The organism is Streptomyces sp. NPDC058864, from assembly GCF_042742985.1.
GTDB lineage: Bacteria > Actinomycetota > Actinomycetes > Streptomycetales > Streptomycetaceae > Actinacidiphila.
This window is the reverse complement of the sequence record NZ_JBHYMQ010000038.1, coordinates 1-57671: the sequence shown is the minus strand read 5'-3', so window position 1 is coordinate 57671 and position 57671 is coordinate 1. Positions and strand designations below refer to the sequence as shown.

General features: G+C 72.8%; 47 protein-coding genes and 1 pseudogene (1 of these 48 running past the window's edge). 29 read left to right on the top strand and 19 right to left on the bottom strand.

The annotated features are described in order from the left end of the window. Positions 1–2053, bottom strand: partial view of a transglycosylase domain-containing protein gene (locus tag ACFW3D_RS25865; RefSeq protein ID WP_500507562.1) — the 5' portion only. Its footprint begins 245 nt before the window's first position; the window shows 2053 of its 2298 coding nt (coding positions 1–2053); it begins with the start codon at positions 2051–2053; its stop codon lies off the left edge, out of view. A 397-nt stretch (positions 2054–2450) separates the two neighbouring features. Between ACFW3D_RS25865 and ACFW3D_RS25860 the strand changes: the two genes are divergently transcribed. After that, on the top strand, positions 2451–2801 hold the full coding sequence (locus ACFW3D_RS25860; protein WP_500507560.1) for a WhiB family transcriptional regulator: 351 nt from the start codon (positions 2451–2453) through the stop codon (positions 2799–2801). Here ACFW3D_RS25860 and bagB read toward each other — a convergent pair. Next, positions 2783–4267 carry an ATPase BagB gene (bagB, locus tag ACFW3D_RS25855; RefSeq protein WP_500507558.1) on the bottom strand — a complete coding sequence of 495 codons (1485 nt, stop codon included), beginning with the start codon at positions 4265–4267 and terminating at the stop codon, positions 2783–2785. The genes ACFW3D_RS25860 and bagB overlap by 19 nt on opposite strands. Beyond that, the gene (gene bagA, locus ACFW3D_RS25850) at positions 4264–5244 is read right to left on the bottom strand and encodes an ATPase BagA (RefSeq protein ID WP_500507556.1); all 981 of its coding nucleotides are present in this window, start codon (positions 5242–5244) and stop codon (positions 4264–4266) included. The genes bagB and bagA overlap by 4 nt, the downstream gene beginning before the upstream one ends. Before the next feature lie 71 nt (positions 5245–5315). Here bagA and sp36 point away from each other — a divergent pair, with 71 nt between their 5' ends. From sp36 to ACFW3D_RS25830, 4 genes are all read left to right on the top strand, one after another. Continuing rightward, the gene (sp36, locus tag ACFW3D_RS25845) at positions 5316–5477 is read left to right on the top strand and encodes a Sp36 family protein (RefSeq protein WP_319134706.1); all 162 of its coding nucleotides are present in this window, start codon (positions 5316–5318) and stop codon (positions 5475–5477) included. Further along, on the top strand, positions 5474–5938 hold the full coding sequence (locus ACFW3D_RS25840) for a RidA family protein (RefSeq protein WP_500507554.1): 465 nt from the start codon (positions 5474–5476) through the stop codon (positions 5936–5938). Before sp36 ends, ACFW3D_RS25840 begins: the two co-directional genes overlap by 4 nt. Positions 5939–6045: 107 nt before the next feature. After that, the gene (locus tag ACFW3D_RS25835) at positions 6046–6915 is read left to right on the top strand and encodes an NUDIX hydrolase (protein WP_500507552.1); all 870 of its coding nucleotides are present in this window, start codon (positions 6046–6048) and stop codon (positions 6913–6915) included. Further along, positions 6912–7736, top strand: a complete 825-nt coding sequence (locus ACFW3D_RS25830; protein ID WP_500507550.1) for an MBL fold metallo-hydrolase — start codon at positions 6912–6914, stop codon at positions 7734–7736. The genes ACFW3D_RS25835 and ACFW3D_RS25830 overlap by 4 nt, the downstream gene beginning before the upstream one ends. A 73-nt stretch (positions 7737–7809) precedes the next feature. Here ACFW3D_RS25830 and ACFW3D_RS25825 read toward each other — a convergent pair whose 3' ends face one another. Then, positions 7810–8484, bottom strand: a complete 675-nt coding sequence (locus tag ACFW3D_RS25825; protein ID WP_431950174.1) for a Crp/Fnr family transcriptional regulator — start codon at positions 8482–8484, stop codon at positions 7810–7812. A gap of 254 nt (positions 8485–8738) precedes the next feature. Between ACFW3D_RS25825 and nth the strand changes: the two genes are divergently transcribed. Genes nth through ACFW3D_RS25810 form a run of 3 tightly spaced genes read left to right on the top strand, consistent with a single transcriptional unit; the run spans position 8739 to position 11462 of the window. Then, positions 8739–9560, top strand: a complete 822-nt coding sequence (gene nth, locus ACFW3D_RS25820) for an endonuclease III (protein ID WP_500507548.1) — start codon at positions 8739–8741, stop codon at positions 9558–9560. Then, on the top strand, positions 9557–10237 hold the full coding sequence (locus tag ACFW3D_RS25815; protein ID WP_500507546.1) for an NUDIX hydrolase: 681 nt from the start codon (positions 9557–9559) through the stop codon (positions 10235–10237). The genes nth and ACFW3D_RS25815 overlap by 4 nt, the downstream gene beginning before the upstream one ends. A gap of 22 nt (positions 10238–10259) precedes the next feature. Continuing rightward, the gene (locus ACFW3D_RS25810) at positions 10260–11462 is read left to right on the top strand and encodes a MarP family serine protease (RefSeq protein WP_500507544.1); all 1203 of its coding nucleotides are present in this window, start codon (positions 10260–10262) and stop codon (positions 11460–11462) included. Between the two features lie 64 nt (positions 11463–11526). Here the strand turns inward: ACFW3D_RS25810 and ACFW3D_RS25805 are convergent, their stop codons facing one another. From ACFW3D_RS25805 to ACFW3D_RS25775, 7 genes are all read right to left on the bottom strand, one after another. Further along, complete coding sequence (locus tag ACFW3D_RS25805) at positions 11527–11709, bottom strand: hypothetical protein (RefSeq protein ID WP_500507542.1); 183 nt, start codon at positions 11707–11709, stop codon at positions 11527–11529. Positions 11710–11803: 94 nt separating this feature from the next. Continuing rightward, positions 11804–12724 carry an alpha/beta fold hydrolase gene (locus ACFW3D_RS25800; RefSeq protein ID WP_500507540.1) on the bottom strand — a complete coding sequence of 307 codons (921 nt, stop codon included), beginning with the start codon at positions 12722–12724 and terminating at the stop codon, positions 11804–11806. Between the two features lie 12 nt (positions 12725–12736). Next, positions 12737–13219 (bottom strand): phage holin family protein, encoded by a 483-nt coding sequence (locus tag ACFW3D_RS25795; protein ID WP_500507538.1) that lies wholly within the window; start codon positions 13217–13219, stop codon positions 12737–12739. Positions 13220–13271: 52 nt separating this feature from the next. Next, the gene (gene nhaA, locus ACFW3D_RS25790; RefSeq protein WP_500507536.1) at positions 13272–14711 is read right to left on the bottom strand and encodes a Na+/H+ antiporter NhaA; all 1440 of its coding nucleotides are present in this window, start codon (positions 14709–14711) and stop codon (positions 13272–13274) included. 221 nt (positions 14712–14932) lie between these two features. Next, positions 14933–16894: an acetate--CoA ligase gene (gene acs / locus ACFW3D_RS25785; RefSeq protein ID WP_500507535.1), complete on the bottom strand. Its 1962-nt coding sequence runs from the start codon at positions 16892–16894 to the stop codon at positions 14933–14935. Positions 16895–17088: 194 nt separating this feature from the next. After that, on the bottom strand, positions 17089–19383 hold the full coding sequence (locus tag ACFW3D_RS25780) for a SulP family inorganic anion transporter (protein ID WP_500507533.1): 2295 nt from the start codon (positions 19381–19383) through the stop codon (positions 17089–17091). 197 nt (positions 19384–19580) lie between these two features. After that, entirely contained in the window at positions 19581–20561 is a 981-nt protein-coding gene (locus ACFW3D_RS25775; protein WP_500507531.1) for an ATP-binding protein, read from the bottom strand. 179 nt (positions 20562–20740) lie between these two features. Here ACFW3D_RS25775 and ACFW3D_RS25770 point away from each other — a divergent pair, with 179 nt between their 5' ends. Beyond that, positions 20741–21571, top strand: coding sequence for a Fic family protein (locus ACFW3D_RS25770; RefSeq protein ID WP_500507529.1), 831 nt, complete (start codon positions 20741–20743; stop codon positions 21569–21571). Positions 21572–21929: 358 nt separating this feature from the next. Here the strand turns inward: ACFW3D_RS25770 and ACFW3D_RS25765 are convergent, their stop codons facing one another. After that, positions 21930–22760 (bottom strand): HAD family hydrolase, encoded by an 831-nt coding sequence (locus ACFW3D_RS25765; RefSeq protein WP_500507527.1) that lies wholly within the window; start codon positions 22758–22760, stop codon positions 21930–21932. 602 nt (positions 22761–23362) lie between these two features. Here ACFW3D_RS25765 and ssd point away from each other — a divergent pair. The 7 genes and pseudogenes from ssd to ACFW3D_RS25730 form a co-directional block, all read left to right on the top strand. Next, the gene (gene ssd / locus ACFW3D_RS25760; RefSeq protein ID WP_500507596.1) at positions 23363–24412 is read left to right on the top strand and encodes a septum site-determining protein Ssd; all 1050 of its coding nucleotides are present in this window, start codon (positions 23363–23365) and stop codon (positions 24410–24412) included. After that, positions 24409–25563 carry a TadA family conjugal transfer-associated ATPase gene (locus ACFW3D_RS25755; protein ID WP_500507525.1) on the top strand — a complete coding sequence of 385 codons (1155 nt, stop codon included), beginning with the start codon at positions 24409–24411 and terminating at the stop codon, positions 25561–25563. The genes ssd and ACFW3D_RS25755 overlap by 4 nt, the downstream gene beginning before the upstream one ends. Then, entirely contained in the window at positions 25560–26468 is a 909-nt protein-coding gene (locus ACFW3D_RS25750; protein WP_500507523.1) for a type II secretion system F family protein, read from the top strand. The genes ACFW3D_RS25755 and ACFW3D_RS25750 overlap by 4 nt, the downstream gene beginning before the upstream one ends. Beyond that, positions 26465–27241 (top strand): type II secretion system F family protein, encoded by a 777-nt coding sequence (locus ACFW3D_RS25745; RefSeq protein ID WP_500507521.1) that lies wholly within the window; start codon positions 26465–26467, stop codon positions 27239–27241. Before ACFW3D_RS25750 ends, ACFW3D_RS25745 begins: the two co-directional genes overlap by 4 nt. A 71-nt stretch (positions 27242–27312) precedes the next feature. Further along, entirely contained in the window at positions 27313–27450 is a 138-nt protein-coding gene (locus ACFW3D_RS25740; protein WP_500507519.1) for a DUF4244 domain-containing protein, read from the top strand. Further along, on the top strand, positions 27437–27784 hold the full coding sequence (locus ACFW3D_RS25735; RefSeq protein ID WP_500507517.1) for a TadE family type IV pilus minor pilin: 348 nt from the start codon (positions 27437–27439) through the stop codon (positions 27782–27784). The genes ACFW3D_RS25740 and ACFW3D_RS25735 overlap by 14 nt, the downstream gene beginning before the upstream one ends. Then, positions 27781–28062: pseudogene (locus ACFW3D_RS25730) on the top strand (Rv3654c family TadE-like protein); the annotation flags it as partial. The gene ACFW3D_RS25735 and the pseudogene ACFW3D_RS25730, both read left to right, overlap by 4 nt. A 35-nt stretch (positions 28063–28097) precedes the next feature. On the opposite strand, the gene ACFW3D_RS25725 reads toward ACFW3D_RS25730, so the two are convergent. Next, complete coding sequence (locus ACFW3D_RS25725) at positions 28098–30518, bottom strand: DEAD/DEAH box helicase (RefSeq protein WP_500507515.1); 2421 nt, start codon at positions 30516–30518, stop codon at positions 28098–28100. Between the two features lie 135 nt (positions 30519–30653). Here ACFW3D_RS25725 and bldG point away from each other — a divergent pair, with 135 nt between their 5' ends. The 5 genes from bldG (at position 30654) to ACFW3D_RS25700 (ending at position 36621) form a co-directional block, all read left to right on the top strand. Then, on the top strand, positions 30654–30995 hold the full coding sequence (gene bldG / locus ACFW3D_RS25720) for an anti-sigma factor antagonist BldG (protein WP_018562186.1): 342 nt from the start codon (positions 30654–30656) through the stop codon (positions 30993–30995). An 84-nt stretch (positions 30996–31079) separates the two neighbouring features. Continuing rightward, positions 31080–31574: an ATP-binding protein gene (locus ACFW3D_RS25715; protein ID WP_500507513.1), complete on the top strand. Its 495-nt coding sequence runs from the start codon at positions 31080–31082 to the stop codon at positions 31572–31574. 309 nt (positions 31575–31883) lie between these two features. Then, a complete protein-coding gene (locus tag ACFW3D_RS25710) occupies positions 31884–34307 on the top strand; it encodes a sodium-translocating pyrophosphatase (protein WP_500507511.1) in 2424 nt (807 codons plus the stop codon). A 173-nt stretch (positions 34308–34480) separates the two neighbouring features. Beyond that, the gene (locus ACFW3D_RS25705; RefSeq protein WP_500507509.1) at positions 34481–35047 is read left to right on the top strand and encodes a small secreted protein; all 567 of its coding nucleotides are present in this window, start codon (positions 34481–34483) and stop codon (positions 35045–35047) included. 56 nt (positions 35048–35103) lie between these two features. Beyond that, complete coding sequence (locus tag ACFW3D_RS25700; RefSeq protein WP_500507507.1) at positions 35104–36621, top strand: DUF7059 domain-containing protein; 1518 nt, start codon at positions 35104–35106, stop codon at positions 36619–36621. A gap of 67 nt (positions 36622–36688) precedes the next feature. Here ACFW3D_RS25700 and ACFW3D_RS25695 read toward each other — a convergent pair whose 3' ends face one another. The 3 genes from ACFW3D_RS25695 to ACFW3D_RS25685 all read right to left on the bottom strand — a co-directional run bounded on the left by ACFW3D_RS25695 (position 36689) and on the right by ACFW3D_RS25685 (position 37936). Then, complete coding sequence (locus ACFW3D_RS25695) at positions 36689–36952, bottom strand: TM2 domain-containing protein (RefSeq protein ID WP_500507505.1); 264 nt, start codon at positions 36950–36952, stop codon at positions 36689–36691. A 154-nt stretch (positions 36953–37106) separates the two neighbouring features. Continuing rightward, a complete protein-coding gene (locus tag ACFW3D_RS25690; protein WP_500507503.1) occupies positions 37107–37517 on the bottom strand; it encodes a DUF2752 domain-containing protein in 411 nt (136 codons plus the stop codon). A 5-nt stretch (positions 37518–37522) separates the two neighbouring features. Further along, entirely contained in the window at positions 37523–37936 is a 414-nt protein-coding gene (locus tag ACFW3D_RS25685; protein WP_500507501.1) for a TM2 domain-containing protein, read from the bottom strand. 250 nt (positions 37937–38186) lie between these two features. Here ACFW3D_RS25685 and ACFW3D_RS25680 point away from each other — a divergent pair, with 250 nt between their 5' ends. The 5 genes from ACFW3D_RS25680 to ACFW3D_RS25660 all read left to right on the top strand — a co-directional run bounded on the left by ACFW3D_RS25680 (position 38187) and on the right by ACFW3D_RS25660 (position 49178). After that, positions 38187–38387: a hypothetical protein gene (locus tag ACFW3D_RS25680; protein WP_500507499.1), complete on the top strand. Its 201-nt coding sequence runs from the start codon at positions 38187–38189 to the stop codon at positions 38385–38387. Between the two features lie 161 nt (positions 38388–38548). After that, on the top strand, positions 38549–41425 hold the full coding sequence (gene topA / locus ACFW3D_RS25675; protein WP_500507497.1) for a type I DNA topoisomerase: 2877 nt from the start codon (positions 38549–38551) through the stop codon (positions 41423–41425). An 89-nt stretch (positions 41426–41514) separates the two neighbouring features. After that, positions 41515–44571, top strand: coding sequence for a dTMP kinase (tmk, locus tag ACFW3D_RS25670; RefSeq protein WP_500507495.1), 3057 nt, complete (start codon positions 41515–41517; stop codon positions 44569–44571). Between the two features lie 587 nt (positions 44572–45158). Further along, entirely contained in the window at positions 45159–48407 is a 3249-nt protein-coding gene (locus tag ACFW3D_RS25665) for an AfsR/SARP family transcriptional regulator (protein WP_500507493.1), read from the top strand. 72 nt (positions 48408–48479) lie between these two features. Beyond that, on the top strand, positions 48480–49178 hold the full coding sequence (locus tag ACFW3D_RS25660; RefSeq protein ID WP_500507491.1) for a DsbA family oxidoreductase: 699 nt from the start codon (positions 48480–48482) through the stop codon (positions 49176–49178). 23 nt (positions 49179–49201) lie between these two features. Here the strand turns inward: ACFW3D_RS25660 and ACFW3D_RS25655 are convergent, their stop codons facing one another. Together ACFW3D_RS25655 and ACFW3D_RS25650 are read right to left on the bottom strand one after the other, a co-directional pair. Further along, on the bottom strand, positions 49202–51067 hold the full coding sequence (locus ACFW3D_RS25655; protein ID WP_500507489.1) for a sigma-70 family RNA polymerase sigma factor: 1866 nt from the start codon (positions 51065–51067) through the stop codon (positions 49202–49204). A 110-nt stretch (positions 51068–51177) separates the two neighbouring features. Then, complete coding sequence (locus tag ACFW3D_RS25650) at positions 51178–51876, bottom strand: TetR/AcrR family transcriptional regulator (protein WP_500507487.1); 699 nt, start codon at positions 51874–51876, stop codon at positions 51178–51180. Between the two features lie 294 nt (positions 51877–52170). Here ACFW3D_RS25650 and ACFW3D_RS25645 point away from each other — a divergent pair, with 294 nt between their 5' ends. After that, positions 52171–53550 (top strand): NAD(P)/FAD-dependent oxidoreductase, encoded by a 1380-nt coding sequence (locus ACFW3D_RS25645; protein WP_500507485.1) that lies wholly within the window; start codon positions 52171–52173, stop codon positions 53548–53550. Positions 53551–53666: 116 nt separating this feature from the next. Next, a complete protein-coding gene (locus tag ACFW3D_RS25640; protein WP_500507483.1) occupies positions 53667–55316 on the top strand; it encodes an ATP-binding SpoIIE family protein phosphatase in 1650 nt (549 codons plus the stop codon). A gap of 7 nt (positions 55317–55323) precedes the next feature. On the opposite strand, the gene ACFW3D_RS25635 is transcribed toward ACFW3D_RS25640, so the two are convergent. Next, a complete protein-coding gene (locus ACFW3D_RS25635; protein ID WP_500507481.1) occupies positions 55324–56571 on the bottom strand; it encodes an MFS transporter in 1248 nt (415 codons plus the stop codon). A gap of 116 nt (positions 56572–56687) precedes the next feature. On the opposite strand from ACFW3D_RS25635, the gene ACFW3D_RS25630 reads away from it, so the two are divergent. Then, positions 56688–57251, top strand: coding sequence for a MarR family winged helix-turn-helix transcriptional regulator (locus ACFW3D_RS25630; protein ID WP_500507479.1), 564 nt, complete (start codon positions 56688–56690; stop codon positions 57249–57251). The last annotated feature ends 420 nt before the right edge of the window (positions 57252–57671 follow it).

Genomic DNA, 57671 nt, shown 5'->3' with positions numbered 1-57671 from the left:
CCACCGTCGGAAGGCTGTCGGAACTCGTCCCCGCCAGGGCGCCGGACATGGCGTCCCGCCAGATCGGGCCCGGGGTGTCGGCGCCGAAGACCTTGGCGTGGTAGACGCCGCCGATGGTGATGTTGGTCATGTGGCGCTTGTGGGCCGGGTCGCCGACCCAGACCGCGCCGGCCATGTCGGAGGTGTAGCCCACGAACCAGGCGGCGTAGCGCTCGTCGGTGGTACCGGTCTTGCCCGCGCTGTCACGGTCGGACAGGCCCGCCTGCTGGCCGGTGCCGTCCTCGACCACACCCTTGAGCAGCGTGTTCAGGGTGGCCGCGGTCTGCTCCGTCATGGCCCGCTTGCACTCGGTCTGCGGCACCCTCAGCTTCTTGCCGGTGGCGTCGGTGATCGACTCGATGGCGACCGGGCTGCAGTAGACGCCCTTGTTGGCGAAGGTCGCGTAGGCGTTCGCCATGGTCAGCGGGGACACCTCCTGGCTGCCCAGGGTCAGCGAGGGCACCTGGGTGAGGGCCTTGCCGTTCGCGCGCTCTATCCCCATGGACTTGGCCATCTTGACCACCGGGCAGACGCCGATGTCGCTGATCAGCTGGACGTAGAAGGTGTTGACCGACTTCGCGGTCGCCTCCTTCATGGAGTACGGGCCCTTCTCGGACGAGTTCTCGTTCTCGACCGTGCTGCCCTCGGTGTTGACCCAGTTGCCGCTGCAGGTGGTGACGGGGCTCGGGTAGGTCATCTTGTACGGCGCGGGGTAGGTGGTCGCCGGGTCGGTGCCCTGCTCGATGGCCGCGGCCGCGGTGATCGGCTTGAAGGTCGAACCGGGCTGGTAGCCGACGCCACCGCCCATGCCCTGGTTGACCGAGAGGTTGATCTGGGTCTGGTTCTTCTTGAAGCCGTACGGGCGGGACTGGCCCATCCCGATGATCTTGCCCGTGCCGGGCTGGACCAGCGTCACGGCGGTGGCGACGTCGTCGCTCTTGTACACGTGCGCGCTGATCGAGTCCTGGACGGACCGCTGCGCCTTCGGGTCGAGGGTGGTGCGGATGGTGAGGCCGCCCTGGTCCCAGCGCTTGGAGCGCTCGGCCTTGGTCTTGCCGAAGGTCTTGTCGCTGAGGAAGACCTGGCGCACGTAGTCGCAGAAGAAGCCGGCGCCGTTCACGGCGGTGATGCAGCCGTTCTTCGGCTGGGTGATCTTGAGGGCCAGCGGCTTCTTCTTCGCCTCGTCGGCCTCGGCCTGCGTGATGTCCTTCATGTCGGCCATGCGCTGCAGCACCACGTCGCGGCGCTTCTTGGCCTCTTCCGGGTCGTTCACGGGGTCGTACCGGCTCGGCGACTGGACGACACCCGCCAGCAGCGCGGACTCGGTGAGCGTCAGGTCCTTGGCGGACTTGCTGAAGTAGCGCCGGGAGGCGGACTCGACGCCGTACGCCTGCTCGCCGAAGAAGGTGATGTTGAGGTAGTTCTCGAGGATCTTCTGCTTCCCCAGCTCCTGCTCGAGCTGGATCGCGTACTTCATCTCCTTGATCTTGCGACCGACCGTCTGCTGGGTGGCCTGGGCGACCTTGGTCGGGTCGTTGCCGGCCTCCTCGACGAAGACGTTCTTCACGTACTGCTGCGTCAGGGTCGACGCGCCCTCAGAGACACCGCCCTCCTGGGCGTTCTTGTTGAGCGCGCGCAGGATGCCCTTGACGTCGATGGCGCCGTGCTCGTAGAAGCGGGCGTCCTCGATGGCCACGATGGCCTGCTGCATCGACTTGCTGATCTTGTCGAGCCCCACGACCTTGCGGTCGCGCGAGTAGACGGTCGCGATCAGGTCGCCCTTGGTGTCCAGGATCTGGGTGCTCTGGGAGAGCGGCGGTCGCTTGAGCTCGCCCGGCAGGGAGTCGAAACCGGCGGCGGTGCCCTTGGCGCTCAGTCCGAGTGCCCCTGCCGCGGGGAGGGCGATGCCGGCCAGCACGACGCCGGCCAGGACGCTGACGCCCAGGAACTTGGCGGCCTGCTGAGCGGAACTGGTGCCGCCGCTGCTGGTGGGGCGCGATCGCTTGTGACCCATGGGGTGCAGCTTACGTTGCCATTCTTAAGACGTGGGCTCGCTTGTTCGCCTACTCTGTAACAGACAGGCGCGAACACCGAGCACACGTCTGTCCTCCCTCGTCACTCTTGTGGGTGATGAGAACTGCCCGAATTCCCGTCATATGCCAGCCATATGACGTGGATCTCAGGCCCCGGAAGTGGCGAATTGACCGTTTTGAGGTGATTCGTCCGTTCTGTCGTCGGCTCACTCCGTCGGGTGATCTGCTGCGTACCCATAGTCCGTTCGGGCCATTCAAGATTGGGCCTGAAAGGGCTGTTGCGCCGTGCCCACCTTCCGTAACGTCCTCAACTGGCAACGGTGAATATGCCGCTTGCCGCCGTGGGGGAGCCTCGAATCGGGAGAGGACGGCGCCAGCATGAGCAGCTGGGTTGTGGACTGGAGTACGCAGGCCGCGTGCCGCACGACGGATCCGGATGAGCTTTTCGTCCAGGGAGCGGCCCAGAACAGGGCCAAGGCGGTGTGCACCGGCTGCCCGGTACGCACCGAGTGCCTGGCCGACGCCCTGGACAACCGGGTCGAATTCGGCGTCTGGGGCGGGATGACCGAGCGGGAGCGCAGGGCGTTGCTGCGCCGGCGTCCCACGGTCACCTCGTGGCGCAGGCTGCTGGAGACGGCGCGCACGGAGTACGAGCGCAGCACCGGTGTGCTCCCGCTCGACGACGAGGGCTACGACGGGGACTACGGCGACTACGCCGCCGTCGGCTGACCCTGCGCGAGACGTTCGCCGATCGCGCGCAGGCCCTCGAGGTCGTGCACGTCGCCGGGCAGGGCCCCGACGTCCACCATGGGCACGTCCGGGTGCACGGAGACGAAGCGGTCGCGGGTGCGCCGCTCACGCGCGACCAGCTGCATCCGTTCGGCGTGCAGGCGCAGCAGGCCGGCGGCGAGGCGGTCGGCGTCCAGCGGGTCCGGATCCGTGGGCCGGCCCGTGACGGCGTCCTGGGCGGGCGCGGGATCGGCCGGGGAGCCGGTGGGCGATTCGGGAGAGCTCGTGTCCGCACTGTCCGTACTGGGGGTCCCTTCGCCGCCGTCGGCCGTACGGAGTCCAGCTTTCCCGCCGGGCTGATCCACAATGCCGACGCTTTGAAGATTTTCTGCAGATTCGTCAAACTCCCCGGTCAGCAGGGGAGTTGACGGATCTCCCGCACCGGGGTCGTCGGCGGCGGCCTCAGCGGTGTCCGGGTCCGCCGGGTCCACCGGATCCTCGGGGCCGTCCGGGTCTTCCGGGGCGTTCAGGTCGTCGAGGGCCTCCGCGGCCGCCAGCGCCCGCTCCGCTGTGAGCTGTGCCGCCCCGCTGCCGTGCACGCGGTTGAGCACCAGCCCCGCGAGCGGCATGTCCTCCGCCGCCAGCCGCTCCACGAAGTACGAGGCCTCCCGCAGCGCGTCCCGCTCCGGTGCGGCCACCACCAGGAACGCCGTCCCGTTCGCCTGGAGCAGCTTGTACGTGGCGTCCGCCCGGGAGCGGAACCCGCCGAACATCGAGTCCATCGCCGCCACGAAGGTCTGCACGTCGCGCAGCAGGTGCGCGCCCATGACCTTGCTGAGCGTGCCGGTCATCATCGACATCCCGACGTTGAGGAACTTCACGCCGGCCCGCCCGCCGACCTTCGCGGGTGCCATCAGCAGCCGGATGAAGCGGCCGTCCAGGAAGGACCCCAGCCGCTTCGGGGCGTCCAGGAAGTCCAGCGCAGACCGGCTCGGCGGGGTGTCGACGATGATCAGGTCCCACTCGTCGAGCGCGCGCAACTGGCCCAGCTTCTCCATGGCCATGTACTCCTGCGTGCCGGCGAAGCCCGCGGAGAGCGACTGGTAGAAGGGGTTGTCCAGGATCGCCCGGGCCCGCTCCCGGTCCGTGTGCTGCAGCACGACCTCGTCGAAGGTCCGCTTCATGTCGAGCATCATCGCGTGCAGCTCACCGCCCGCGGACTCGTCGATCCCGGCCACCTTGCGCGGGGTGTTGTCGAGTTCCGAGAGCCCCATGGACTGCGCCAGCCGGCGCGCCGGGTCGATGGTCAGCACGACGGCCTTGCGTCCGCGTTCGGCGGCGCGGACGCCCAGCGCCGCGGCCGTGGTGGTCTTGCCGACCCCGCCCGAGCCGCAGCAGACGACGATCCGGGTCCTCGGATCGTCGATCAACGGGTCGATGTCCAATACCGGACTCTCCAGGCTCATGCGACCCCCAGCCCCTGCTTCCGCAGATTTTCAGCCAATCTGTACAACCCGCCGAGATCGACCCCGTCGCCCATCAGTTCCAGCTCGTACGCCGGCAGCCCCAGCGCGGTCAGTTCCTCGCGCTGGGCGCGCTCCAGGGCCACGCGCTCCGCGTGCTCGTGCGCCTGGGCCAGCAGGGGGTCGACGAGCCGCTCCGCGAGGCCGCCGCGGCGTGCGCCGCCCAGCCCCGCCGCGGAGAGCGCCTTGGCGATCGCCGTGCGCTGCCCGTCGCGCGCAGAGGCAACGGTCGCGCCGTCCATCACCACCGGGCGCACCATGTTGATGACCACGGCCCCGGTCGGCAGCCCCGCGGCGCGCAGTTCCTCCACGCCGTCCACGGTCTCCTGGACCGGCATCTCCTCCAGGAGGGTGACCAGGTGCACGGCCGTCTCCGGGGACTTCATCACCCGCATCACGGCCTGCGCCTGATTGTGTATCGGGCCGAACCGGGCCAGCCCGGCGACCTCGTCGTTGACGTTGAGGAAGCGGGTGATCCGCCCGGTCGGCGGCGCGTCCAGCACCACCGCGTCGTACGACCGCCAGCCGGCCCGGTCCTTGCGGCGCACGGCCTCGCAGACCTTGCCGGTCAGCAGGACGTCGCGCAGGCCCGGGGCGACGGTGGTGGCGAAGTCGATCGCGCCCAGCTTCTTCAGGGCCCGGCCCGCCCGGCCGAGCTTGTAGAACATGTCGAGGTAGTCCAGCAGCGCCTGTTCGGCGTCGATGGCCAGGGCGTGGACCTCGCCCCCGCCCGGCGCGACCGCGATCTTGCGCTCCTCGTAGGGGAGCGCCTCGGTCTCGAAGAGCTGGGCGATCCCCTGGCGGCCCTCCACCTCCGTCAGCAGGGTCCGCCGTCCCTCGGCGGCGAGGGCGAGTGCCAGTGCCGCGGCGACGGTCGTCTTGCCCGTGCCGCCCTTGCCCGTCACGATGTGGAGCCTCACACCTGCGAGCCTAACCAGTAGAGGGCGGGGCTACGCAGGGGCGGGGCTGTGCCAGGCATTACAGTCCCCTCATGACCAAGTGGGAATACGCGACCGTGCCGCTGCTGGTGCACGCGACGAAGCAGATCCTGGACACCTGGGGCGAGGACGGCTGGGAGCTCGTCCAGGTCGTTCCGGGCCCGAACAACCCCGAGCAGTTGGTGGCGTACCTCAAGCGGGAGAAGAACGCGTGAGCGCGGTCGAGCAGCGGCTCGCGGAGCTCGGGCTGACTCTGCCCGCCGTGGCCGCACCGCTCGCCGCGTACGTTCCGGCCGTCCGGTCCGGCGCGTACGTGTACACCTCGGGCCAGCTGCCCGTCGTCGAGGGCAAGCTGACCTGCACCGGCAAGGTCGGTGCCGAGGTCACCGCGGACGAGGCCAAGCAGCTCGCCCGTACCTGCGCGCTCAACGCGCTGGCCGCGGTCCGTTCCGTCGTGGGTGACCTCGACCGCGTCAAGCGCGTGGTGAAGGTCGTCGGCTTCGTCGCCTCCGCCCCCGACTTCACCGGGCAGCCGGGCGTCGTGAACGGCGCGAGCGAGCTCCTCGGCGAGGTGCTCGGCGAGAAGGGCGTGCACGCCCGCAGCGCCGTCGGCGTGGCCGTGCTGCCGCTCGACGCGCCGGTCGAGGTCGAGATCCAGGTCGAGGTCGAGGACTGACGTCCCGTACCCCTCCGGCGGGCCGCGCCCGGTCACCGGAGGGGTGCCCGGGCCCGCCCGCCCGGGCCCTATCGAACATCCCCGCGGAACCGCATAGCATCCGCCACATGACCACCACGAACCAGTGGTTCCCGCCGAGCTGGCCCGACCGCATCCGCGCCCTCACCGCGGGCACCCTGGAGCCCGTCGTGCCGCGCCGTGCGGCGACCGTCGTGTTGCTGCGGGACGCCGGCGGCGGCCCCGCGGTGCACATGCTGCGGCGCCGGGCCTCGATGGCCTTCGCCGCGGGCGCCTACGCCTATCCCGGTGGCGGGGTGGACCCGCGCGACGAGCGGCCGGTGGCCTGGGCGGGACCCTCGCCGCTGGAGTGGGCCGCCCGGCTGGGCGAGGGCCTGGACCCCGCCTCCGCGCAGGCGATCGTGTGCGCGGCCGTGCGCGAGACCTTCGAGGAGTCCGGCGTGCTGCTGGCCGGGCCCGACGAGGGGTCCGTCGTCGCGGACACCACCGGCGGGGACTGGGAGGCCGATCGGCGCGCCCTGGTCTCGCGGGAGCTGTCCTTCGCGGACTTCCTCGCACGCCGCTCCCTGGTGCTCCGTTCCGACCTGCTCGGCCCGTGGGCCCGCTGGATCACCCCGGAGTTCGAGGAGCGCCGCTACGACACCTGGTTCTTCGTGACCGTGCTCCCGCCCGGCCAGCGCACCCGCGACGTGTCGGGCGAGGCGGACCGAACGGTGTGGCTGCGACCCGCCGAGGCCGTGGCCGGCTACGACCGGGGCGAGATGACGATGCTGCCGCCGACGATCGCGACGCTGCGGGAGCTGCTGCCGTACGACTCGGCGGGAGCGGCCCTGGAGGGCGCCGCACAGGGGCGCGACCTCACCCCGGTGCTGGCGAGGGCCAGCCTCGAGGGCGACGAGATCGTGCTGACCTGGCCCGGCCACGAGGAGTTCACCAAGCGCATGGGAGCCGCCGAATGACCCCGGCCCCGCAGCCCGGTGACCCCCGCGGGGAGATCGGCGGGCGGGCGACCGCCCGTGCGGTGTGCGTGCTCGCGCCGAACCCCTCGCCGATGACGCTGGACGGCACGAACACCTGGATCGTCTCCGAGCCGGACTCCGAGCTCGCCGTGGTCATCGACCCGGGGCCGCTCGACGAAGGCCACCTGACCAACGTGGTCTCCACCGCGCACTCCCTCGGCAAGCGGATCGCCCTCACCCTGCTGACCCACGGCCACCCCGACCACGCCGAGGGCGCGGGCCGCTTCGCCGAGCTGACGGGTACGCCGGTGCGCGCCCTGGACCCGGCGCTGCGGCTGGGAGACGAGGGCCTGGCCGCGGGCGACGTCGTCACCACCGGCGGCCTGGAGCTGCGCGTCGTGCCCACCCCCGGGCACACCGCGGACTCGCTGTCGTTCCACCTGCCCGCCGACCGGGCCGTGCTCACCGGTGACACCGTCCTCGGCCGCGGCACCACGGTCGTCGCCCACCCCGACGGGCGGCTGGGCGACTACCTGGACTCCCTGCGCCGACTGCAGGCCCTGACGATGCACGACGGCGTCGCCACCGTCCTGCCGGGCCACGGCCCGGTCCTCGCCGACGCGCGGGGCGCCGTCGAGTTCTACCTCGCCCACCGCGCCCACCGCCTCGCGCAGGTCGAGACGGCCGCGGAGCAGGGCCTGACGTTGCCCTCCGAGGTGGTCGCCCACGTGTACGCGGACGTCGACCGCGCCCTGTGGCCGGCCGCCGAGCTGTCGGTACGGGCGCAGCTGGACTACCTGCGGGAGCACGGGCTGATCTGACGGCCCGCACGCATCACGGACGGCGAAGGGGCGCCCACCTCCGGGTGGGCGCCCCTCCGTACGCGTACGGGCGTCAGCGCGAGCGCTTGGCCAGCCGCTCGACGTCCAGCAGGATGACCGCCCGCGCCTCCAGGCGCAGCCAGCCGCGGCCCGCGAAGTCGGCGAGAGCCTTGTTGACCGTCTCGCGGGAGGCGCCGACCAGCTGGGCGAGCTCCTCCTGCGTCAGGTCGTGCACGACGTGGATGCCCTCCTCGGACTGCACGCCGAAGCGGCGAGACAGGTCCAGCAGCGCCTTGGCGACGCGGCCCGGGACATCGGAGAAGACCAGGTCGGACATGACGTCGTTGGTGCGGCGCAGGCGCCGGGCGACGGCGCGCAGCAGGGCCGTGGAGACCTCGGGGCGGGCGTTGAGCCACGGCTGCAGGTCGCCGTGGCCGAGGCCGAGCAGCTTGACCTCGGTCAGCGCGGTGGCGGTGGCCGTGCGCGGGCCGGGGTCGAAGAGCGACAGCTCACCGATCAGCTCGCCGGGGCCGACGACAGCGAGCATGTTCTCGCGGCCGTCGGGCGAGGTGCGGTGCAGCTTCACCTTGCCCTCGGTGACGACGTACAGCCGGTCCCCGGGTTCCCCCTCGTGGAACAGCGAGTCGCCACGCGCGAGCGTGACCTCCGTCATGGAGGCGCGCAGTTCAGCGGCCTGCTCATCGTCGAGCGCCGCGAAAAGCGGTGCGCGCCGCAGAACGTCGTCCACGAGCTCTCTCCTTGTCGACATCGCTGGGTCGGTCCCCATCATGCCCGACAGCAAAACAGTGCGATCAATCACAAGTCTGTCTTATGTGCTCGTGTGATTGTGCTCCGGGGGTCCGTTTGGGGGCCGGATCGCTGCTCTCCAGGGCGATTGTCGGTGGTGAGGCTTAGGCTGGCCGGGTGTCCGATACGCCAAGTGCGCAGAAGAAACGGCGGGGTGGCGGGGCCGGGAAGGTGACCGCCACCGCGGATTCCGCTGTGAGCGAACAGACCGCCAGCACCACCCCCACCGGCCGTGCGCGGGCGTCCCGCAAGCCCGAGTCGCGGCTCGCGATGGTGCGCAGGGCCCGCCGGATCAACCGCGAGCTCGCCGAGCTGTACCCGTACGCCCACCCCGAGCTCGACTTCGAGAACCCCTTCCAGTTGCTCGTCGCCACGGTCCTGTCGGCCCAGACGACCGACCTGAGGGTCAACCAGACCACCCCCGCGCTGTTCGCCGCGTACCCGACGCCCGAGGACCTGGCCGCCGCCGACCCGGAGGAGCTGGAGCAGATCCTCCGCCCCACCGGTTTCTTCCGTGCCAAGGCGCGGGCGCTACTGGGCCTGTCCGCGGCACTCCGCGACAGCTTCGGCGGCGAGGTGCCCGGCCGGCTGGAGGACCTGGTCACGCTGCCCGGCGTCGGCCGCAAGACGGCCAACGTCGTGCTCGGCAACGCCTTCGGCGTCCCCGGCCTCACCGTGGACACCCACTTCCAGCGGCTGGTTCACCGCTTCGGCTGGACCACGGCGAAGGAGCCGGAGAAGATCGAGCAGGACATCATGGCGATCTTCCCGAAGAGCGAGTGGACGATGGTCTCGCACCGCCTGATCTTCCACGGCCGCCGGATGTGCCACGCCCGCCGCCCCGCCTGCGGCGTCTGTCCGATCGCGCCGCTGTGCCCGTCGTACGGCGAGGGCGAGACGGATCCGGAGAAGGCGAAGAAGCTGCTGAAGTACGAGATGGCCGGCGGTCCGGGGCAGCGGCTCAAGCCGCCGCCGGGGTTCCCGGGCAAGGCGGCGCCGTCGCTGGAGGTGGAGTGACGCAGGCACGACCCGGCATCGACGACGTCACGCTCGACCGCGAGGGGCTGCCGTCCTGGCTCGGCCCGGTGGTCCGCGCGGTCGACGCCGTACGGCCCGAGCAGCTCAGCCGCTTCCTGCCGCCGCCGAGCGGCGGCAGGCCCTCCGCCGTCCTCATCCTCCTCGGCGCGGGGGCCGACGGGCCCGAACTGCTCCTGATGGAACGGGCGGCGTCCCTGCGTTCGCACGCGGGGCAGCCCTCCTTCCCGGGCGGTGCCCTCGATCCCGAGGACGGCGACCCGGAGGGCGAGGGCCCGCTGCGGGCCGCACTGCGCGAGGCGTGGGAGGAGACCGGCCTCGACCCCTCGGGGGTGCAGGTGTTCGGGGTGCTCCCGCGGCTCTACATCCCGGTCAGCGACTTCGTCGTGACGCCGGTCCTCGGCTGGTGGCGCACGCCGTCCCCGGTGGGGGCGGTCGATCCGGCCGAGACCGCACGGGTGTTCACCGTCCCCGTGGCGGATCTCACCGATCCCGCCAACCGCGCCACGGTGACCCATCCCAGTGGCCTCCAGGGGCCCGCGTTCCTGGTGCAGGGCGCCCTGGTGTGGGGTTTCACCGCGGGCCTGATCGACCGGATCCTGCACCACGCGGGCTGGGAACGACCATGGGATCGTGCAAAGACGGTCCCGCTGGGCTGATCCTCCATGAGACGGTGTCCAGGTGAATGTGCTGGACATCGTGCTGCTGTTGGCCGCCGTGTGGTTCGCGATCGTGGGCTACCGCCAGGGATTCGTCGTCGGCGTGATGTCGGTGGTCGGTTTCCTCGGTGGTGGTCTGGTCGCGGTCTACGTGCTGCCCGCGATCTGGAACGCGGTCACCGGCAACGCCCAGCCCGGCACGGTGGCGGTGGTCGCCGCGGTGGTCCTGATCATCGTGTGCGCCTCGGTGGGCCAGGCCTTCACCACCCACCTCGGCAACAAGGTCCGTACGCACATCAGCTGGTCTCCGGTGCGCGCGATCGACGCCGTCGGCGGCGCCCTGGTCAACGTCCTGGCCATGCTGCTGGTCGCCTGGCTCATCGGCTCCGCGCTCGCCACCACGACCACGCTGCCCAGCCTCGGCCGTGAGGTCCGCTCCTCCCGGGTGCTGCTGGGGGTGGCGCAGATCGTGCCGCGCGAGGCCGACAACTGGTTCGCCGACTTCAGTTCGGTGCTCGCGCAGAACGGACTGCCCCAGGTCTTCTCGCCGTTCGGCAACGAGCCCATCACCGCCGTCCCCGCCCCCGACCCGGCGCTCGCCGACAGCGCGGTCGTCGGCCGCGCGCGGCGCAGCATCGTCAAGGTCGTCGGTACGGCACCGAGCTGCGGCAAGGTGCTGGAGGGCACCGGCTTCGTCTTCGCCCCGCACCGGGTGATGACCAACGCCCACGTCGTCGGCGGTGTCGACAACCCGACCGTGCAGATCGGCGGCGAGGGCCGGGTCTACGACGGCAAGGTGGTGCTCTACGACTGGCAGCGCGACATCGCGGTCATCGACGTACCGTCCCTGGACGCGCCCGCGTTGTCCTTCAGCACCACCGACGCCCGGTCACGCGACGACGCGATCGTCGCCGGCTTCCCGGAGAACGGCGGCTTCGACGTGCGTGCCGCCCGGGTGCGCGGCCGCATCCCCGCCTCGGGCCCGGACATCTACCACCGGGGCACCGTCGAGCGCGACGTCTACTCGCTGTACACGCTGGTCCGCCAGGGCAACTCCGGCGGACCGCTGCTCACCCCCGAGGGCAAGGTGTACGGCGTGGTGTTCGCCAAGTCCCTCGACGACGCGGACACCGGCTACGCACTGACGGCGGACGAGGTCCAGGCGGACGTCCGGGCCGGGCGTACGGCGAACGGAGAGGTCGACACCCAGAGCTGCGCCCTGTAAGTCCGGGGAGCGCCCTCCGGGGAGGAACGCCCACCGGGGAGCCGCCGGTCGGTGCGGGCCGCCGTCAGTCGCTGCGGGTATGCCTCAGCCGGGCGCCCACCCAGCGGGCGCGGCGCCTGAGGATGTGGGGAATGCCGAGTCGGGAGCCTCCGGACCCATGGTCCGGGGCCTGCGTCCCGGTGGTGACCCGCGCCCTGTCGGCGCGGCGGTCGCGTGACACGTCACGGTAGTCGTGCGTCCAGCCCATACCGAGCTGTCTGCCCGGGGTCCATGGTCGGTAACCGCCTGGCGCTCCATCAGTTGGCCTATGCGCCCGGCATTTGGCCGATCGTCATACTGGATCAACGGTCCGGTTCGGGGTCCTTGAGCCAGTTGACCAGCTCGGCCGAGAACGCGGCCGGATCCTCCTCGTGGGGAAAGTGGCCCAGCCCGTCGAAGAGCCGCCAGCGGTACGGCGCCTCCACGTACTCCCCGCTGCCCGCGGCGTGCCGGGCCCGCATCGCCGGGTCGAGCGAACCGTGCAGGTGCAGCGTGGGCACCCGCACCGGGCGCTTCATCCGCCGGTTGAACTGGAAGCCGTCCACCCGGGCCAGCGAGCGCACCATCCAGCGGTACGGCTCGACCGAGCAGTGCGCCGTCGACGGGATGAGCATCGCCCTGCGGTAGACGTCCACCGTCTCGTCCTCCGGCAGCCGGGGTCCCGACCAGTCCCGCAGCAGCCGTCCGACCAGCGCCGCGTCGTCCGCGACCAGTTGCCGCTCCGGGACGAACGGGCGCTGGAACCCCCACACGTAGCCGCCGGCCGCGCTGTGCCGCACGTCCGTCAGCATCGCCGAGCGCCAGCGCCGCGGGTGCGGCATGGAGCACACCGCGAGCCGCCGGACGAGCTTGGGCCGCATCGCCGCCGCCGTCCAGGCCAGGTAACCGCCGAGGTCGTGCCCGACCAGCGCGGCGTCCGGCTCGCCGAGCGAGCGGATCACGCCGGTGACGTCGAGCGCCAGGTTGGCGGGGTCGTAGCCGCGCGGTGTGCGGTCGCTGCCGCCCACCCCGCGCAGGTCCATCGCGACGGCGCGGAAGCCCGCGTCGGCCAGCGCGGTCAGCTGGTGCCGCCAGGTCCACCAGAACTGCGGGAAGCCGTGCAGCAGCAGCACCAGGGGGCCGTCGCCGAGCTCGGCGATGTGGAAGCGGGCACCGTTCGCGGCGACGTCCCGGTGGGTCCAGGGCCCGTCGATGCGTACCGGGGAACTATCAGCGACCGTCATGCCCCGAGCGTGTCACACCTTGGCCGCCACCGTGGCCTCCGTCCCGCCGGAGGGGGTGCTGCGGGGGTGCGGCTTGACCCCCTGCAGCACCGCTGCGGTCTCCTTCGCCGAGGCGATGCTGCGCTCCGGCTTCTTGATCTTCTTGAACTTCGAGCGCGCCATCAGGCCCAGCAGACCGGCCAGCACCAGGTAGGCCCCACCGACGATGAGGAACGACCAGGCGAGGCCCAGCCCCAGGTTGTGGATGCCGTACGCCGCCGCGAAGCTCAGCACCGGCAGCGAGAAGAGCGCCAGGATGCCGGCGGCGCCCACCGCCCCGCCGCCGATGCCGGCCCGCTTGACGTCCTGCCTCAGCTCCGCCTTGGCGAGGGCGATCTCCTCGTGGACCAGCTCGGACAGGTCCGCCGTCGCCGAGGCGAAGAGCTGACCGAGGCTGCGGCTTCCGTTGGGGCTCACGGTCACCCCCACGTTCACGGGCTCGTCCGCTCGGCTCATCGGGTCCTCCGTCGTCGTCATGGTGCGTCAGTCGTCATCCGGGGCAAACGGGTTACCCCCCGATCATGCCCGACTCATCCTCGTCGCTGCCCCCGGAGCGCGCCACTTCCGCGAGCCTGCGGTGTTCGGCCGCCTTCGCCTCGTGGATCGCGGCCATGCGCAGGTGGAACTCCGGGTTCGCCCACTCGTAGACGTCCGGGACGCCGTCGAGGTCCTCGTCGCGTTCCTCGTCCTCGCACATGCGGCGGTACTTGGCGTTGCGGAGCTTGAGCAGTACCGCTGCGAGCAGCGCGGAGATGAACGAGCCGATCAGGACGGCGGCCTTGACCTCCTCGGTCAGCACCTGGTCGCCCTCGAAGGCCAGCTCGCCGATGAGCAGGGAGACGGTGAAGCCGATCCCCGCGAGCGTGGCGACGGCCAGGACGTCGGCCCAGGCCAGGTCGGGGTTGAGCTCCGCGCGGGTGAAGCGCGCCGCCAACCAGGTGCCGCCGAACACCCCGACCGCCTTGCCGACGACCAGTCCCAGCACCACGCCCAGCGTCTCGGGACGGCCGAACACCTCGCCGACCGCGCTGCCGGCGATCGGCACTCCCGCGGAGAAGAGCGCGAACAGTGGCACCGCGAGTCCGGCCGAGAGCGGCCGTACGAGGTGCTCGATGCGCTCTCCGGGGGACTGCACCTCGCCCTCGCGGCGGTGGCAGCGCAGCATCAGGCCCATCGCGACGCCCGCGATCGTGGCGTGCACCCCGCTGGCGTGCATCAGCGCCCAGTTGACCAGCGCGAGCGGCACGTACACGTACCACCCGCGCACCTCCATGCGGAGCAGCAGGCGGAACAGCACGAGCCCGGCGACGGCCAGGGCCAGCGCCACCAGGTTGATGCCCGAGGTGAAGAAGACCGCGATGATCAGGATCGCGAAGAGGTCGTCCACGACCGCCAGGGTCAGCAGGAACGCGCGCAGCGCGGACGGCAACGACGTACCGAGAACGGCCAGCACCGCGAGGGCGAACGCGATGTCGGTCGCCGTCGGCACCGCCCAGCCCTGCAGGGAACCGCCGCCGGCGGCGTTGACCACCGCGTACACGACCGCGGGCATCACCATGCCGCAGACCGCCGCGATGACGGGGAGCGCCGCGGCCGAGGGACGGCGCAGCTCACCCGCCACCAGTTCCCGCTTGAGCTCGATGCCCGCGACGAAGAAGAAGACCGTCAGCAGCCCGTCCGCGGCCCAGTGGCCCACCGACAGGTCCAGGTGCAGCGATTCGGGCCCGAAAGCGAAGGCGACGGTGGACCGGTACGAGGTGCTCAGGGGGCTGTTCGCCCAGATCAGCGCGATGACCGCGGCCAGCAGCAGCATCACGCCGCCCACCGTCTCCGTCCGCAGCGCGTCGGCGACGTAGTTCCGTTCGGGGAGGGGCATCCGGCCCAGGAAGACGGAACGGCGGCGGTTGGTCGCGGTCACGGGGGGTGGACCTCCGGTCGGGCTCGGCATGGCTGATCACCTTGCCGACCAGACTTCCCGGCACGCCCCGATTCACTGTTGCGTTTCTTACGCGTCCAGCATTTTATCGGGTCGGCGCCGGAGCCTCCGGCGTTCTTCACATTACGGACAATCGCCGGACGTCGCAGGGACCGCCCAGCACCGCCCAGCACCGCCCCGGAACGGCGAAGAGGCCCCCGCGGGGGCCTCTTCGGTGCGGTGACGGGGACCGGTCAGTCCTCGCTCGCGGCGCTCGGAAGCTTGGTCTGGATGAGGTCCATGACCGTGGAGTCCGTCAGCGTGGTGACGTCCCCCAGCTCCCGGTTCTCGGCGACGTCGCGCAGCAGACGCCGCATGATCTTGCCGGAGCGGGTCTTCGGCAGCTCGGCCACCGTCAGGATCCGCTTGGGCTTGGCGATCGGGCCGAGGGTCTTGGCGACGTGGTCGCGCAGTTCGGCGATCAGCTCGTCGCCGTCGTCGGACGCGGCGGTGCCGCGCAGGATCACGAAGGCGACGATGGCCTGGCCGGTGGTGGCATCGGCGGCGCCGACCACGGCCGCCTCGGCGACCTTCGGGTGCGAGACGAGGGCCGACTCGACCTCGGTGGTGGAGATGTTGTGGCCCGAGACGAGCATGACGTCGTCGACCCGGCCGAGCAGCCAGATGTCGCCGTCGTCGTCCTTCTTCGCGCCGTCGCCGGCGAAGTAGCGGCCCTCGAAGCGGGACCAGTACGTGTCCAGGTAGCGCTGGTCGTCGCCCCAGATGGTGCGGAGCATCGACGGCCACGGCTCGGTGAGGACGAGGTAGCCGCCGGAGCCGTTGGGCACCTCGCGGGCCTCGTCGTCCACCACGGTCGCGGAGATGCCGGGCAGCGGACGCTGCGCGGAGCCGGGCTTGGTCTCCGTCACGCCGGGCAGCGGGGAGATCATCATGGCGCCGGTCTCGGTCTGCCACCAGGTGTCCACGATCGGGCAGCGGCCGCCGCCGATGTGCTCGCGGTACCAGATCCACGCCTCGGGGTTGATCGGCTCGCCGACACTGCCCAGGACGCGCAGCGAGGACAGGTCGAACTTGGCGGGGATGTCGTCGCCCCACTTCATGAAGGTGCGGATCGCCGTGGGGGCGGTGTAGAGGATCGTGACCCCGTACTTCTGGACGACCTCCCAGAAGCGGCCCTGGTGCGGGGTGTCGGGGGTGCCCTCGTAGAGCACCTGGGTGGCGCCGTTGGCCAGCGGGCCGTAGACGATGTACGAGTGCCCGGTGACCCAGCCGACGTCGGCGGTGCACCAGTAGACGTCGGTCTCCGGCTTCAGGTCGAAGACTGCGTGGTGGGTGTAGGAGGTCTGCGTCAGGTAGCCGCCCGAGGTGTGCAGGATGCCCTTGGGCTTACCGGTGGTGCCGGAGGTGTAGAGGATGAAGAGCGGGTGCTCGGCCTCGAAGGCCTCCGGGGTGTGCTCCGCGGACTGCCGCTCGACGATCTCGTGCCACCACACGTCACGGCCCTCGGTCCACGCGACCTCCTGGCCGGTGCGCCGGACGACCAGCACCTTCTCCACGCCGGCGGAGCGGCCGACCGCGTCGTCCACGGCGGGCTTGAGGGCGGACGGCTTGCCGCGGCGGTAGCCGCCGTCGGCGGTGATGACCACCTTGGCGTCGGCGTCGTCGATGCGGGCGGCCAGCGCGTCGGCCGAGAAGCCGCCGAAGACCACCGAGTGCGCGGCGCCGACGCGGGCGCAGGCCAGCATCGCCACGACGGTCTCGGGGATCATGGGCATGTAGATCGCGACCCGGTCGCCGGACGTCACGCCCAGCTCGGTGAGGGCGTTCGCGGCACGGCTCACCTCGTCCTTGAGCTCGGCGTAGGTGATGGCCCGGCCGTCGCCGGGCTCGCCCTCGAAGTGGATCGCCACGCGGTCGCCGTTGCCGGCCTCGACATGCCGGTCGACGCAGTTGTAGGCGACGTTCAGGGTGCCGTCGGCGAACCACTTCGCGAACGGCGGGTTGGACCAGTCCAGGGTCTCGGTCGGCTCCTTCGCCCAGGTCAGCCGGCGGGCCTGCGCCGCCCAGAAGCCCAGTCGGTCGTCACCGGCCTGCTGGTAGGCCTCCGCGGTCACATTGGCACCGGCCGCCAGCTCGGCGGGCGGAGCGAACCGGCGCTCCTCCTTCAAAAGGTTGGCCAGGCTCTCGTTGCTCACGCCGTGCTCCTTCGCAGGGTGTCCTCTTGTGTCCCACGGCATAGCTCACCAGCCGGAGGGGCGGAATGACAAGGGTCCGCGGCAAAAATTGGTTTAGACCTGTCGTGGTGAAGCGCCGCCCTTAACGGGTCCGGCCCGCCGGCGGGTGCACGGCGGGCCGGGGCGGGTGGGCCGCCCGCGGCGGGCGGCCCCGGTCAGACCGTGTCGAGGACTTCCGGTCGTACGGCGGCGAACGTGCCGCTCCCGGTGTCGAGGACGTAGGCCTGGGCCTCGGCGACGTGGAAGTACATCCCGTGCAGTTGCAGCGACCCCTCGGCCACCCGGCGGGCGACGCAGGCGTGGGCCATCAGGTGGTCCAGTTGCTGCACCACGTTGACGAGGCAGAGCCGTTCGAGGTCGTCGGCCACCGGCCGGTCGGCGAGGGCGACCTCGCCGCGTCCGGGCCGGCCGGTCCGCTCCAGCCGGGCGAGGCTCGGGCGGCCGTGGCGGAGCCAGCGGGCCAGCGGGGTCTGCGCCCCCGGCTCGTGGCCCGCCCCGCTCAGCAGCGCCTGCATGGCGCCGCACCCGGAGTGCCCGCACACCGTGATGCTGCCGACCTTCAGCACCTCCACCGCGTACTCGATGGCGGCGCCCACCGAGTCGCAGGAGGCGTCGGCGCCGGGCGGCGGCATCAGGTTGCCCACGTTGCGCACGGTGAACAGGTCACCGGGCCCGCTGGAGGTGATCATGCTGGTGACCAGGCGGGAGTCGGCGCACGTCAGGAAGAGCTGGGTGGGCCGCTGCCCGTCGCGGGCGAGCCGCGCGAGCTCGTCCCTGACCAGTGGCGCCGTGTTGCGCTGGAAGGCGCTGAGCCCGCCCACCAGCTGACCGGCGGCCCCCGCCTCCGTGCCCGGCTTGGTGCAGTGGTGGTTGCGCCACGGCGTCCAGGGGCGGCAGGCGTGCGCGCTCGACGGGACCGTGATCGGCGTGCCCGAACGGCCGGTGAGGGTCGCCCAGCCGCCGCGCGCCCGGTGGCCGTCGCGCCAGTGCTGCAGCGACTCGTACGCCGCGTGGTCCATGAAGGAGCCGTCCAGGGTGATCACGGCGCTGGCGCCGTCCGGCACCTCCGCCAGTGCCCGGGTCAGCCGGGGCACCGCGAGGAAGGTCAACTGCCCTCGTACGTGCACCTGGTGGACGCCGGACTCCTCCGCCACCGTGATCCGGGTGTGCGTCAGCCGGCGCAGCGAGAGGAAGACGGCCACCGCGATGCCGGTCAGGACCCCCTCCAGCACGCCGAGCAGCAGCACCGCGCCGAGCGTCGCCGCGTAGACCGGGAACTCCCGGTGCCGCTGCACGTGCCTGATGTGCGCGAAGCTCACCATCTTCACCCCGACCACCATCACCAGGGCGGCGAGGGCGGCGAGCGGGATGTGCTCCAGCAGCCCCGCCAGCAGCCCGGCGCACAGCAGCACCCACAGCCCGTGCAGCGCCGTGGCGCGGCGCGTCCGCGCGCCCGCGGCCACGTTGGCCGAGCCGCGGATCGCGCCGCCGGCCACCGGCAGCCCGCCGAGCAGGCCCGAGAGCACGTTGGACGTGCCCTGGCCGATCAGCTCCTTGTTCAGGCGGGCGGGGACGGCGTCCCCGGGCGCCCCGCGCCCGGAGCGCAGCTTGTCGATCGCCACCGCCGACAGCAGCGACTCCATGCTCGCGACCAGGGTGACGGTCAGGACGGCGGCGGCGATGCCGAGCACCGGCCCGTGCGGCAGCCCGGGGAGCGCCACCGCGTGCCAGGCGGGCAGGTCGACCCGCGGCACCGCGATGGGGGCGCCGACGGCGGTCGCCGCCGCGATGGCGGCGAGCGGTGCCGGGACCGTGCGCAGCGCCTTTCCGGCCCGCCCGGGAAGGCGCGGCCAGCCGATCAGCACGAGCACCGTCACCCCCGCGATCAGCAGGGCGCCCGGGTGCGGGGAGGACAACTGCTGCGGCAGGGCGGCCAGATTGGTGAGGGCCGAGCTGTCGGGAACGGCGCCGAGCACGACATGGAGCTGGGCGAGCGCGATGGCGGCGCCGATACCCGCCAGCATGCCGTGCACGATCGCCGGACTGACGGCAAGCGCGGCCCTGGCCACCCGCAGGGTGCCCAGGGCGAGTTGGGCGAGGCCGGCCAGCACGGTGATGGCGCACGTGGTGCGCCAGCCGTACCGGTGGATGAGCTCGGCGGTGACCACCACCAGGCTGGTGGCGGCGCCGCTGACCTGGAGCGGCGCACCGCCCATCAACCCCGCGACGATGCCGCCGACGGCGGCGGCGATCAGCCCCGACTGCAGCGGGGCGCCGGTGGCCAGGGCGATGCCCAGCGACAGGGGGACGGCGATCAGGAAGACGGTGATCGAGGCCGACAGGTCGTGCCGCCAGGCGGCGGCCGGCCCTTCGTCGGCGCGGGGCGGTGGTGGCAGATCCTGCGGTGGGGTCTGCGACTGCTGCATCTGTGGTTCTGGAGTGGCGTGCATGTTCCCGTCTCCTCCGGGGCGGCGCGGCTGCGTCCGGCTGGTGCGCGTACGCGGTCGTGGTCACGGCTGTTGCGGCGGGTGCTCTCGGCCTTGAAAGTAACCGAATGTGATTGCTTGATTACTTTCAAGAGTCGGTAAATGGAGAGTAATGCAGACAAAGGGCGTGTGGATGAGGATTCGCCCGAACGGGCGAACGATTACCCGGTGAGGGTGAACCGTTCGCCCAGGACGAAGCCGGGGTCGACCTGCGAGGCGAGGTCCGCGCCGGTCCGTGCGTTGCCCCAGCTCTCCGCGTTCTTGAGGTGGAAGTGGACCATCTGGCGGGTGTAGCGCTCCCAGTCCCGGCGCTCGTACGAGGCGTCCGCCGCCTCGCGCATCGACCGCAGCGCGGCGCGGTTGGGCTCCTCCAGGTCCGCGAACCGCGGCGGGCGGCCCTTCTCCATGGCGCGGACCCAGTCCGAGTGCCCGACGGTGACCAGCAGGTCGTCGCCCACGTGCGAGCGCAGGAAGTCCACGTCGTCCGGCCCCTGCACCTTGTTGCCGACGACGTGCAGGGCGACCCCGAAGTCCCGGGCGTACTCCTTGTACTGGCGGTAGACCGCCACCCCCTTGCGGGTCGGCTCGGCGACCAGGAACGTCATGTCGAAGCGGGTGAACATCCCGGAGGCGAAGGAGTCGCTGCCGGCCGTCATGTCGACGACGACGTACTCCCCGCGGCCGTCGACCAGATGGTTGAGGAACAGTTCCACCGCCCCGACCTTCGAGTGGTAGCAGGCCACCCCCAGGTCGGACTCGTCGAAGGGGCCGGTGACCATCAGCCGCGCCTCGCCGCAGTCGAGGGCGACGGGCCGGGCGCAGGCGGCGTAGACCGGGTTGTCCCCGGTGATCCGCAGCAGGCGGGAGCCCTCGCCGGGCGGTGTGGTCTTGATCATCGTCTCCGCGGACGCGATCCGCGGGTTGACGCCGCGCAGGTACTCCTTGATCTCCGGGAGGTGGGCGCCCATCGCCGGCAGGGCGGCGGCCTCCTCCTCGTCGAGGCCGAGCGCCGGGCCGAGGTGCTGGTTGATGTCGGCGTCGACGGCGACGACGGGGACGTGGGCGGCTGCCAGGTGGCGGATGAAGAGGGAGGACAGCGTGGTCTTGCCGCTGCCGCCCTTTCCGACGAAAGCGATCTTCATGTTCGTTAAGCGTAGTGAGGGGGCCGCTCTCCCGCGGCCTCCGCCGCCGGAGTTCACCCGTCGGTGGACATCCGGGCCCCTTCCGGGCCGCCGGCCGGGACGGTGCCGGCCTCCGCGGTGCGCGTGAGGATGCCCACTCGCCCACCGGCGTGCCGCCGGGGGTGCGTAGGGTCGTGGGTATGGGTACGACAGCAGATCCGCTCGCCGTCCTCGGTTCGCTCCCCGGTGTCGCCGAGTCGGTGGACTCCGTACGGAAGGCCGTGGACCAGGTCTACGGGCACCGGGTGATGCGCCGCCGCTCCAACGAGGTGTCCTCGGAGGCGGCGCTGCGCGGCGCCCGCGGCTCCGCGGCGCTTGCCGGCGCCGACTGGGCGCTCGAAGAGGTGCGCAGGCGCAGCGACTTCTCCTCCGACGAGGAGTCGCGCGCGGTGGGCGCCGCGCTGCGGCTCACCGCCGAGTCCGGCCAGTTGCTCTCCGTCTGGCGGCAGTCTCCGCTGCAGGCGCTGGCCCGGCTGCACCTGGTCGCGGCCGGCGGCACCTCGCCGGACGAGACGGTCGGCCGCCCGCGGCAGGCGGGCGAGAAGGTCGAGGAGCCGCTCCTGGACGTCGCCGAGTTCCCGCTGCCCGAACCCCCCGAGGTCGTCGCGCGGCTCGACGGGCTCGCCGACCTGCTGCTGTCGGGCAGCGAGGCGCCGGCGCTGGTCGTCGCCGCGGTCGTGCACGGCGAGCTGCTGTGCCTGCGGCCGTTCGGCTCGTACAACGGACTCGTGGCGCGGGCCGCGCAGCGGGTCGTCCTCGTCGGGAGCGGTCTGGATCCCAAGTCCATCTGCCCGGCGGAGGTCGGCCACGCCGAACTCGGGCGTGCGGACCATCTGAAGGCGCTGCGGGGCTACGCCTCCGGCACGCCCGACGGCATGGCGGCCTGGATCTCGCACTGCGGGCAGGCCGTGGGCCTGGGCGTGCGGGAGAGCGTGGCGGTCTGCGAGGCCCTGCAGCGCGGCGCCGCGTAGGCACCGCCCCGGACGCGGAACTTCCGGACACAAGGCTGCGGCGGCACCGCGCGGGTGCCGCCGCTGGCATGGCCGTCGGGTTACCAAGCGTGCACGATATCTGCCCATCAGGTCGGGAGCTTTGCCCGTCACCTGGTGCGGCCGGCCCGGTCAGCGGGTCTGCGTCGCGTGGGTTCCCAGCTGTCATGCTCCGGTCCGTGGGGCCTGATTCGACGGGGTTCCTCGCGGAAGTCCGTGGTCTCGCGGGCCGTAAAACCTTTGTACTGCACCTTCGGGAGAACCGGAACCCCTCGCCGCGGTTCTTTGCATACGGGGTCTGATCAGTGCGATCCGCCCGAAAGGTGTGCTCGGGTGCTTATCAGGACAGCGCGGGCCTGCGCCGCCGGGCCGCGTACCAGACGAGTCCCGCCGTGGCGGCGGCCGCGCCGACCGCGGCCAGCGCCAGCACCGGCCCCGAGGGCATCGTCAGCGCGGGCACCCGCTGGTGCAGCCTGACCGGGCGGCTGAAGGTGAGCATCGGCCATTCGCGTGACGCCGCCTCCCTGCGCAGCCCGCGGTCGGGGTTGACCGCGTACGGGTGGCCGACGGACTCGAGCATCGGGACGTCGGTCACCGAGTCGCTGTAGGCGAAGGAGCGCTTGAGGTCGTATCCCTCGACCGCGGCGAGCTCCGTGATGGCCCGGGCCTTGGCCGGTCCGTAGACGTAGTGCTCGATCCGGCCGGTGTAGCAGCCGTCCTCGACGGCCATCCGGGTGGCGATGACGTGGTCCGCGCCGAGCATCTCGCCGATGGGCTCCACGACCTCGGCGCCCGACGCGCTGACGATGACGACGTCGCGGCCGGCCAGGTGGTGTTCCTCGATGAGGGAGGCGGCCTCGTCGTAGATGATCGGGTCGATGAGGTCGTGGAGGGTCTCGGCCACGATCTCCCGCACCTGTTGCACGTTCCAGCCACGGCACATGTCGGAGAGGTACTTTCGCATCCCCTCCATCTGGTCGTGGTCCGCGCCGCCGAGCAGATAGACGAACTGGGCGTACGCGGTCCGCAGCACGGCGCGGCGGCTGAGGAGGCCGCCCTGGTAGAAGGGCCTGCTGAACGCCAAAGTGCTCGACTTGGCGATCACCGTCTTGTCGAGATCGAAGAACGCGGCGGTGCGCGGCGACAGGTGGTTTTCCACGAGGACGAGCATAGGGACCCACCATTCGGCGTAAGCTCCTGCGCGTGGGTTTGCCTGAGAAGGCCTTCGGGTACACCATGGAAGTCACGGATCGTTCGCGACCGTGCTAACCCGGTCTGGCTCCTCCCCCCCCGAGTCGGACCGTGGGGACGACCCCCGCTCTCCCCCCCGGCGGGGGTCGTCGCATGTCCGGGGGCATATTCAGACCTTGAGTCCGTACGCGCCCGGCATGTGACCGGCCCCCCGCGGCTTCCGCGGGGGGCCGGTCTTTTTCCGTGTACGGCTACGGTGAGTCACGGATCACATTCGTTGCGCTGCCCGGTGGAAGCCACTCGGGCGGGTGGCGGAGATATCCACAACGGCCTGGTTATCCACGGATTACGACCAAGATCATCAGGTTTCGGCGACTCGCGAGACTCTGGCGGCAAATGCCGCGCCGGAGATGTGTCCGGTGCATGTGCCCGATACCGACGGCACGGGCCGGAACGAGCGAGGGGGACGTCGTGGTCGCCGAATCATTCAACGGTGAAACAAAAGGAACGCGTGAAGGGCGGGTCTCCGGGCGGACATCGGGACGGCCGCGAGGAAAGGACGATCCGGGCGGTGGCCCGCTCATCGTCACCGAGGACGGGGCCCTCCTGGACGACCTGCTGCGTCTGTGCGCCGCGGCGGGCGCGGAGCCGGAGGTCGCCTTCGGGGTCCCGCCGGCGCCCGGCAGCTGGGATGCCGCGCCACTGGTGCTGGTCGGCGCCGCGGACACCCGCCGTGTGCCGGGTACGGCACGCCGCCGCCGGGGCGTGCTCCTCGTCGGCCGCGACCTGGACGATCCGGAGGTGTGGCGCCGCGCCGTGGACGTCGGCGCCGAGCACGTCGCCTTCCTGCCCGACGCCGAGACCTGGCTGGTCGACCGGATCGCCGACGTGGCGGAGGGCGCCGGCGAGCCGGCCCTGACGATCGGGGTCGTCGGCGGCCGCGGCGGAGCCGGGGCCAGCACCCTGGCCTGCGCGATGGCCGTCACGGCCGCCCGCTCCGGACGCCGCACGATGCTCGTCGACGCCGATCCGCTCGGCGGCGGACTGGACGTGCTGCTCGGGGCCGAACGGGTGGGCGGGCTGCGCTGGCCCGACCTCGCGGAGTCCCGGGGCCGGGTCAACAGCGGGGCGCTGGAGGAATCGCTGCCCCGCACCCACGCCCTGAGCGTCCTCAGCTGGGACCGCGGCGACACCGTCGTCATCCCGCCGCAGGCCATGAGGTCGGTGATGGGTGCCGCCCGGCGGCGCGGCGGGGTGGTGGTCGTCGACCTGCCGCGCCGGATGGACGAGGCCGTGGCCGAGGCGCTCGCCCAGATCGACGTCGGTCTGCTGGTCGTCCCCGCGGAGCTGCGCGCGGTCGCGGCCGCCGGCCGGGTCGCCTCCCGGATGGCCATGGTGCTGCGGGACCTGCGGGTCGTCGCCCGGGGCCCCTTCGGCTCGGGGCTCACCGACGAGACGCTCGCCGAGCTGGTCGGACTCCCGCTCGCCGGTGAACTACCACCGGAGCCCGGCCTGCCCGCCGCCCTGGACGGCGGCGAGGCGCCGGGTGGCAGTGGCCGGGGCCCGCTGTCCGGGTTCTGCTCGGCCTTCCTGACGGCGGCGCTGCACGGCGGCGGGAGCGTGGCCGCATGAGCGCCGACGTCATGACGCCCGCCCTGCTCGACGCGGTACGGCTGCGGCTGGCCGCCTCCGGTGACGAGCCCACCCCGGCGGGTGTGGCCGCCGCACTGCGGGCACAGGGCCGGCTGCTCGGCGACACCGAAGTGCTCGACGTGGTGGCCGCCCTGCGTTCGGAGATGGTCGGTGCCGGGCCCCTGGAGGGGCTGCTCGGCGAGCCGGACGTCACCGATGTGCTGGTGAACGGGCCGGACGAGGTGTGGGCCGACAGGGGCGCCGGACTGGAGCGCACCGAGGTGCGGTTCGCGGACGCGGCGGCCGTGCGCAGGCTCGCCCAGCGGCTCGCCTCCGCGGCCGGCCGGCGGCTGGACGACGCCCGGCCCTGGGTGGACGCCCGGCTGCCGGACGGCACCCGGCTGCACGCCGTGCTGCCACCGGTGGTGGTCGGCGCCCCGTGCCTGTCGCTGCGGGTCGTCCGTACCCGCGCGTTCACCCTGGACGAACTGGTGGCCGCGGGCAGCATGGACGGTGGCACGGCCGCCCTCCTGCGGGCCGTGCTGGACGCCCGCCTGTCGTACCTGGTCTCCGGCGGCACGGGATCGGGCAAGACCACGCTGCTGAGCTGCCTGCTCGGCCTCGTCCCGCCGGGTGAGCGCATCGTCCTCGCCGAGGACTCCGCGGAGCTGCGGCCGCGCCATCCGCACGTCGTACGGCTGGAGACCCGGCCCGCCAACCAGGAGGGCGCGGGGCTCGTCACCCTGCGGGACCTCGTACGGCAGGCGCTGCGCATGCGGCCGGACCGGTTGGTGGTCGGCGAGGTGCGCGGCCACGAGGTCCTGGACCTCCTGGGAGCGCTCAACACCGGCCACGAGGGTGGCTGCGGGACGGTCCACGCCAACGCCGCGGGTGATGTGCCCGCCCGGCTGGAAGCGCTGGGCGCCGTGGCGGGTCTGGACCGGGCCGCGCTGCACAGTCAGTTGGCGGCCGCCCTGTCGGTGGTGGTGCATCTGGTGCGGGACCGATCGGGCCGGCGCCGGGTCGCCGAGATCCACGTTCTCGAGCGCGGCCCGGATGGGATCGTCGGCACGGTCCCCGCCCTGAGCGGCGGCGAACGCGGCCCCGGCTGGGGCAGGTTGGCCGCGCTCTGCGAGAGGGGGCGGGCATGAACGCCGTGGTGCTCCTCGCCGCCCTGTGCGCGGGAGCCGCCGCATGGGTGGTGTGCGCGCGGGACGAAGTCCTGCGCAGGGCACGGACGTTGCTCAACGGCGCCTCTGAGGCCCGTGGGGCGTCCGGTGGACTCCCGGGGCCAGGGGGCCTCGAAAGTCGCCTCAGTGGGCTGCTGGAGCCGTTCCGGGTGCGGTTCGGCTGGCGCCTCGGCCGCGAAGTGCTGTTTCTGCCGGGCGGGTTGGTCGTGGGAGCGGCCGCCGGATCGGTGCTGCCGGTTCTGTTGGGGGCGGTCGCGGTGCCGCTCGGCGGGCGGTGGCTGCGCGGGCGGGAGCGGCGCGCCGATGTGGAACGGCGGGCCGTGGCGGTGGGCGCGCTGTGCGCGGCGGTCGCCGGCGACCTGCGGGCCGGACTGGCCCCGTCCGCCGCGCTGGCCGGTGCGCTGGGCCGCGAGGGCTGGCCGCAACACCCCGGCCTGTCGGACGCCGCGCTGCCGTTGCTGGCCGCCGCCCGTTTCGGCGGCGACGTGCCGGCGGCGCTGCGGGCGGCCGCCCGGCTGGAGGGCGCCGAAGGGCTCTCCGGAGTCGCCGCGTGCTGGCAGGTGGCGGTGGACGGTGGCGCGGGGCTCGCGGACGGCCTGGACCGGATCGCGGCCGCCCTGCGTGCCGAACGCGATCAGCGCGAGGACCTGAGGGCCCAGCTGGCGGCACCCCGCTCGACCGTGGCGCTGCTGGCCCTGCTGCCCGTCTTCGGACTGGTCCTGGGCACCGGGCTGGGAGCCGATCCGCTGGGCACTTTGCTGCGCACTCCTGCCGGTCTCGGCTGCCTGGTGGCCGGCGGGCTCCTGGAGTGGGCCGGGCTCGCCTGGACGGCGCGCATCGTCCGGACCGCGGAGGGCGGGTCATGAGCGGCGACGCCGTCCACAGGCTGGGGATCGTCCTGGCTTCCATGGCCGCTGTCCTGTGTGCCGCGGGTGCCCTTGCCGCCGCCCGGAGGGAGCGCGCCACGCGGCGCAGGCTCCGGCTGCTCATGGGGACGGTGCCCCCTGCCCGGTGGTTACGCGGGTGGCCTGGCGCGGCTTCGGTCCGGGAGTGGACGCCGGTCGCCGGGGTCGCCCTGGGTGCGTTAGCCCTGGTCGGCGGTGTCCCCGGTGCGGCGGCCGGACTCGGCGCCGCGTGGGCGATACGCCGCCGGCAGCGGCGGCCCCGGCCCGCGGGGTCCGCGGAGCAGTCCCGGTCCGCGCGTCAACTGCCCCTGGCGGCCGATCTGATGGCCGCCTGCGTCGCGGCCGGGGCGGGGCCCCGCGAGGCCGCGGAAGCCGTCGGGCCGTCCCTCGGAGGCCCGCTCGGGGAGGCGCTGACCCGTGCGGCCGCCGAACTCCGCCTGGGTGGCGATCCCGCGCAGTGCTGGGGCCGGCTGGACCGGCTCGGCTGCCGCGAACTCGCCCGCTGCATGGAGCGCGCCACCACGACGGGGGTGCCGCCGGTCGAGGAGATCGCACGCCTCGCCGCCGGGTGCCGCGCCGAGCACGCCCGTTTCGGGGCGGCACGCGCCCGCCGCGCCGGAGTGCTGATCACCGCCCCGCTGGGGCTGTGCTTCCTGCCGGCCTTCCTCCTCGTGGGGGTCGCGCCGGTGGTGATGGGGCTGGCGGGGGCGATCCTCGCCGGCACGACGAACTGAAGGGGGATCCCATGCGAGTCATGCGTTGTCTGAGGAAACTGAGCCGCCGGTGCCGTACCGGCGAGCGCGGGATGACCACGGCCGAGTACGCCGTGGGCACGCTGGCGGCCTGCGGTTTCGCGGCCGTGCTCTACAAGGTCGTCACCTCGGGTGCGGTCAGCGCCGCACTCGGCGGGCTCATCAAGCGGGCCCTCGATGTCGCGTTCTGAACGCCGGCGCGACGCCGGCTACGTCACGGCGGAGGCCGCGGTGGTCATCCCGTCGCTGGTGTTCCTCACGGCGCTGCTGCTGTGGGGACTGGCCGCGGCGGCCGCCCAGATCCGCTGCATCGACGCCGCGCGGGCCGGAGCCCGCGCGGCGGCCCGCGAGGAACCCGACGGCGCGGTGCTGCAGGCGGCCCGCGCCGCGGCTCCCGCCGGGGCCGCCGTCTCGGTCCGCCGGGGCGGCGACCTGGTCCGGGTCACGGTCGAGGCCCGCTCCCTGTCCCTCACGCTCCGCGGCGAGGCGGTCGCCGCCGCGGAGGGAACGGGGGAGGGGCCGTGAGCCGGCGAGGGGGCGACCAGGGCTCCGCGACGGTCTGGACGGCCCTGCTGGGGGCGCTGCTGGCGCTGGCCGCCTGCGCCGTCCTGACGTTCGGCGCCGCCGTCGCCGCACGGCACCGCGCGGGGGCCGCCGCGGACCTCGCCGCGCTCGCCGCCGCCGACCATGCCCTCCGGGGCCGCACGGAGGCCTGCGCCGTGGCGGGACGGGTGGCCGCCGCCCAGCACGCCCGGCTGGTGCGCTGCGCGGTCAGCGGTGAGGTCGCCGACGTCACGGCCGCCGTCGGGCCCGCCCGGGTCCGTTCCCGGGCCGGGCCTCAGGACTCCGGATCCGGGGCGGGCGCGGGCACCGCGGGGCCTGGCACCGCGGGGCCGGGCTCCGAAGGGCCCTCCGTCGCGAGGAGCACGTCGAGCAGACGTACCGCGGCCTGCTTGTCCAGCGGGTCGTTGCCGTTGCCGCACTTGGGCGACTGCACGCACGAGGGGCACCCGAACTCGCACTCGCAGGAGGCGATCGCCTCGCGGGTGGCGGTGAGCCAGCTGCGGGCGGTGCGGAACGCCCGCTCCGCGAAGCCCGCACCGCCGGGATGGCCGTCATACACGAAGACGGTCGGCAGCCCGGTGTCCTGGTGGAGCGGCACGGAGACACCGCCGATGTCCCAGCGGTCGCAGGTGGCGAAGAGCGGGAGGAGGCCGATGGAGGCGTGCTCGGCGGCGTGGAGGGCGCCGGGCAGCTCCTCGGGGTGGATGTGCGCCGCGTCGAGCTGATCGTCGGTGACCGTCCACCACACGGCGCGGGTGCGCAGGGTGCGGGGCGGCAGGTCCAGCTTGGTCTCGCCCATCACCTCGTTGGTGATCAGCCGGCGACGGAGGAAGGAGACGACCTGGTGGGTGACCTCGACGGAGCCGAAGTGGAGGCGGGCCTCGCCCCACTCCTCCACCAGGTCCTCGTCGAGCACGGAGATCGCCGTGGTGTCGCGGGCCATCGTCGAGTACGGCGGGTCGGCCTGTTCCACCAGCGCGACGGAGTCCTCCAGGTCCAGGTGCCGGACGAGGTAGGTGCGGCCCTGGTGCAGGTGGACCGCGCCCTCGTGGACGGTGGTGTGCGAGGCGCCCGCGTCGACGGTGCCGAGCAGGCGCCCGGTCCCGGCCTCGACCACCTGGACGGGCTTGCCGCCCTCGCCGCGGATGTCGGTGAGGTCGGCCGCCCGCTCCCGCCGCGTCCAGTACCAGCCGCCCGCGCGGCGCCGCAGCAGGCCGCGGCGCTCCAGCTGGGGCAGCAGCCCGGCGGTCGCCGGCCCGAAGAGGTCCAGGTCGTCGTCGCCCAGCGGCAGCTCGGCCGCGGCGGCGCACAGGTGCGGGGCGAGGACGTACGGGTTGTCGGGGTCCAGCACGGTGGACTCGACCGGACGGCGGAAGAGGGCGTCCGGGTGGTGCACCAGATAGGTGTCCAGCGGGTCGTCGCGGGCGATCAGCACCGCCAGCGCCCCCTGAGCCGACCGCCCCGCGCGGCCCGCCTGCTGCCACAGGGAGGCCCTCGTGCCCGGGTACCCGGCCAGGAGCACGGCGTCGAGCCCGGAGACGTCCACACCCAGCTCCAGGGCCGTTGTGGAGGCCAGCCCGAGGAGCCGCCCGGTGTGCAGGTCACGTTCGATGGCCCGGCGCTCCTGGGGCAGGTAGCCACCCCGGTAGGCGGCGACCCGGCGGGTGAGCCGGCGGTCGACCTCGGCGAGGCGTTCCTGGGCGATGACGGAGATCAGCTCCGCCGCCCGCCGGGAGCGTACGAACGCCACCGTGCGGGTGCCGTCGAGCACCAGGTCCGTCAGCAGGTCGGCGGCCTCGGCGGTGGCGGTGCGGCGCACCGGTGCGCCGTGCTCCCCGCTGAGCTCGGTGAGCGGGGGCTCCCACAGAGCGAAGGCGACCTCGCCGCGCGGGGAGGCGTCCTCGGTGACCTCGGCGACGGGCACGCCCGTCAGCCGGGTCGCGGTGGCGCCGGGGTCGGCGGCGGTCGCGGAGGCGAGCAGGAAGACGGGATCGGCACCGTAGCGGGCGCAGACCCGCCGCAGCCTGCGTATGACCTGGGCGACGTGCGAGCCGAAGACGCCCCGGTAGCTGTGGCACTCGTCGATCACGACGTAGCGGAGCCGCCGGAGGAAGGAGGACCACCGGGAATGACCCGGCAGGACACCCAGATGGAGCATGTCGGGGTTGGTGAGCACGTAGTTCGCGTACTGACGGACCCACTCGCGTTCCTCGAACGGGGTGTCGCCGTCGTAGACGGCCGCGCGCACCGCCTTGCCCAGCGGGGCGGCGAGCTCGGCCACGGCACGCCGCTGGTCGGCCGCCAGGGCCTTCGTGGGCGCGAGGTAGAGCGCGGTGGCGCCCCGGCCGTTCGGCGCCTCGGAGCCCTCCAGGAGGGCGCTGAGGACCGGCACGAGGTACGCCAGGGACTTGCCCGAGGCCGTCCCGGTGGCGACCACCGCGGAGGTGCCGGCGAGGGCGTGGGCGGCCACCTGTGCCTGGTGTTCCCACGGCCGTTCGATGCCGCCGGCGCGAACCGCGTCGATCACCTCCGGGCGGATCTGATCAGGCCAATCGGCATGGCGACCCGCCCGTGGGGGCAAGTGCTCCGTATGGGTGATGCGCGCGGCCCTGCCCGCCCCCGTGGCAAGCCGCTCCAGGAGGGCGACGGGGGAGGTACGGCCGTGCGCCGACTGCGGAAGATGATCCTGAGCCATCGGCACTCAGTGTGTCACTGGCATGACGGACAATCGCCGTAAGGCGTCGTGCATGCCCGCTGGTAAGTGATTGAATGCCATCGCGGCTGCCGATCCATGGGGGGCGACCGCTCGATGCAAGGTGCTGGAGGATCCGTGGACCTGTCCCTGTCGACTCGAACCGTCGGCGACCGTACGGTCGTCGAGGTCGGCGGCGAGATTGATGTGTACACCGCACCCAAGCTGCGCGAGCAGCTGGTGGAACTCGTGAACGACGGTAGCTACCACCTGGTCGTGGACATGGAAGGCGTGGACTTCCTGGACTCGACCGGACTGGGCGTGCTGGTCGGCGGGCTCAAGCGGGTTCGCGCGCATGAAGGCTCGCTGCGCCTGGTGTGCAACCAGGAGCGCATTCTCAAGATTTTCCGTATCACCGGCCTGACCAAGGTGTTCCCCATCCACACCTCGGTCGACGAGGCCGTCGCGGCGACCGATTGACGTTCGGCGCCGGACCGCGGGGCTCCGGGCGACGCCGACGCCCGGGCCCCTGTGTTGCCCGCCCACAGGCACGAGGGGGAGGCCATGCCCACCGTAGAACTGCTCTTCAGCGCACTGCCGGAGCACGTCCGCACCGCACGACTGGTGGCGGCTGCGGTAGCCCGCAGGGCAGGGGTGGACGAGGCCGTCCTCGACGAGGTCCGGCTCGCCGTCGGTGAGGCGTGCAGCCGGGCCGTCGGGCTGTACCGCAGCAGTGGTACGGACCGGCCGGTCCGGGTGGTGCTGACCGAGGAGGAGAAGAAGTTCTCCATCGAGGTCGGCGACAAGTCCCCCGAGGCGGACGACCGCCCCGCGGACGCCGCCAGTGTGCCCTCGGCACGCGGTGACAGCCCCGCCGAGCACCCCGAGCCGCTTCCCGACGGCTCGTCCTCCTCGCCCGACGCCTCCGAGGCGGAGGACGAGGGCCAGATGGGCCTGGCGGTCATCAGTGGCCTCGTCGACGACGTCGAGGTCTTCTCGGGAGAGTACGGCGATGTCATCCGGATGAGCTGGCCGCTGAACCCGGCCGCGCTCTCCTAGCCGCTCCGCCCCCCTCACGCGCTCCTGCCGAGCTGCCTGCGAGCTTCCGCCGCAGGTCAGCTCGGCGTTCGCGTATTCACCCGGTGGTTGATCCACTTACACGGTGACTGTTCACCTTTTCCGGTGATATCTGTGGGCGATCTCCTTTGCTATATCCCCGGCCTCGGCGAATTTCGTTTCCTGCGCCCTGTTTTGATCTAGTTCGGCTCCCTACAATCCGTCCATCTTTGCTCAGCCCACAAGCCTGAGCGTCGCGGCTGCTAAGTCGCCGGAGCCGCGCGCCCACGTGCCAAACGTCAAGGAGGACGAATGGCGGGGCCACTCACCCCTCACCTGCAGGACATCGCTCAACCCCTGGCCGCATCACCCGTACTGACCGACGGCAACCGCAATCTCGTGTTCGTCATCGTGGCGGTGGCACTCGCCGCACTGGTGCTCGCCGTGGTGCTGGTACGTCAAGTGCTCAGTGCCGACGAGGGCACCGACAGCATGAAGAAGATCGCGGCTGCCGTGCAGGAAGGCGCAAACGCCTACCTCGCACGGCAGTTCCGCACTCTGGGAGTTTTCGCGGTCGTCGCGTTCTTCCTGCTCATGCTGCTGCCCGCGGACACCACGTCGCAGCGCATCGGCCGAAGCGTGTTCTTCCTGGTGGGCGCCGGATTCTCGGCGGTCACCGGCTACATCGGCATGTGGCTGGCGGTGCGCAGCAACGTCCGCGTGGCCGCGGCCGCACGAGCCGCGACCCCGGCGCAGGGTGAGCCCTCGGCGGACCTGACGACCGTCTCGCACCGTGCGATGAAGATCGCCTTCCGCACCGGCGGTGTGGTCGGCATGTGCACGGTGGGCCTGGGTCTGCTGGGTGCCTCCGTGGTCGTGCTGGTCTACAAGGCCGACGCGCCCAAGGTGCTGGAGGGCTTCGGCTTCGGTGCCGCGCTGCTCGCGATGTTCATGCGTGTCGGCGGCGGCATCTTCACCAAGGCCGCGGACGTCGGCGCCGACCTGGTCGGCAAGGTCGAGAAGGGCATCCCCGAGGACGACCCGCGCAACGCCGCCACCATCGCGGACAACGTCGGCGACAACGTCGGCGACTGCGCCGGCATGGCGGCCGACCTGTTCGAGTCGTACGCCGTCACCCTGGTGGCCGCGCTCATCCTCGGCAAGGTCGCCTTCGGCGACTCCGGCCTGGCCTTCCCGCTGCTGATCCCGGCGATCGGTGTGCTCACCGCCATGGTCGGCATCTTCGCGGTGGCCCCCCGCCGCAAGGACCGCAGCGGCATGACCGCCATCAACCGCGGCTTCTTCATCTCCGCGGTGATCTCGCTGGCGATGGTGGCCGTCGCGGCGTTCGCGTACCTGCCCTCGACGTACGCGGAGCTGGCCAACGTGCCCGGCGACATCGCCTCGCACGGCGGTGACCCGCGCATCCTCGCGCTGGTCGCGGTCGCCATCGGCATCGTGCTGGCGGCGCTCATCCAGCAGCTCACCGGCTACTTCACCGAGACCAGCCGGCGCCCGGTGCGCGACATCGGCAAGACCTCGCTGACCGGGCCCGCCACGGTCGTCCTGTCCGGCATCTCCGTCGGCCTGGAGTCCGCCGTGTACTCGGCCGTCCTCATCGGCCTCTCGGTGTACGGCGCCTTCCTGCTGGGCGGCGCCTCGATCTGGCTCGCCCTCTTCGCGGTGGCCCTGGCCGGCACCGGTCTGCTCACCACCGTCGGTGTGATCGTGGCCATGGACACCTTCGGCCCGGTGTCCGACAACGCCCAGGGCATCGCGGAGATGTCCGGTGACGTCCACGGCGAGGGCGCCCAGGTGCTCACCGACCTGGACGCGGTGGGCAACACCACCAAGGCGATCACCAAGGGCATCGCCATCGCGACCGCCGTGCTCGCGGCGACCGCGCTGTTCGGTTCCTTCAAGGAGGCCGTCGACACCGCGGTGCGGGAGGCGAACATCTCCGCCGGCGACCTGCGATGGCTGGACCTGGACATCTCCCAGCCGAACAACCTGGTCGGCCTGCTGCTCGGTGCGGCTGTCGTCTTCCTCTTCTCCGGGCTGGCCATCAACGCCGTCTCGCGGTCCGCCGGTTCGGTGGTCTTCGAGGTGCGCCGGCAGTTCCGCGAGCGGCCCGGGATCATGGACTACACCGAGAAGCCCGAGTACGGGCGCGTCGTCGACATCTGCACCAAGGACGCGCTGCGCGAGCTGGCCACGCCCGGTCTGCTCGCCGTGCTCGCCCCGATCGCCGTGGGCTTCGCGCTCGGCATCGGCTCGCTGGGCTCGTACCTCGCCGGGGCCATCGGAGCGGGCACGCTCATGGCGGTCTTCCTGGCGAACTCCGGCGGTGCCTGGGACAACGCGAAGAAGCTCGTCGAGGACGGCCACCACGGGGGCAAGGGCAGCGAGGCCCACGCCGCCACCGTCATCGGCGACACCGTCGGCGACCCGTTCAAGGACACCGCCGGCCCGGCCATCAACCCGCTGCTCAAGGTCATGAACCTGGTGGCGCTGCTGGTCGCTCCCGCGGTGGTCCAGTTCTCCTACGGCGACGACGCCAACCTCGGCGTGCGGATCGGCGCCGCGGCCGTGGCGCTCCTGGTCATCGTGATCGCCGTCTACATGTCCAAGCGCCGCGGTATCGCGGTCGGGGACGACGAGGGCGTCGGCACCGGCCAGGACGACAGCGAGAGCACGAAGCGGTCGGCCGACCCGAACGCGACGGCGACGGTCTGACGTAGCGTGAGCTCATCCTGATGCGGCGGCGGGCGTCATCCTCCGGGGTGGCGCCCGCCGCCCGCGCGCACGTCAGATGCATCACCGAGTTCTTGGTTCATAAGGGGCAATAGTGGACACATCGAGTGGAAGCGATGTGGCCCGCGGACAGGAGCCGTGTAGGTTCCGGGGCCGTGAAGAACAAACTCGCGACTGCGCTGTCCGTCACGGCTGTGATCCTCGCGACGGGGTCGCTGTCGGGATGCGGCGACGGCAACAAGGAGCTCGACGCCTGGGCGAAGACGGTCTGTGACCAGGCCGCCGCCCAGGTCAAGAAGATCAACGACGCGAACACCCACATCAGCAACACCCCCAGCAACGCCGAGCCGAAGGACGTCAGGAGCGCCGACTCCACGGCGTTCGGGCAGATCTCGGACGCCTACAAGGCGCTCGCCGGGATCGTCGGCAAGGCCGGCGACCCACCGGTCGACGACAACGGCACCAAGCTCAAGCAGGACGCGGTCAGCGACCTCAACTCGCTGTCCACCGCGTACGCGAACCTGCGCAAGCAGGTGGACGCGCTGCCCGTCTCCAACCAGGCGAAGTTCGCCGACGGGCTGAAGAGCGTCTCCGACAACCTGGCCAAGGTGAGCAAGAGCGGCGAACAGGCGCTCGACACGCTGCGCCGGGGCGAGGTCGGCCAGGCCATGGCGAAGCAGCCCGGCTGCCAGGACTCCGGCGCCAAGCCCTCGAAGTCCTGACCGCCCGAGGGCGGGTGGGGCCCGCCGGGCACCCCTTCGGGGGTGACAATGGCAGCGTGAGTACGCAGCCGCCCCCGCATCCCCTGCCCGCCCCCGACCGCGCCGACCGCCTCCGCGACGCGCTGCGCGCCGCCGCCTTCACGGCCGACGGCTGCCTCGACCTGCTCGGGGCGACCGCCTACGCCGCGCTCTCGCGGGCGGAGACCGTGCCCGCGCTGCGCGCCACCCGCGGCGGCAGCCCGCTGGAGAGCCTGGTGCGGCTCTTCCTGCTGCAGCAGCCCGTCCCGTACGCCCGGCTGCGCGACGTGCTGCCCCTCGACGCGGCCCTCGAGGACGGCTGGCTCGTCCGGGACGGCGACGAGGTGCGCGCCACGGTGGACGTCCGCCCGTACGGCGGCGACGGCGGCGAGGACTGGTACATCGTCTCCGACCTCGGCTGCGCCGTGGGCGGCGCCAACGGCATCCGTACGACGCCCGGCGTGGACCGCGCGGACCTGGTGCTGGGCGTCGGCGGCGCGTCGACCACCCTCGCCGGGATCACCGTCCGCACGCCCGTGGCCCGGGCGCTGGACCTCGGCACCGGTTCCGGCATCCAGGCGCTGCACGCCTCCCGGCACGCCACCCGGGTCACCGCGACCGACCTCAACCCGCGCGCCCTGCACTTCACGCGGCTCACCCTCGCCCTGTCGGGCGCTCCCGAGCCGGACGTCCGGCAGGGCAGCCTCTTCGAGCCCGTCGGCGACGAGCGCTACGACCTGATCGTGTCCAACCCGCCCTTCGTCATCTCCCCGGGCAGCCGCTTCACCTACCGCGACGGCGGCATGGCCGGCGACGACCTGTGCCGGACCGTCGTACGGGAGGCGGCCGACCACCTCGCGGAGGGCGGGTACCTCCAGTTGCTGGCCAACTGGGAGCACACCGAGGGCGAGGACTGGCGTGACCGCGTCGCCGGCTGGGTGCCCGCCGGCTGCGACGCGTGGATCGTGCAGCGCGAGGTGCAGGACGTCACGCAGTACGCGGAGCTGTGGCTGCGCGACGGCGGCGACCACCTGGCCGGGCCCGAGGCGTACGCCGCCCGCTACGACGCGTGGCTGGACGCCTTCGAGCAGCGCAAGACCAAGGCGGTCGGCTTCGGGTGGATCACCGTGCGCAGGACCGGTTCCGAACGGCCCGTCGTCACCGCCGAGGAGTGGCCGCACCCGGTCGAGCAGCCGCTCGGCCCGCACATCGCGGCATGGTTCGACCGCCAGGACTTCCTGCGTGCCCACGACGACGCGGCACTGCTCGACGCGCGCTTCCGGCTGGCGGACGAGGTGGTGCAGGAGCAGGTGGGCCTGCCCGGCGCCGAGGACCCGGAGCACGTCGTCCTGCGGGCCAACCGCGGCATGCGGCGCGCGACGCGGGTGGACACCGTCGGAGCGGGCTTCGCGGGCGTCTGCGACGGGACCCTGACGGCGGGTCGGATCCTGGACGCCATCGCCCAGTTGCTCGGCGAGGACCCGGTGGTGCTGCGGGACCGCACGCCGGAGGCGATCCGGCTGCTGGTGGAGCAGGGCTTCATCGAGCCGGTGTGAGCGGGAACGCGGCGGCCCGCCTCCGCAGCGGAGAGCGGAGGCGGGCCGTCGGGGTGCGTCGCGGGGATCAGCCCTGCAGGACGCGGCCCTTGGAGTCCGTGCGGTCCTTGCTGGTGAAGAAGAGGATCGCGTCGATCAGGGACCAGAAGCCGAGGCCGCCGCAGGTCAGGAGCTGCGCGATGGCCATGCCGGTGTGTCCGGTGTAGAAGCGACCGATGCCCAGGCCGCCCAGGAAGAGCTGCAGCAGACCGGCGGTGATCTTCGACTTGTCGGACAGCGGACGGCCGGCCGCGTCGTAGCCGTGCGGGGCGTCAGTGGTGGGCGTGGCCATGGAGGTCGCTCCTTGCGCAAATGGGGACGAGCAGGCAGGAGCGCACGTTTCCTCAGGATCCGGCCCCCCGCCTCGGATGGCCAAATACTTACATCAGAAAACGACATCCGTCCCACTGATAAACAGACGTCACGGAAATGTGATCGCCGCGTTGTCAAACCGCGTTGCGTACGACGGCCCAGGTCACGGCGATCCCCAGGACCGCCATCTGCGCACGTCGTCCCAGCGTGGGGCGGTAGGAACGGCCGCGCAGCCCCTCCGTCACCCACCGCGCGTACAGATAGAGGGGAAAGGGGCTCGCCAGGAGCAGCAGCGCGTTGTCGTGGAGGGCCGCCGGGAGGTCGCCGTGCATCAGGTCGTAGACCATGCGGGTCGCACCGCAGGCCGGACAGAGCAGCCCCGTCACGAAGTTGAAGGGGCATCGGGGCAGCCAGTGCCCCTCCTGGTGCGGGTCGGTGCCCCACAGGTAGGCGGCGCCCGCCGCGCCCGCGACGAGCGACGCCACGGGGGCCGTGACCGGTCGTGCGGCCACGGCCCTGAGGCGGTTTCGGGTCGGGGAGGTCATCGTCCTCAGCTGCGCAGGATCCGGCCCTGGGAGTCGGTGCGGTCGTTGCTCGTCAGGAAGAGGATGCCGTCGATGAGCGCCCAGACGCCGAGGCCGCCGCAGGTGAGGAGCTGCGCGATGCCGATGCCGACGTCGCCCACGTAGAAGCGGCCGATGCCCAGGCCGCCCGCCAGCAGCTGCAGCACGCCCGCCACGACCTTGGACTTGTCCGACAGCGGACGGCCGTACATGTCGTAGCCGTACGGGGCGTTGGGATCGCCGGTGTAGGCGCCCTGGGGATAACCCTGCTGCGGGTAGCCCTGCTGCGGGTAGCCGTAGCCGGGCTGCTGCCCGTAGCCGCCGGGGCCGGCCGGGGGCTGCTGCGGGTAGCCGTAACCGTCCTGCCTGGGCTGGCCGTACGGGTTGTTCGGGTCGGACATCGTGGGACTCCCCCTGAGAGAACGTTCGGTGTGTCCGGACATCTTGTCAGGCGAGTCAAGACGGTCGGGGGCGAGGAACGGGGGAACGGGGAGGGCCGGTGGACCGGGCCGGTGGACGGGCGGGAGCGAAAGGATTCGGCCAGGCCCTTTCGGGCGGAGTTCACCGTGAGTTCTTCCTCGTGTCGCCCCGGCGTGCGAATCTCCGTGGCTGCGGGGGCATCGGTCGTGAGCAGATGAGGGATCCGGGGGCATGTACATGGAAACCGCGCCAGGGATCTTCGCCGGGACGGTCTTCGCGGTTTTCGGGGCAGCCCTCCTGGCCTGGACCGTCACCCGGTCGCTGAGGCACCTGCCGGTGGTCCATGAAGGCGGCCCGGTGTCGGCCGCCGTGGCAGGTTTCTTCGGGGTCGTTTCGCTTCTTGTCGGGGTCTGGCTGTTCCTGATCCTCTGAGCTGGGCAAATCGGACATGGGCGGCAGTCCGTGCGGCAGACAGGACGCTTGTCGGGTTACCGTTCGAGTGGCGTTGCGGACTTTTCCCGTTTGACACGGGACCGGGATGTACGGTCACACTCCGCAGCGAGACCACCTTCGACCCGGAGAGAAGAGCGAAGTTGTCCCCGACCCGCGAGACCGCACAGGGCAGCGGCCGCCGACTCGTGATTGTCGAGTCGCCTGCCAAGGCGAAGACGATCAAGAGCTACCTCGGCCCCGGCTATGTCGTCGAGGCCAGCGTCGGGCACATCCGCGACCTCCCGAACGGGGCCGCCGAAGTGCCGGCGGAGTACAAGGGCCAGCCGTGGGCGCGGCTCGGCGTCAACGTCGACAGCGAGTTCCAGCCGATCTACGTCGTCAACGCGGACAAGAAGGCCCAGGTCAAGAAGCTGAAGGACCTGCTGAAGGAGTCCGACGAGCTCCTGCTCGCCACCGATGAGGACCGCGAGGGCGAGGCCATCGCCTGGCACCTGCAGGAAGTCCTCAAGCCCAAGGTCCCGGTCCGCCGGATGGTCTTCCACGAGATCACCAAGGACGCCATCCAGGAAGCCGTCCGCAATCCGCGCGAGCTGAACCAGACCCTCGTCGACGCCCAGGAGACCCGCCGCATCCTCGACCGCCTCTACGGCTACGAGGTCTCGCCGGTCCTGTGGAAGAAGGTCATGCCGCGCCTGTCGGCCGGCCGCGTGCAGTCCGTCGCCACCCGGCTCGTCGTCCAGCGGGAGCGCGAGCGCATCGCCTTCCGCTCCGCCGAGTACTGGGACCTGTCCGCGACCTTCGCCACCGGCCGGGCCGGTGACGCCACCGACCCGGGCACCTTCGGCGCCAAGCTCAACGCCGTCGACGGCAAGCGCGTCGCCCAGGGCCGTGATTTCGGGTCGACCGGGCAGCTCAGGGAGGGTGCCGGCGTCCTCCACCTGGACGAGGCCGCCGCCCGTGCGCTCGCCGCCGCCCTGGAGGGCGCCGCCTTCTCCGTCCGGTCGGTCGAGTCCAAGCCGTACCGCCGCTCGCCGTACGCGCCCTTCCGCACCACGACCCTGCAGCAGGAGGCCAGCCGCAAGCTCGGCTTCGGCGCCAAGGCCACCATGCAGGTCGCCCAGAAGCTGTACGAGAACGGCTTCATCACCTACATGCGTACGGACTCCACGACCCTGTCGGAGACCGCCATCGCCGCCGCCCGGGCGCAGGTCACCCAGCTCTACGGCGCCGACTACCTGCCGGACAAGCCCCGCGTCTACGCCGGCAAGGTCAAGAACGCCCAGGAGGCGCACGAGGCGATCCGCCCCTCGGGTGATCGTTTCCGCACCCCGGCCGAGACGGGCCTGACCGGCGACCAGTACCGCCTGTACGAGCTGATCTGGATGCGGACCGTCGCGTCCCAGATGAAGGACGCGGTCGGCCAGTCCGTCACCGTCAAGGTCGGCGGCCGCGCCACCGACGGCCGGGACGTCGAGTTCTCCGCCTCCGGCAAGATCATCACCTTCCACGGCTTCATGAAGGCCTACGTCGAGGGTGCCGACGACCCCAACGCCGAGCTCGACAGCAGCGAGCGCCGGCTGCCCGCCGTCGCCGAGGGCGACGCCCTCAGCGCGCGGGACATCACCGCCGACGGCCACTCGACCAAGCCGCCCGCCCGCTACACCGAGGCCTCGCTGGTCAAGGAGCTGGAAGAGCGCGAGATCGGACGTCCGTCGACCTACGCGTCGATCATCGGCACCATCCTCGACCGCGGCTACGTCTTCAAGAAGGGCACGGCCCTGGTGCCGTCCTTCCTCTCCTTCGCCGTCGTCGGCCTGCTGGAGAAGCACTTCGGCCGGCTCGTCGACTACGACTTCACCGCCAGGATGGAGGACGACCTCGACCGCATCGCGCGCGGCGAGGCCCAGGCCGTGCCGTGGCTGCGCCGCTTCTACTTCGGCGAGGGCGAGAGCCCGGTCGGCGGTGCCGCCGACGCGGGCAACGGCGACGGCGACCACCTCGGCGGCCTGAAGGAGCTGGTCGAGGACCTCGGCGCCATCGACGCCCGCGAGGTCTCCTCGTTCCCCGTCGGCAACGGCATCGTGCTGCGCGTCGGCCGCTACGGCCCGTACGTGGAGCAGGCCGCCGAGACCGAGGGCGAGCCCGGCCGGCGCGTCGACGTCCCCGACGACCTGCCGCCGGACGAGCTGACCGTCGAGCTCGCCGAGGAGCTGCTCAACAAGCCGAGCGGCGACTTCGAGCTGGGCACCGACCCCGAGTCCGGCCACGCGATCGTCGCCAAGGCCGGCCGCTACGGCCCGTACGTCACCGAGGTCCTGCCCGAGGGCACCCCGAAGACCGGCAAGAACGCGGTCAAGCCGCGCACCGCCTCCCTCTTCAAGACGATGTCCCTCGACACGGTGACCCTGCAGGACGCGCTCAAGCTGATGTCGCTGCCGCGCGTCGTCGGCACCGACGCCGAGGGCGTCGAGATCACCGCGCAGAACGGCCGCTACGGCCCGTACCTGAAGAAGGGCACCGACTCGCGCTCCCTGGAGACCGAGGACCAGCTCTTCACGATCACCCTTGACCAGGCCCTGGCGATCTACGCCCAGCCGAAGGTGCGCGGCCGCGCCGCCGCCAAGCCCCCGCTGAAGGAGCTGGGCACCGACCCGGTCAGCGAGCGCCCCGTCGTCGTCAAGGACGGCCGCTTCGGCCCGTACGTCACCGACGGCGAGACCAACGCCACGCTGCGCCGCGACGACGACGTCGAGACGATCACGCCCGAGCGCGGCTACGAGCTGCTCGCCGAGAAGCGGGCCAAGGGCCCCGCCAAGAAGACGGCGAAGAAGGCCGTCGCCAAGAAGGCCCCGGCGAAGAAGACGGCCGCGACCAAGACGGCGGCGAAGAAGACGGCCGCCAAGACCACCGCGGCGAAGAAGACCGCGGCGGCCGCGACGACCGCCAAGAAGACCGCCGCCAAGGCCGCGACCACGGCGAAGAAGGCCGCTTCCTCGGCCGCGAAGCCCGCCGAGTAGCGCCGAGTGCCACCGTCGGGGGCCGCACGCGCGGTGCGGTCCCGGCAGGCGCCCTCCGGGACGGCACCGGGTCCCGATAGGCTGGCGGAATGACGCGATCCGAGCAGCCAACGGACACGTTCGCCGACGAACTCGAGGCCGACTCGCGGCGGCGCGCCGTGGGCGCGCTGCTGAAGATCCCACCCCTGCGCAAGCTGTGGGGCGCTCAGCTGACCGGCACCGTCGGCGACCGCCTCGCCCTGCTGGTCCTGGCCGTCCTGACGGCGCAGGCCGCCGCGGGCGCCCAGTCCTTCGGCGGCGGGTACCGCGGCGCGGCCTTCGCCGTCGCGGCCGTCTTCGGGGCGCGCCTCCTCGCCGCCCTGCTCTTCGGCGCGGTGCTCCTCGGCCCGCTGGGCTCGCTCACCGGTCCCGGCGGCGTTCTCGACCGCCGGTGGACGATGATCGGCTCCGACGTCGTACGCCTCGCGCTGCTGATCGTCGCCCCGCTGTGGATCGACTGGGTGCCGGCCGACGCCGTCGCATGGCTGCTGGTCACCGTCTTCGTCACCGGGGTGGCCGAGCGGCTGTGGACGGTCGCCAAGGACGGTGCGGCTCCCGGCCTGCTGCCGCCGGCCGCGCCGGGCGCAGGAACGGTACGCCCCCTGCCCGACCGCCTCGACGCGCTGCGCCGCCTCGACCAGCGCACCGGCTTCGTCGCCTTCCCGATCGCCGCCGCGAGCCTCGTCGTCGTCACCCTCGTCGGCAACCTGATCGGGCTCGGCGTCGACTGGTTCGGCCTCCACCAGGCCGCGCTCGCCTCCTACGTCGCCGCCGGGCTGTTCGCGGCCTCCGGCGCCGTCCTCTACCTGCTGGAGCTGCCGGGCGACCAGGCCACGCCGCTCCACTCCCCGCTGCAGGGCCTGCGCAGCAACGACCGCGGGCGCACCGGCGCCGTGCCGCTGCTCGTGCTCGGCACCGCCACCGTGGCCGGCGCCATCGCCGCCGCCGTGGCGCTCGCCGTGCTGCACGCCGCCGACCTCGGCGGCGGCCCGGTCGGCTACGGCCTCCTCGTGCTGGCGCTCACCGCCGGCCCTGTGCTCGGCATCCGGATCGCCCCGCGCACCCTCCCGGGCCTGTCGCGGCGGCGCCTGCTCGCCATCTCCATCGCCGTCACCGGTCTGGCCCTGCTGCTGACCGGCATCGTGCCCGACCCGACGACCGTGCTGCTGCTGGCGCTGCTCGCCGGCGTCGCGGCCGGGATCACCGCCAACACCGGGCACGTCCTCGTCGACCAGGAGACCGAGGAGTCCCGCCGGGCCCGCGCCACGGACCACCTGCACGCGGTCGCGCACCTGCTCATGGCGGTCGGTGCCGTCGGTGCCCCCCTGCTGGCCGGCGGTATCGGCCCGCACCGCGTCGTCAACGGGCACTTCACCTTCGACCACGGCGGCGCCGCGTACGCCCTCATGCTGATCGGGGCCCTGCTGCTGCCCGTCGCCGCGGTCGTCCTCGGCAAGACCGACGACCGCCAGGGCGTGCCGATGCGCCGCGACCTGCGCGAGGCGCTGCGCGGCGGCGACCCCGAGCAGGCGCCCGCCCCCGCCGGTTTCTTCATCGCCGTCGAGGGCGGCGACGGGGCCGGCAAGTCCACCCAGGTCGAGGCCCTCGCCGACTGGATCCGCGCCAAGGGCCACGAGGTCGTCGTCACCCGCGAGCCGGGCGCCACGGCCGTCGGCAAGCGGCTGCGTTCGATCCTGCTCGACGTCTCCAGTGGCGGGCTGTCCCACCGCGCCGAGGCCCTGCTCTACGCCGCCGACCGCGCCGAGCACGTCGACACCGTCGTACGCCCCGCGCTGGAGCGCGGCGCGGTCGTCATCTCCGACCGCTACATCGACTCCTCCGTCGCCTACCAGGGTGCCGGGCGCGACCTCGCGCCGACCGAGATCGCCCGCATCTCCCGCTGGGCGACGGACGGACTCGTCCCGCACCTGACCGTCCTGCTCGACGTCACCCCCGAGGCGGCCCGCGAGCGCTTCACCGAGGCGCCCGACCGGCTCGAGTCCGAGCCCGCGGAGTTCCACGAGCGGGTGCGCACCGGCTTCCTCACGCTCGCCGCGGCCGACCCCGCGCGCTACCTGGTCGTCGACGCGGCCCAGGAGCCGGAGGCCGTCACGACGGTGATACGGCACCGTCTCGACGAGATCCTCCCCCTGTCGGAGAAGGAGATCGCGGCCCGCGAGGAGGCCCGCCGTCAGGCCGAGGAGGAGGCCCGTCTCCGCGCGGAGGAGGAGGCCGCCCGCCGGGCCGAGGAGGAGCGGCTCGAACGCGAGCGCCAGGCCCAGCTGGAGAAGCTCCGCGCGGAGGAGGAGGAACGCCGCCGCGCCGAGGAGGAGACCGCGCGCCGTGAGGCCGAGGAGGCCGCGGCGGAGGAGGCCCGGCGACAGGCCGAGGAGGCCCGCCGCCAGGCGGAGGAGGAGCGCGCCCGCCGCGAGGCCGAGGAGCGCGTCCGCCGCGAGGAGCAGGAACGGCTGCGCCGCCAGGCCGAGGAGGAGTCCCGCCTCCGCGCCGAGGCCGAGGAACGCCGCCTGGAGCGCCAGCGCAAGGCCGAGGAGGCCCTGATGCGGGCCGAGCAGGCCCGCATCGAGGCGGAGGACGCGACGAGGACCGTCGAGACGCCCCGTCCGCAGGCCGCGTCGACCTCGTCGACCGGAGACGCGGAGACCGCCGTGTTGCGCGCCGTGCCCGTCGACGACGACACCGCGGTGCTGCCGCCGGTCAAGCCGTCCTTCCCGGACTTCACGAAGCCCGCCCAGGCGCCGCGGTCGGTCGCGCCCGCCGAGCCCGCCGACGCGGAGGAGACGGCCGTACTGCCCTCGGTCACCCCCGGCGCGGCGGACGAGACCGCGGTCCTTCCGGCCGTGCCCTCCGCTGACCGGGTGCCGCCCGGCATCTTCCGGCCCGAGACGCCCCACGCGGCGCCGCGGGACGCGGACAACGAGCGCACGCGCGAGATGCCGGCCGTCCCCGAGGAGGGGCGCAGCCCCCGCCCCCGCCCCCGGCCCTCGTGGGCCGAGGAGACCCCCCTCGACGACCTCCCCTCCCTCGCGGACGAGCTGCTCGGCCCGCGTGACGAGGACGACGACCGCGACGGCAGGGCGGACGGCTAGGCGCTGCGCTGTGCGGGCCGCTTGTCTGTGTGCGGGTAGTTTGCGCCTGCGGCGGGCGTTTTTCCCGCCCGCCCGCCCGGTGCCCCGGTTCGGTTGGTGCGGGTCGGCGCCCGGTTCGGTGGGTGGGCCGGGGGCGGGGCCTCCGGGGTGGGCATTCTGTACCGCATATTTATGTGCATGGCGGGCGGTCCGAACAGGCGCCGCTCTGCCGCACAACAAATACACGTCAGCGTCCAGAACGCCCACCCTCCCCCAGCCTTCGGCCGGGGGTGCCCCCAACTCCCCCACCCCCTCCGTATCGCCAGCGACCAACGGCCGGTGGGGGGGTGATGAAGCAGTCCGGGGTGACCCCGGATTGCTTCATCACCCCCTCCGGCCGTCATGCGCCTACTCAACGGGAGGGGGTGTGGCGGGGTGCGCCCGTGGGGGTCCCCCCGGCCGAAGGCTGGGGGAGGGCGGGCGGCGGGAAAAGAACCCCAACCGCAACCAAAAACGCACCCGCACACGACGTTCGGCCCGCAACTACGACGGCGCCGCACACAGGGAAACCGCTTCGCCCCGCAGGCGCGCACCGTGAGAATGGGCCCGTGCGGTATCTGATCCTCGGCGCCACGGAGGCGCGCGGCCCCGGCGGCGCCCCCGTGCCCCTGGGCAGCGGCAAGCGGCTCCGGGCACTGCTGGCCGCACTCGCGCTGCACGCCCCGCACGCGGTGTCCCCGGACGCCCTGATCGCCGAGGTGTGGGGCGGCGAGGGCGACGAGCCGCCCCAGGACGCCTCCGGCGCGCTGCAGGCGCTCGTGTCGAGGCTGCGCCGCGTCCTCGGGCCCCGGGACACGGACGGCGGCAGGGACACCATCGCCTCGGGCCCCGCCGGCTACCGCCTGCTCACGGCGACCCCGGACGATGTCGACCTCCACCTCTTCGAGCGCCTCGTGCGCGAAGGCAGTGCCGCCCTCGACGCCGGCGACCCCGCAAGCGCCGCGGAGACCCTGGAGGCCGCACTCGCGCTGTGGCGCGGCCCCGCGCTGGCGGACCTTCCGGACCGGGGTTCGGCCGCGGCCCGGGCGGAGGACCTGCGGCTGACCGCGACGTACCGCCGCATCGAGGCGGGCCTCGCCCTGGACCGCGCCGCCGAACTGCTCCCGCAGCTGCGTGGTCTGGTCGCCGAGCACCCGCTGCACGAGCCGTTCCGTGCGCAGTTGATACGGGCGCTGCGTGCGACGGGCCGTCCGGCCGACGCCCTGGCCGCGTACGAGGACACCCGCCTGGCCCTCGCCGACCGCCTCGGCACCGACCCGGGCCCCGAACTCAAGGTCCTGCACGCGCAGCTGCTCTCCACCGGACCGCAAACGCAGGCAGCCGCCCCCGCCGTCCCGCCCCGCACCGGAAACCTGCGGGCCCGCCTCACCAGCTTCGTCGGCCGCGAGGCCGAACTCCGCACGCTGCGCGCGAGCCTGACCGACGGCACGCACCGCCTGCTGACGCTGACCGGCCCCGGCGGCTCCGGCAAGACCCGGTTGTCGCAGGAGGCCGCGGCCGCGGTGACGGGCTCCGCGGCGTACCCGGACGGCGTGTGGCTGGCGGAGTTCGCCCCGCTGGACCGCCCCGCCGCGGTGCCGGACGCCGTGCTGAGCGCGATCGGCCGCCGTGACACGGCCGTGCTGGCCGCCGCCCGTGAGGTGCGCAGCGCGGGCCAGGAGGCCGACCCGGCCGCGCGGCTCCTGGAGCACTGCGCGCAGCGCCGCATGCTGCTGGTGCTCGACAACTGCGAGCACGTCATCGACGCCGCGGCGGCGCTCACCGACCAACTGCTCGCCGCCTGCCCCGGGGTGACCGTGCTCGCCACGAGCCGCGAGCCGCTGGGCCTGCCGGGCGAGACGGTGCGCCCGGTGGAGCCGCTGCCGCTGCCGACCGCGCACCGGCTGTTCGTGGAGCGGGCGGCGGCCGTGCGTCCCGGCTTCGACGCGGACCGCGACCACACGGAGGCGGTGGACGAGATCTGCCGCCGTCTCGACGGGCTCCCGCTGGCCATCGAACTGGCCGCCGCGCGGCTGCGGGTGCTCACCCCGCGGCAGATCGCCGACCGCCTCGACGACCGCTTCCGGCTGCTGACCGGCGGCAGCCGCACCGCGCTGCCCCGCCAGCAGACGCTGCGCGCGGTCGTCGACTGGAGCTGGGACCTGCTCGGCGAGGCGGAACGCACGGCACTGCGCCGGCTGAGCGTCTTCGCCGGCGGCTGCACGCTGCAGGCGGCGGAGGCCGTGTGCGGGGAGGAGGCGCTGGAGCTGGTCGGTCAGCTCGTGGACAAGTCCCTGGTCGTCGTCGACCACGGCGCGCAGGAGGCGCGCTACCGGCTGCTGGAGACGATCCACGAGTACGCCGCCGAGCGCGCCGCGGGCGATCCCGCCGACCTGGCGGAGGCGGCCCGCCGGCACACCGCGTACTTCGCGGACTTCGCCCGCACCGCCGACGCCGCCTTGCGCGGCCCGGACCAGTTGGTCTGGGCGGCCCGCGTGGAGGCGGACCTGGACAACGTACGGGCCGTGCTGCGCCGGACGATCGACGCCGGGGACGAGGCCGAGGGGATCGAACTGGCCCTGGCCATGGGCTGGTTCTGGTGGCTGCGCAACTTCCGCGACGAGGCGCGGGAGTGGCTGGTCCGGCTCATCGGGCTCGCAGGACTCCCCGACGATCCCGGCGCCCCGGGCTTCTGGTCGCGCATGAACCTTCTGCTGCTCCACCTCTTCGTGGTCAGCGACACCATGCCCCGCGAGGAGATGCAGAGCCCTGAGATGCTGGCGCTGGCCTCGCGGATCGTCGAGGTGTACAGCGTGCCGGGCCCGCACTCGGCGCGTTTCCCCGGCATGCTGTGGCCGTTCTGCGACTACGTCGTGGGCCGCCACGAGGCGATCCGGGAGCACGCGGACACGATGGTGGCCACCTGCCGTGCGCACGGCGGCGCGTGGGAACTGGCGGCGGCGCTGATGTTCCGTACGCACATCACGATCGACCTCCCCGGCGGTCTCCCCCGGGCCGACGCGGACTGGCCGGAGCTGCTGGAACTCAGCGAACGGCTCGGGGACCGCTGGATGCGCGCCCAGGTCTGCGAGGCCGGTGCCGAGATGGCGCTGGCGTACGGCGACTACGCGGCGGCGTGGGCGGACCTGGAGGAGGCGCTGCGGCTCGGCGGTGAACTGGGCGCGCACGTGGAGGGCATCTTCGTCCGGTCCCGCATGGGGGAGGTGGCCCACCGCGAGGGCGACGACGCCCGCGCCGAGAAGCTGCTGCGCCAGGCCGCCGAGGAGGCCGAGCAGTACGGGGTGTGGGACGCCCGCGCCTACATCCGGACGCTGCTGGCGACGATCGTGCTGCGCCGGGGCGAGCTGCGGGAGGCCCGGGAGCTGGTCGACCTCGCGCACGGCGAGGGCCGTCTGGGCACGCCCCCACCGGACTTCGAGCTGCTCGTGGCGAGCCTTTCGGCCCGGGTGTCCGCCGCCGAGGGCGACACGGCCGGCGCCCTGGCCGGGCTCGCGGAGGCGCTGCGCGCGGGACTCGACGGCTTCTGCGCCGAACCGCGTCTGGCGGCGGTGGCCGAGTACGCCGCCGAGGTGCTGGTGGCCCTCGGCGATCCCGTGCGGGCCGCCCGGCTGCACGGTGCGGCCGACGGCCTGCGCGCGGGCCTGCCGCGCCCGGTCCCGGAGGCGGAGGGGGTGCGCGCCGCTGCGGCGGCGGCCCGCGCGGCCCTAGGGGACGAGCCGTACGAGCGGGCCCGCGCCGCGGGCCACGAGCTGGGCGGCGAGGGCGCCCACGCGCTGATCGCCGAAGCGATCGCCTAGGGGAATGGCCGCGGACGGGCTCCTCGTTGCATCCTTGAGGATTCAACGGACGTTTTCGGTGACGGAGAGAGCATGAAGGTCGAGATCTACAGCGACATCGCCTGCCCGTGGTGCTACGTCGGCAAGCGCCGTTTCGAGCGGGCCCTGGCCGCCTTCCCGCAGGCCGACCAGGTCGAGGTGGTCTACCGCCCCTTCCAGCTCGCCCCCGACAAGTCCGAGACCCCCGAGCAGCACCGGGCCTACCTCAACGAGCGCTACGGCCCGCAGTCCGCGGCGATGGACGCCCGGCTGGAGGAGCTCGGCCGCGCCGAGGGCCTGGCCTTCGACTTCGACCGCGCCATCGAGAACAACACCCTGCTCGCCCACCGCCTGCTGTGGCACGCCCTGAACGCCTACGGCGCCAAGGAGCAGGCCGCGCTCAAGGACCGGCTGCTCGTGGCGCACTTCGCCGAGGGCGCCGACGTCGGCGACCGCGACACCCTGGCCGCGCTCGCCGCCGAAGCCGGGCTGGACCGCGACCGCGCGGCCGCCTTCCTCGCCTCCGACGAGGGCCGCGCGGAGGTGCTGGCCGAGATCGACGACGCCCGCGGCATCGGCGTGAACGCCGTCCCGACCTTCGTCTTCGAGGGCAAGTGGGCCGTCCAGGGCGGCCAGGAGTCCTCGACCTTCCTGCGCGTGCTGGAGCAGGTCGCCCAGGAGACCGGCGCCGTGGCGGCCGCCCCCGCGGCGGCCGCCTGCGCCGACGACGCGTGCGAGGTCCCCGCCGGCTGAACCGGCGGGGACGGCGGCACGGCTCAGTCGCAGGTGATCCGCGACGCGGCCCAGTCCGCCACGTTCACGACGTGGAACCTGCGGGTCGGTTCGACCTTCAGCCGGATGGTGCGGTTGCCGGCGATCGGCACGTGGACCGGAACCCCGGGGTCACCGCCGCGCAGCACCTCGGAGCGCCACAGCCGCCCGTGGTCGCCGTGGACCGAGAAGCGCGCCGCGCCGAAGCCCAGCGCGACGTCGTCGATGCCGACGACGGCGTCGAAGGCGGTGCAGGAGCGGTTGAGGTCGATCGTGACGGTGGACGGGGCGCCGACCGTGACCCCGTCGGAGTAGCGCGTGCCGTCGATGCCGAGGCCCCAGCGCTGCCAGACCCAGTCGCCGAGCCGGATCGTGGGCCGGTCGGAGCGGCCGGCGAGGCCGTACCCGAGCCCGCTCAGCCGGTGGACGACCGGCTCGGGCACCGGGGTCGGCGTCGGGGTGGGCGTGGGCGTGGGCGGCTCCGCGGTACGGCTGGGGGTCGGCGTCGGCGTCGGTGTGGGCGCGGGCGCGGGCTCCTCGACGGGACGCGCCGGAGGCGTCGGGGTCGGAGCGGCGACCCGTACCGGTGCCCGGACGGACGGCGTCGGGCTCGGCGCGGGGGAGGGCCGCGACGGCGAGGGGGTGGGCGAATGCGGCGGCGCCGGTACAACGGGCGCGGCCGAGGGCCTGCTCTCCGCCTGGGGCCGGGGTGTGCTGTCGTCCCCGGTCAGGGCGATCGCGACGACGGCACCGGCGGCCGCGAGCGCCAGCCCCGCGGCGACGGCGATCTTCACCGGCGCGGCGGCCCCCTCGGCGGCCGCCGCACCACCGGCACCCGCCGCCGCGCCACCGCCCGATCCGCCGGAAGCGGCGGCCGCCGCGGCTCCCGCACCGGCCCCGGCCGCCGCACCGCCCGCGGCGACGCCCGCCGCCTTCGCCGCGTACGCGGCGCCGAACCAGCCGACGACCGCGACCGGCAGCAGCCCCTTGAGCGCCGCGTTCACGTCCGCCAGCTCCGCCGCCGCCAGGCGGCACTTGGCGCACTCCTCCAGGTGCTTGCGCAGCTCCCGGTCGGCCCGCATCCGCAGCCCGCCGCGGGCGTGCGCGCCCAGCCGGTCCGCGTAGCGGGCGCAGGCCCCCTCGGCGGTCAGCGAGGACGACACGTGCGCCTGCAGATAGGCCTGGCGCAGTCCCTCACGGGCCCGGTGCGCCAGGACGGCCGTCGCGTTGGCCGTCAGCCCGAGCAGCGGGGCGATCTTGCTCGGCGACTCCTCCTCGACCGCGGTGTGCCACAGCACCGCCTGCCAGCGCTCGGGGAGGGTACGGAAGGCCTGGATGGCCAGCGAGCGTTCGGCCTCCTGCATGGCGCGCACGTCCGCGGCCGGCTCCTGGGTGCCCTCGGCCGCCGCGGCGCCGGCCGACGTGACCGCGAACACCGCGAAGTCGTCGACCAGTTGCTCCCGCTTGGCGCTGCTGCCCCAGGACGCGGCCACCCGCCGCACCGTGGTGAGCAGGTAGGCGCGCACCGCGGCGTCCGGACCGCTGCCGCCGCGGATCGCCTGCAGCGTGCGGGCGAAGACCTCGCCGGTCAGGTCCTCCGCGGTGTGCCGGTCACGGCAGCAGCCGCGGGCGTAGCGCCGCACGGCCGCGGCGTGGCGCCGGTACAGCTCCTCGTACGCGCTGTCGTCGCCGCCGCGCACGCGGGCGACCAGGTCGGCGTCGGACAATTGCGCCCCGGGGGCGTCCGCGGCCTCGGGGAGGCGCTCCACGACCGGCTCCCGCTGCCCGGGTACGCGGCCGGACGGCGGGCCCCCACCGGAGTCCGCCCCCGCCTCCGCGGGCGGACCGGACTCCCCGTTTCCTTCATCCACGGGCGTAAGAGTGGCACACCCGTACCGCCGGACGACCTGTCAAGCACCAGAACCACCCGTCCGGGGAGTTTCACCCCCCGGACACGGCTCATCACCTGAACGGGTCAGCCTCACGCCCCCGGGCGGGACCGCAGTCCCTCCAGCAGGATGTCCAGCAACCGGGCCGAGGCGGCGGCCTGTTGGGCCGGATCCGGCAGCGACGGCGCCGCGGTGGCGATCACCAGCAGCACGTCGGCCACCGACACGTCCGCGCGCAGCTCACCGGCCGCCCTCGCCCGCTCCACCAGTTGCCCGACGACGTCCAGCAGCGTGGTGACCCCGGCGCCCGAGGCGATGTCGTCCGCCCCGCCGCGCTGCTGCGGCACCCGTGTCCCGTCGGCCGCGCCGGACGGCTGCACCTGCAGCACCTGCGGCGGCAGCAGCCGCCCGGCGCCGGAGGCCACCGAGGTGCGAAGGAAGCGGGACAGCGCCGACCACGCCTCCTCCTCCTGGCCCAGGGCCGAGCGCGCCTGCTCCGTCAGCCGTGCCGTCTCCTCCTCGGCTATGCGCCGCACCAGCACGTCCTTGCTGGGGAAGCGCCGGTAGACGGTGCCGACGCCCACCCGGGCCCGGCGTGCCACGTCCTCCATCGGCGCGCCGTACCCCAGCTCGCCGAAGACCTCGCGGGCGGCCCGCAGGACGTGCTCGAGGTTGCGCTGCGCGTCCACGCGCAGCGGGGACGTACGGGCCCCGCCGCCACCGCGCACGACGGGATCGGGATGGCCGCTGACGGTCGCGGTCATCGCCCACTGAGAGTCCTGGATATGCATATGTGTATCCCCCGGTTGATCGCGTCTCCCCCCGGAGACTCCCCACCCCATGATCGCCGGGAGGCGGCGGACGACGCCGCGCGAGCACCCCGGCGGGATACGAACATAGTTGAGCCCCGGTCAAGAATGAAGGGGGCACCCGGCCACGATCGGAGTACCCCGGCCGCCGAATCTCCTTCCCGGCACTTCACACCGGTCAGCAACCCGCCCGTGACCTGCCGGAGAACAGGATTCGGCCATTCATTGCCGTACGCCCTGTGGACAAACCCCGATGGCCCATTGCCTCATGGAACGATGGCAGCACTCAAGGGGCCGTCCGGCGCGGCAGATGAATCCGGGATCCCGCGCATCCTCGTCGTCGGCGGCGGTTATGTGGGCATGTACACCGCTTTGCGGCTGCAGCGCAGGCTGAAACACGACGAAGCGGAAATCGTCGTGGTCGAACCGCAGCCCTACATGACCTACCAGCCCTTCCTGCCCGAAGCGGCGGCCGGTTCCATCTCGCCCCGCCACGTCGTGGTGCCGCTGCGCCGGGTCCTGGACCGCTGCACGCTGGTCATCGGCGAGGCCCGGCGCATCGACCACGGCAAGCGGGTCGCCACGCTCACCACCCTCGCCACCGAGGAGGAGGGCTCCGCCGCGCTGGAGCTGCCGTACGACCACCTGGTGCTGGCACCCGGCTCGGTCTCCCGCACCCTGCCCATCCCGGGCCTCGCCGAGCACGGCATCGGCTTCAAGACCGTCGAGGAGGCCATCGGGCTGCGCAACCACGTCCTGGAACAGCTCGACATCGCCTCCTCCACCCGGGACGTCGAGGTCCGCGACGCGGCCCTGACCTTCGTCTTCGTCGGCGGCGGCTACGCGGGCGTGGAGGCCCTCGGCGAGCTGGAGGACATGGCCCGCTACGCCGTGCGCTACTACCACAACGTCGAGGCCGACGACCTGAGGTGGATCCTGGTCGAGGCCACCGACCGCATCCTCCCCGAGGTCGGCGAGGAGATGGGCCGGTACGCCGTCCGCGAGCTGCGCGGCCGCAACGTCGACATCCGCCTCAGCACCCGGCTGGAGTCCTGCGAGAACCGCGTCGCCGTCCTGGACGACGGCTCCCGCGTGCCCACCCGCACCCTGGTGTGGACGGCCGGCGTCAAACCGCACCCCGTGCTCTCCCGCACCGACCTGCCGCTCAACGGACGTGGCCGGATCAGGTGCACGGCGGACCTGCGGATCGCCGGCACCGAGGGCGCCTGGGCCGCCGGTGACGCCGCCGCCGTCCCGGACGTCACCTCCGACGACCCCGAGGCGCTCTGCGCGCCCAACGCCCAGCACGCCCTGCGGCAGGCCCGCATCCTCGCCGACAACATCGTCGCGAGCCTGCGCGGCGAGGCGCTGACCGACTACCGTCACGAGTACGCGGGCTCGGTCGCCTCGCTCGGCCTCCACAAGGGCGTGGCGCAGGTCTACGGGCGCAAACTCAAGGGCTATCCCGCCTGGTTCATGCACCGCGCGTACCACCTCAGCCGGATGCCCACCTTCAACCGCAAGGCGCGCATCCTGGCCGAATGGGTCCTGTCCGGGCTCTTCAAACGGGAGATCGTCTCGCTCGGCTCGCTGGAGAACCCCCGCGCCGAGTTCGAGCTCGCCGCGGAGACCGGACGCAAGCCCGACGCGCCCTGACCGCCAGTGCGGATGCGGTGGCCGATTCCCCCGGAGCGGCGGGTCGGCCACACTGGACCCGTGACCAAGCGTGCGCCAGCACCTGCAAAGAGTGACAAATACGAGGAATCGGACGTTTGAACCTCACGCGTTGGAGCGCCCGGCTCCCCGGAACACAACGACGCAATGCCCAGGCGGCGGCCGCCGGTGCCGAACCCCCGTCCGGCGGAGCGGTCCCCGCGGCGCGCGGCGAGGCCGCCGAGCACCCGGACGCGCCGGCGCACACCCTCGACGCCCTCCCCGTACGCGAGGTGCTGGGCCGGCTGCCCGCCCTCATCGCGGTCACGCACGGGCCCACCCACCACCTCGGCTACGTCAACGAGGCCTGGACCGAGGTCTTCGGCACCCGCACGCCCGGGGAGCCCGCCCGCGAGTCCCTCCCGGAGCTCGCCGAACTCGGCCTGCTCCCCCTCATGGACCAGGTCTTCCGCAGCGGCAAACCCCGCACCGTCAAGGCCCGCAAGGTCGCCACCGCCACTCGTCAGGGCTACTTCACCCTCACCTGCAGCCCCGTTCCGGTGAAGGACGGCGGCGACACCGGCGGCGTCCTGGTCTTCGCCACCGACGTCACCGACCAGGTCCAGTCCGCCGAACGCCTCCGCGAGAGCGAGCGCCGCCTCCACGCGACCGCCGTCACCCTCCAGCGCAGCCTGCTCCCCCAGGAGCTCGAACAGCCCGACGACCTGCGCGTCGCCGCCACCTACCAGCCCGGCGGCACCGACGCCGCCGTCGGCGGCGACTGGTACGACGTCATCACCCTGGGCGCCGGCCGCACCGCCCTCGTCATCGGCGACGTCATGGGCCGCGGCGTGCGCGCCGCCGCCGTCATGGGCCAGCTCCGCACCGCGGTCCGCGCCTACGCGCGCCTGGACCTGCCCCCGCACGAGGTCATCCAGCTCCTCGACGGCCTGGCCGCCGAGATCGACGCCACCCAGATCGCCACCTGCGTCTACGCCGTCCACGACCCCAGCGAGGGACGGCTGTCCTACGCCTCCGCCGGCCACCTGCCGATCGTCGTCCGCGACGCCGACGGCACCGTCCGCCGCGCCGACGAACCCACCGGCCCGCCGCTCGGCACCGGCGGCTGGGTCCACACCTCCGGCTCCGTCCCCCTCGGGCCGGGCGCCACCGCCGTGCTCTACACCGACGGCCTCATCGAGCGCCGGGGCGAGGACATCGACGAGGGCGTCTCCGCCCTGATGAACGCCGTCGCGGGCGCCACCGGCAGTCCCCAGGTCATCTGCGACCGCCTGCTGCGCGCCCTCGGCGTCACCTCCGAGCACGCCGACGACGTCGCCGTGCTCGTCATGCAGTACCCGCAGCGCGAGGGCAACGACTCCGAGCTGTTCCGCAACGCCTCCCTGGAACTCCTCGGCGGCATCGAGGCGGCCCCCCGCGCCCGCGCCTTCGCGCAGGGCGTGCTGACCTCCTGGCGCTTCCCGGTCGAACTCGTCGACCTCGGCGTCCTCGCCGCCAGCGAACTGGTCGCCAACTCGCTCCAGCACGGCGTCCCGCCCATGCGGCTGCGCCTGCGGCGCACCGACCGGCGCCTGATCATCGAGGTCACCGACGGCGACGACCACCTGCCGCGGCGGCGCCGCGCCGAACCGGCCGACGAGGCCGGCCGGGGCATCTCCATCATCGCCACCATCGCCTCCGCCTGGGGATCCCGGCGGACCCCCGGCGGCGGCAAGGCGGTGTGGTGCGAGTTCGCGCTCCCCACCTGACGGAGGATCACGCCGCCAGCACGGGCTCCCGCATCGGCGCGTCCTGTCCGACCGTGAGCCGCCGGCCCAGCCGCACCGACAGCACGCTGACCGCCAGCGAGCACGCGACCAGCATCACGATGTACTCGCCGTACATCCCGCTGCCCGCCATGAGACCGCCGACCGCCGGCCCCACGGCCAGCGCCAGCTGCTTCACCAGCGCGAACGCCGAGTTGTACTGGCCGACCATGCGCTCCGGCGCCATGTCCGCCACCAGCGGCGCGACCGTGGGCGACAGCATCGCCTCGCCGAGCCCGAACAGCGCGTACGTGCCGATCAGCATCGCCGTCGCGACCCCGTGCGCCGAGCCCATCAGCCCGGACAGCCCGGCGACCACCCACGCCAGGGCCCACAGCAGACCGACCGCCGCGATCACCCGGCTGCGCCGCCGCCGCTCCACCGGCCGCAGGACGAGGAACTGCGCCACCACGATCGCCGCGGTGTTCGCCGCGAGGGCGATGCCCAGCGTCGCCGGCGACACCTTGGTCACCTCGACCGCGTACGCCGACAGTCCCGACTCGAACTGCCCGTAGCAGGCGAAGAACAGCACCCCGCCCAGCACGCACAGCTGCACCATCGCCCGGTCGGCGAACAGCGCTCGCCAGCCCCCGGCCGCCTTCTCGGTCGGTGCCGCCTCCATGTGCGCCGCCTTGGGCAGCCGTACGGAAGCCACGACGAGACCGAGCACGACGAACATCGCGGCCTCGATCGAGAACAGCAACGTGAAGGAGCCCGGACGCGAGGTGTCGACCAGCAGCCCGCCCAGCAGTCCGCCGACCCCCAGACCGAGATTGCTCAGGAAGAACTGCGTCGCGAAGGCCCGCGAGCGCGTCCTCGGCGTGGAGCACCACACGATGAGCGTGGCCAGCGCCGGCTGCATCACGGCGATGCCGGCGCCCATCACCGCGGACGCGGCGATCACCAGGGGCGCGCTCGACACGAGCCCGAAGCCCATGGCGCCCACCGCCGCCGCGAACGCACCGACCAGCAGCACGGGCAGTGGGCCGCTCCGGTCGATCGTCCGACCGGTGAACGGCAGCACGGCGAGCGCGGCGACGGCGAAGGCGGACAGCACGACACCCGCCGTGCCCGCCCCCAGGTCCCGGACCTGTGCCACGTAGACGAACAGGAACGGAACGGTGAAGCCGTTGCCGAACGCGCTCAGCGCGTTCCCCAGCTGGATCCGGCGCAGCGCGGCGCCCATCGCGGTGGTCACACTCACCCCTTAGGTCAGTAGTCCTTGAACTTGAAGACTTCAACTTTAAACTTCGAAGCTAAACAGTACATGCCGGAAGTCTTTAGGGCCAATGAGTTTCGTGGGACACTCCTGCCATGACGAGCGCAGCCGACGGCCCTGCCGGCACCCCGCAGGAGCTGGACCTCGACGAACAGATCGCGATCTACCAGCGCGAGTACCCCGAGGTGGACCCCCAGGTCGAGAAGATCGTCACGGCCCTGGGCAGGCTCAACCGCCGCATGAACGTGGGCTACAGCCGGCACCTGTCGGCCGTGGGCATCACCAGTGCCGAATGGGAGGTCCTCAAGGCCCTTGTGGTCGTGGGCCGTCCGTACCGCCTCGGCCCCGGCGACCTGGCCAAGCGGCTCGGCCTCACCCCCGCCGCCATGACCCACCGGATCGACCGCATGGTCTCGGAAGGTCTGGTCACCCGGGAGCGCGACGAGAGCAACCGCGTCCGTGTCATCGTCGAGCTCACCGACCTCGGCCGCAGCAAGTGGCTGGAGACGATGCGCATGGCGTCCGTCTTCGAGGCGGACCTCCTCCAGGACCTCGCCACCGACGAACGCAACGGCCTCGGCGACCTGCTGACCCGTCTCCTCCGCCGCGTCGAGGCCGACCAGCCCGACGCCGGTGGCCGCTTGAAGGACCTCGACTGACCCCGCTGCCCTGGTTTGACAGACGTACGGGGGATCCGTAATGTTCTCCGAGTTGCCCGCCGGTGAACACCGACTTCGGTCGGCCCCGGGCAGCCATCCCGCAGGACCCACTTCGATGAACGGCCATGTGCCGTCTCGTTCGTGTGTGCGTTTTTCGGAATGAGGATCGAAGGAATTGCTCGATTGGCATCGGGCGCCGCCGATCCGCTAACGTTTCACCAGTCGGAACGGCCCAACAGCCGGGATGACAAGCCCCGCTGACTGGGGATCAGCCCGGAAACGGTCTGATAGAGTCGGAAAAGCCGGAAAGCGAAAGCCGAACGGCAAACCCCCTCCAGAGGGTGGCAGAGAAGGAAATCGGATCTGCTAAGCTGGAGACAACGAAGGGAAAGCCCGGAGGGGCCGGTGAAACGGTCTCGA

Bases quoted from the DNA above. Each gene is read 5' to 3' on its own strand.
- ACFW3D_RS25630 (WP_500507479.1), top strand. From the start codon at position 56,688: ATGACGAGCGCAGCCGACGGCCCTGCCGGCACCCCGCAGGAGCTGGAC.
- ACFW3D_RS25770 (WP_500507529.1), top strand. From the start codon at position 20,741: ATGGGTACGACAGCAGATCCGCTCGCCGTCCTCGGTTCGCTCCCCGGT.
- ACFW3D_RS25740 (WP_500507519.1), top strand. From the start codon at position 27,313: ATGACCACGGCCGAGTACGCCGTGGGCACGCTGGCGGCCTGCGGTTTC.
- ACFW3D_RS25860 (WP_500507560.1), top strand. From the start codon at position 2,451: ATGAGCAGCTGGGTTGTGGACTGGAGTACGCAGGCCGCGTGCCGCACG.
- bagB (WP_500507558.1), bottom strand. From the start codon at position 4,267: ATGAGCCTGGAGAGTCCGGTATTGGACATCGACCCGTTGATCGACGAT.
- ACFW3D_RS25835 (WP_500507552.1), top strand. From the start codon at position 6,046: ATGACCACCACGAACCAGTGGTTCCCGCCGAGCTGGCCCGACCGCATC.
- ACFW3D_RS25830 (WP_500507550.1), top strand. From the start codon at position 6,912: ATGACCCCGGCCCCGCAGCCCGGTGACCCCCGCGGGGAGATCGGCGGG.
- ACFW3D_RS25750 (WP_500507523.1), top strand. From the start codon at position 25,560: ATGAACGCCGTGGTGCTCCTCGCCGCCCTGTGCGCGGGAGCCGCCGCA.
- ACFW3D_RS25775 (WP_500507531.1), bottom strand. From the start codon at position 20,561: ATGAAGATCGCTTTCGTCGGAAAGGGCGGCAGCGGCAAGACCACGCTG.
- ACFW3D_RS25695 (WP_500507505.1), bottom strand. From the start codon at position 36,952: ATGGCCACGCCCACCACTGACGCCCCGCACGGCTACGACGCGGCCGGC.
- ACFW3D_RS25680 (WP_500507499.1), top strand. From the start codon at position 38,187: ATGTACATGGAAACCGCGCCAGGGATCTTCGCCGGGACGGTCTTCGCG.
- ACFW3D_RS25765 (WP_500507527.1), bottom strand. From the start codon at position 22,760: ATGCTCGTCCTCGTGGAAAACCACCTGTCGCCGCGCACCGCCGCGTTC.
- ACFW3D_RS25755 (WP_500507525.1), top strand. From the start codon at position 24,409: ATGAGCGCCGACGTCATGACGCCCGCCCTGCTCGACGCGGTACGGCTG.
- nhaA (WP_500507536.1), bottom strand. From the start codon at position 14,711: ATGCCGAGCCCGACCGGAGGTCCACCCCCCGTGACCGCGACCAACCGC.
- ACFW3D_RS25805 (WP_500507542.1), bottom strand. From the start codon at position 11,709: ATGGGCTGGACGCACGACTACCGTGACGTGTCACGCGACCGCCGCGCC.
- ACFW3D_RS25715 (WP_500507513.1), top strand. From the start codon at position 31,080: ATGCCCACCGTAGAACTGCTCTTCAGCGCACTGCCGGAGCACGTCCGC.
- sp36 (WP_319134706.1), top strand. From the start codon at position 5,316: ATGACCAAGTGGGAATACGCGACCGTGCCGCTGCTGGTGCACGCGACG.
- ACFW3D_RS25800 (WP_500507540.1), bottom strand. From the start codon at position 12,724: ATGACGGTCGCTGATAGTTCCCCGGTACGCATCGACGGGCCCTGGACC.
- ACFW3D_RS25710 (WP_500507511.1), top strand. From the start codon at position 31,884: ATGGCGGGGCCACTCACCCCTCACCTGCAGGACATCGCTCAACCCCTG.
- ACFW3D_RS25690 (WP_500507503.1), bottom strand. From the start codon at position 37,517: ATGACCTCCCCGACCCGAAACCGCCTCAGGGCCGTGGCCGCACGACCG.
- ACFW3D_RS25745 (WP_500507521.1), top strand. From the start codon at position 26,465: ATGAGCGGCGACGCCGTCCACAGGCTGGGGATCGTCCTGGCTTCCATG.
- ACFW3D_RS25735 (WP_500507517.1), top strand. From the start codon at position 27,437: ATGTCGCGTTCTGAACGCCGGCGCGACGCCGGCTACGTCACGGCGGAG.
- ACFW3D_RS25780 (WP_500507533.1), bottom strand. From the start codon at position 19,383: ATGCACGCCACTCCAGAACCACAGATGCAGCAGTCGCAGACCCCACCG.
- ACFW3D_RS25660 (WP_500507491.1), top strand. From the start codon at position 48,480: ATGAAGGTCGAGATCTACAGCGACATCGCCTGCCCGTGGTGCTACGTC.
- tmk (WP_500507495.1), top strand. From the start codon at position 41,515: ATGACGCGATCCGAGCAGCCAACGGACACGTTCGCCGACGAACTCGAG.
- ACFW3D_RS25725 (WP_500507515.1), bottom strand. From the start codon at position 30,518: ATGGCTCAGGATCATCTTCCGCAGTCGGCGCACGGCCGTACCTCCCCC.
- ACFW3D_RS25795 (WP_500507538.1), bottom strand. From the start codon at position 13,219: ATGAGCCGAGCGGACGAGCCCGTGAACGTGGGGGTGACCGTGAGCCCC.
- ACFW3D_RS25645 (WP_500507485.1), top strand. From the start codon at position 52,171: ATGGCAGCACTCAAGGGGCCGTCCGGCGCGGCAGATGAATCCGGGATC.
- ACFW3D_RS25685 (WP_500507501.1), bottom strand. From the start codon at position 37,936: ATGTCCGACCCGAACAACCCGTACGGCCAGCCCAGGCAGGACGGTTAC.
- ACFW3D_RS25650 (WP_500507487.1), bottom strand. From the start codon at position 51,876: ATGCATATCCAGGACTCTCAGTGGGCGATGACCGCGACCGTCAGCGGC.